The sequence below is a fragment of the Alkalihalobacillus phoenicis genome (assembly GCF_047302405.1).
Classification (GTDB): domain Bacteria; phylum Bacillota; class Bacilli; order Bacillales; family Bacillaceae_D; genus Alkalihalobacillus.
This window is the reverse complement of sequence record NZ_CP154853.1, coordinates 1,326,444-1,384,114: the sequence shown is the minus strand read 5'-3', so window position 1 is coordinate 1,384,114 and position 57,671 is coordinate 1,326,444. Positions and strand designations below refer to the sequence as shown.

Below are 57,671 nucleotides of genomic sequence, written 5' to 3'. Positions count from 1 at the left end.
TCATACAGAGCGGCCACTTTTGGTATTAATTCACATAGTTGTTCTTTCCGTTCGGAGTGATTTGTTTCCATTCCTAAAATGGAGATAGCATCTCTTTCATTCATCATAACAAGATCCGCTAAAGAAAGCATCTTTTCATAGTATCTTTTTGCCTTTTTATATCCATTTTCACCCCATAATGAAGCTCGGTAATTGCAATCAAAGATAACTTTTCCCCCCGCATTTTTCATAGCCGTTGCTAAAAGGATAACTTGTTCTCTAACTTGTTCATTCATGGCTAATGTAATCCCACAAAAATGAAGCACGTCGACTTCGTTTACAATGTTCTCAAAATCATAATCTTCCATTCTTCCTTTGTTGAACGAACTATCAAGTCGATTTGTATAAGTAACACGACTTGGTCGTACTCCAAAGCCTTTTTCTAAAAAGTAGATTCCTAGATAGTCTCCCCCTCTGACGACATATTGAGTTTGAATACCAAGTTTTTGGATAGAGGACTTAGCGGCTTCGCCAACTGCATTCAAAGGCAATTTCGAAACAAGGAAACCATGATGCCCAAAATTAGTTAAAGCTGATACAACATTAACTCCAGTACCGGAGAAAGACATTTCTAAATGGTTAGCTTGTTTTAACAGTTGCAGATCCGGTGTTTGCAAGCGCATCATCACTTCACCAAAAGCCGCTACTTTAATCATGCTCGGCAACCACCCTTTTAGTTATCTCTAACAATTTCTTCACATCTTCCACATTCGTTTTTCCTGTGTTTGGATCAATAATAGAAGAATACACATGTGGAATGACTTTTTCTACTTTCTCTTCTAAAGCAATTGATAAAATCTCTTCATAATTATTTAAATCAATTCCTCCCGTTGGTTCAAGGTATAATCTTTCTTTGGCACATGCTTTTGCAACGGCCCGAAATTCTTCCTTAGTAGACAATCCTTTCATCGGGAAATATTTTAATGCCTGGCCACCCATATCTTTCACTAGTGCAATCGCTGCTTCAACAGGAACGATCGCCTTCTCGCTTGCTGCCGCACTATGAAGTCCCGTCGATATATTCACATACCCAACTTTTCCCGTTGGTGAAACAAGGCTATTGATCCAACTCTGTTCACATAGATTAGCAGATGTTATACCTACCGCAGAAAAAACTTGATTAATATGGCTTCCCCCATACTGTTTGACTATTTCAGCGACAACAGCTGCTTGACGATTATCACCCGCTCCTAAGCCAATTGAAACCGCATCATCAATGGCCTCCCCATATTTTTTCATGTCAATAACCGCTTCTTCAATCGTTGGATAGTTTTTGGAAAGCACCCCTACCACGACAAATCCAGCTGCAGCATCAAAAACTTCTTTCGCATTTTCAATATTATTCGCTAGTACATTTAGGGCTACACGCTCTTTATAAAATCGTTTCTTTATTTTCACACTTATTTCCCCCTAAAATCTCACTCAATCGCTCTACTAAAACAGCCACATCATTTTCTTGAAAGGAGCGTGGATCTAAATCAAAAAAACCTTGTTTCGCTCCATAATCACGGGTGTAAATGGCTACTTCTCCATTTTTTAATTGATCGACGACTTCAACTGCTGTTAAATCACTTTCCTCAGAATTTACTTTTACTCTCGCTCTATAAATCGCTCTCCCCGCTTCATCTTGTACGATGCTTACAGATACACCAGTTAATTTGCTTAGAGCTAATAACGGTTGCAAACTTTCTTTTTCTTCATTGCTACTGTCTGTTTTATTTTTATACTCACTTAACGCTTGTAATAAACCAAAGATAGACTCCTTGCCAACCTTCATACTTCTTCCAATACCAGACATTTGAATTTGGACCCACTTTATAAACTCTTTCTTTCCCGCAACAATACCAGACGTCGGACCTTCTATAGCTTTTGATCCACTAAAAATCGCAATGTCTGCACAACGAACATATTTATGTAAATCTTCTTCAGCCGCAGCATCGACGATAAACGGTAACTGAAGTTTTTTCGTAATTTCAGCCACCTCTAAAACAGAAAGCATGTTTTTCTGGACTGCATGATGAGATTGAACATACATAATAGCCGCCGTATTCTCTGTTACAGCCTCGACAATATGTTCCTTTTTCCCTTCATTGGCATACCCGACTTCAATAAGTTTGCCACCACCAAGGGCAATCATCGTCTCAATCGGTGCCCCGTAATGAACATTATGCCCTTTAAACAAAATCACTTCATTTTGTTCGTTCTTCTCTTGATGAAGCTTTTCACTTTTTCGTTGATTGCCTTTTGTAACAAACGCAGCAATAGAAAGAGCGATTCCACTTGAGGCTGAATTGACGATGAGCGCCGCTTCTGCCCCTATAAGTTTCGCCGTATAAGCTCCTGATTTTTTGATCAATTCAGACATTTCGGTGTACTTTTGTCCCCCTTGCTTCATCGCTTCCATAACTGTATCTGTCGGTGCAGAAACACCTAATATGCTCATTCGACCACTTGCATTAATGACTCGTTTTAGTCCGTACTTCGCATGGATAGTACTCCCCATTGACGACCACCCCTTTGGCAACAATTTCTTCTATACCAATCCTTACTTCCCCTTGTGAGTCCACTAATTCAACTGGTCCATTTTCAAGCGAAAATAAAGTTAAATGCGCTTGATCACCAACTTGAATTCGACCTAATTCAGGACGATTTAGCCATGTTGCGGCCTGAATCGTCACTCCATCAACGACTTCTTGAAGCGAATATCCAAGAGCTATAAATTTTGTCATCACTTTTGCAAGGCTAAATACAGGACCGTCTAATCGATTTTGGCGATAAATATCAGAGCTTATCGTCTGAAACTGAATTCCTGCCTTTTTAGCAAATTCAGCCACTTTAAAAGAAAAACTGGCCCCACCATGTCCAACATCTAGATGGACTCCTTTATCAACTGCTTCCATTAGTAATGGCAAAGGACGACCACGGTCATCGAATAAATTATTATCTTTTCCGTTTAAAAAATGGGTTAAAACATCCTTTTTTTCTAAATGTATTAAGATGTCTTCTATCTTAGGAGGGCCAGATCCTATATGAACCATTAATGATAAATTATTTTCTTTTGCTATTTCTCTTGCAACTAAAAGTGGCTCGATACCATTTTCACAGACGACACTTTGACTCATCCGTGCTTTTAAACCAACGATTACCTCTTTATATTTTGTAATCATTAGTCTTGCCTTTTCACGGTCAATCCAAGCTAAATTAGATAATTCATCCTTTCGACTTAAACCGATACTAGAGACATTTAAAAACGCCAAAACATTCGTTTTCGCTTCATTCATCTGTTCGTAAAAGTCATCAAAACGATCTGCTCCACAGCTTCCAGCATCAATAATCGTGGCTACTCCTTGTTTAATTCCAACCTCATCAGCCAAATCACCGTATGGGTCAAATTCAGAAAAGGCATGGACATGCATATCGATCCAGCCACTTGATAAATAGCACCCATGACATGGGATAAGTTTACCTTGAGCTGTATTTGCCTCTGTTAATTCTACAATATATCCTCGTTCAATGACGATATCTAGTCTTGCTCCATTTAACATTTGTACATCTTGTAATACGAATCGCCTCTCCATCTACTCACCCTTTTCACTGTACAAAATCCCCTGTGTAAAAATATAACATTATAATGTTAAGTTAGCACAGTTATGACTGTATGTAAATATAACATTATAATGTTTATGAGATTTTATGAAAAAAGTTTAAAAAATAGCCTTTTTTTATGACTGCTTTGTCTTTTTCAAAAACTTTTCACGACGAGATTTCATCGCCTTTGTTATATACCCACCTTTAAAATTACGTGGTTCAAAGGAAACGATAAAGGCACTTGGCTCATATTCACTAACAATCTTAATAAATTCTTTTTCACGGTCTCTTCTCGCTGTACAAGCTAATAAATAACGAATAGAGTTCATTCCTTCCACCTCTGAAGTGGATACACTAAAACCGACTTCTCGAAGACGGTGAACGAGCTTATCGTTTCGACTCATAATATTAACTTCAAGTGTCACATAACCAATCGCAAGTTTCTCTTCAATTATTGCTCCTATATATAAACCAACCCCAAAACCGACGGCATACGCAATCATGTTTAAATAATTAGATAAATCAGCAAAGACTAAACCTAAAGCAACAACGTAAACAGCTCCTTCTAATATACCAACCGCTGCCGCTTTCTCTTTCATCCCTTTAACCATCATAATTGTACGAACCGTTAAAATCGGGACATATAATAGCTGGACAACCAAAATAATTAATGCACTAATCACGACTAATAACCACCTTTCTCATTTGCCTCAGAATACCTTTTTGTTTGACAAAATCCTTTTCAAGAGTACTAGAAATAAGGGTGATTGACTATCTTTTTTTTGTGTAATTTTCATTTATTTTTGCCTGCTTATTTTATACATCTTTCTTATGCTCATACTATCCTATTGTTGATGGTTTAAAAGCAATTGTAAAAAGAACAGATGCTGCATGACACAACATCTGTTCCACTTTTGTCCGAATCGCTCATGAACCATTATAATACACCGATTATACTTCAATTGTGATTACTTTTGTGTTTCCGGCCTCAACTTGAGTAGTCGAGATGGTTTGTACACTTTTTAAATCTTCTTGGTTCGTAATTACCATCGGCGTTAATGTACTATTTGCTTTTTCAGTGACAAGCTTTAAATCAAAATCGACCAAAGCATCTCCGACTTCTACAGCATCCCCTTCTTTTACATGTGCCGTAAAGCCCTCACCATTCATTTTGACCGTTTCAAGACCAATATGAATGAGAACCTCTACACCTTCATCTGTTTTAATACCTACTGCATGTTTTGTTGGAAATACTTGAACAATGGAACCTTTTACCGGCGAAACAACTTGTCCATCAATTGGTTCAATTGCGATGCCATCCCCCATCATCTTTTGTGAAAAAGTCGGATCAGGTACATCTTCAATTTTCACAAATGATCCTGACAACGGGGCAAATATATCCACATTTGTTACCTTCTTTGGTCCATCATTTTTCTTATTTTCCTTTTTATCCAAACCAAATAATTTCTTTAACATTTTTACACACACCTCTTTAAACTCATTTTCTCTTCAATTATATCATGTATATACAAGTATTTCTTTGAAGAGCTTTTGCTTATCTTTTCCCAAAAGTACGTATCAATGAAACATTAATTTCATGAGATTGATGACATATGCCCAAACCAATTAAACTTATGACCATACACTATAGGGAAGAGTTTAGAAAGGAGCTGAAAGATAATGGGTTACGGTTTTGAAGGTGGATTCGGATTTACATTTATCGTTGTCTTATTCATTCTTTTAGTCATCGTAGGCTCTGCTTACATCGGCTAATTAAAAAATGAGTGAAATCGGCCCTATATTAATAGGGTCTTTATTTTTTTCCTCAAAAAAAAGAACCTCAAAAAGTGACAGAGGAGTTTCAACACATTTCTTTATTATGATTCAACGACTAAAAGAAAGAATAAGTACAGGACGTACCAAAAAGGTGCACTTAATAATGTTGCCCAAAAGAAACCAATCATTGTTCCTTGAGCTATATCCAAAATCATCCCTCCTTTAGGATTTGTCCCTTTATTGTAACTGACTTTTGTAAAGGATATATAAAATCAATGCAAATATTAAATAAAGATTTATTCCTTTTGCTCTCTCGTATGTCCTTTTCGATCGTTGCCAATTTCAAACAAACCAGTAGCAGATAAACCAGCTATTCCACCAGCCCATAATCGTAAAGCCAAATCTAAATCGGTAAAAGGATAAGCAAGTGCACCAATGACTAAACCAACAACAAAAGATAACACAGGAATATAATTTTTCGGTATCGTCACCGTTTTTTTGATCAGCTCAATCATCGCTAAAATAATCGGACTTAGGATCGTTGCGAAAATAAGAATCGTCTCCATCGCTTCACCTCATTTATTTTTATTTGGACAAGCTTATTTAAAATCATATGTTGAGAGAACTGTTTTCATCACAACTTTCAAACATCCCTTAAAACATTTATGAATTTTCTCATTAATCTTTCTATTTCAATAGATGCAAAAAAACCTTTTCTTGTCACAGCATTTGCACTATACTTACCACTATAAGTTTCAAAAAGACATACTCATATAATAGCAAGAATAAGGCTTGCGAGTTTCTACCAAACTACCGTAAATAGTTTGACTATGAGTGAATAAAGATGAACCCAATCAAACACATTTTCTGTGTTTATTTTAGGTCATTTATTCACGAATTTCTATTTGTGAGTAAATGACCTTTTTTCATTTTTAAAATTTTAAGGAGGAATAAATGATGCAACTTTTAAAAGAGGCGATTCGTGATAAAGGAAATGTTCTTTCAAACGATGTGCTGAAAGTAGACCATTTTTTAAACCACCAAGTCGATACAGATTTAATGATAGCGATTGGTTTAGAGTTTGCAAAACGATTTGAGAATGAAAAGATTACGAAGGTATTAACGATTGAATCTTCTGGGATTGCCCCAAGTTTAATGGCAGCCAATAAGTTAAGAACCCCGTTAATTTTTGCTAGAAAGAAAAAATCATTAACGATGAATAACGATGTCTTTGTCAGCCAAGTATATTCTTTTACAAAACGTGAAACGAACGATATTACCGTTTCCAAAGATTTTTTGCAAGAAAATGACCGTGTCTTAATCATTGATGATTTCTTGGCAAATGGACAAGCAGCAAAAGGCTTAATCGACATCGTCAAACAAGCTAAAGCAGAAGTAGCTGGGTTTGGAATTGTGATTGAAAAATCCTTCCAAGATGGACGTGAACAACTCATTAATGAAGGCTATCGTGTCGAGTCATTAGCTCGTATTCATTCACTCGAAAATGGGCAAGTATATTTTGTTGATGAATTAGCAAAAACAAACTAATAAAAATATAAACCATCCAAATAGTTTTTTTAGGGATGAAGAGGAGAGTTCAATGTCAACTAAGAGTGTCGTATACCCTTGGTACAAAAAAGAAGATACGGATGCCTTTTTCGCTTTACTACAAAACAATTTAGCGAATTTCGTTTTAATTGCCGTGACGATGCTTGGAATGGGCTTCCCTTCTAGTATCGTATTTGGAAAAGTGATACCAGGTGCCGCTGTCGCCGTTATCGCGGGAAATCTTTATTATGCTTACTCAGCTAATCGTTTAGCCAAAAAAGAAAACCGAACAGATGTAACAGCCCTCTCTTATGGAATTAGTACTCCGGTTATGTTCGTTTTTTTATTTGGGATTTTAGGACCAGCTTTAGCGATTACAGGTGATCATGAGCTTGCTTGGAAAATTGGTGTTGCCGCTGCTTTAATTAGTGGGTTCATCGAGGTCGCTGTCTCATTCACTGGAAACTGGGTTCGTCATAACTTACCTAGGGCCGCCCTCCTTGGTGCATTAGCCGGTGTTGCTTTAACTTTTGTTGCTGGTGAGATGTTATTTCATACCTTTTCTGTCCCAGTCGTCGGTTTAGTCGCATTAGCAATTATCATCGTTGGAATTATTGGAAAAGTTTCAATGCCGTTTCGTATTCCTACTTCTTTATTTGCTATTATTATTGGTACTTTACTTGCCTTTCTATTAGGCTATCAATCTATTTCTGATTTTACGAACGCTTTTGAACATATCGGCTTTTATCCATTTTTACCATCGATTGCATTCTTTGAAGGTTTTACCTATCTATTTGGTGCATTAGTTGGATTATTTGCTGTTTTAATTCCAATTTCTTTATACAATGCCGTTGAAACCATGAATAATGTGGATGCCATGTCTGCTGAAGGTGACTCTTATGACGTACGTGAATGTCAAGCGGTCGACGGCATGGGAACAGTTATCGGAGCTTTCTTTGGTGGACTTTTCCCAACGACTGTTTATATTGCTACTGTCGGTTCAAAAAAGATGGGCGCAGGCCGAGGATATAGCATTTTAAATGCTTTAGTATTTGCTGTCCTTGCTTTAACGGGTGCGGTCGCTGTATTATCCGCTCTAATACCAATGGCTGCCATTGCACCTATCCTAGTTTTTGTTGGGATTTCAATGGTTGCGACTAGCTTTTCTTCCAATGAGAAGAAATACTACCCAGCCGTGGCGATTGCGATGCTCCCATATTTAGGAAACTATATGATGACAAGATTTAACAATGCAGCACCTGAAGTGGTCGCAGGTATTTCAGAAGGGATTGTTCCACTTGGACAAGGGGCGATGTTTACCGCGATTATCCTAGGAGCGGTAACCGTTTGTATTATTGATAAAGACTTTATAAAAGCAAGTATTTTTTCTGTTATTGCTGCTTTCTTATCCTTTATCGGCTTAATGCATTCCCCGTCCTTAACATTTAATGCCGCTCCAGACTTTATGTTAGGATATCTGCTTGTCGCTGCTTTCTTTGTTTATTTACACTTTGCGAATAAACCGAATCAGCAAATAAATGAGCACGAGAAAAAGAACGCCGCATAAACTTACTATTCAAACCAGAGATAAAAGGCTCTTCCATAAGTTCATCCAAACGAACTTATGTGGAGAGCCTTTTTATGTTCTCAAGATATTTTGAGCGGTTTTATAGGTGTTTCAGATTCGGAAATACCGTGATGGGGCGGACTTTTTTCATATCAAGACCGGCCATACGGCGATTGGCGGCTTTTCTCCCTTTAACAGATAAATTATTTCTCCAAACTTGCTTTCATTTCTTCTACAGATTCAATCTCAAAGCCTAAATCGGTTAACATTTGCTGATCTTTTGTTTCTTCTTGTCCGGCAGTTGTCAAATAATCCCCTACAAAAATTGAGTTAGCGGCATAAAGCCCTAAAGGTTGGAGCGTACGCAGATTCACTTCCCTTCCTCCCGATACGCGAATTTCCTTCGTTGGATTAATGAAACGAAATAAGGCCAACACTTTTAAACAGTAAAGTGGATTTAATTCCTCGACCCCTTCAAGTGGTGTCCCGTCTATTGCATGTAAAAAGTTAACAGGAATAGAATCTGCATCAAGATATTTTAAACTAAAAGCCATATCAACGACATCTTCTTTTGTTTCTTTCATCCCAACAATCACACCTGAACATGGAGACAGCCCTGCACCCTTGGCCGTTTCCACTGTATTAACCCGGTCGTCGTATGTATGTGAGGTTGTAATGTTTAGATGATTATTTTTGGATGTATTAATATTATGATTATAGCGATCAACACCCGCTTCTTTTAACTTCTGTGCTTGTTCCGGTTTTAACAATCCAAGACAGGCACATATTTTCATTCCGTATTTTTCCTTTATTTCTTTTACAGCTTCAACGACTTTATCGACTTCTTTATTCGCCGGACCTCTCCCACTAGCTACAATACAGTACGTGCCAATATTTAATTCATACGCACGTTTCGCCCCTTCCACAATCGTCTCTTTTTCAACAAACCGATAGGAATTAATCGGTGCTTTTGAAATAGACGATTGTGAACAATAACCACAATTTTCTGGGCATAAACCCGACTTCGCATTCATAATCATATTCAACTTCACTTTTTTCCCATAGTAAAACTTTCTTATTTGAAAAGCCGCATGCATAAGAAGTAAAACATCATCATCCGGACAATCTAAAATCGAAAGTGCCTCTTCATTTGTCAGCTCAACACCAGCTAACACTTTTTCTGAGAGTTCCATCCATTCAGTCATCATCTGCCCCCATTCGAAAACAATCATTTTTTAAGTAACTACATTTTTGTTAACCTATAATATAATATGGTTAACAATATAAAAATAATAATATTAATCTCATATTCTGTCAATTGTTTCAGAGAGTTTGATGGTACTCCCTTTTATTATTCATAAAATAGGAATCCGTACCATAATTTCAAGATTTCATTAATTTCATTACTTATCACCAAACAAAAAAGCCCCGCTCAAAGGCTAAATTAGCCTGTTGAACGAGTCGTCTTTGTCAGTTTCCTATCTACTCCTCATAAATCATTTTTTTCGTCATTCCCCCATCAATCGTTATATTTTCTCCATTCATAAAATCATTAGCAGAGTCAGTTAGAAAAAGACAGGACCTTGCAATATCTTCGGCGGTTCCTACTCTTTTAGAGAAATGTTGTTCATGATCTACTTTACGCAGCTCGGACTCATCCCCATTATGTATCCAACCTGGGCTAATTGAATTTACGGTAATTTTCTCATTTTGTAAGGAAGCTGCTAAAGCATGTGTTAAAGTAATGATCCCCCCTTTTGATGCTGCATATGCCTCGCTATTAGGCTCGGACATATAAGCTCTAGTAGAAGCAATGTTCACAATCCGACCTCCATGTTGATTTTTTTTCATCACCGTTGCAACTTCTTTAGATAATAAAAAAACACTTGTTAAATTGGTTTTTATTATGTCCTCCCATTCCACTAATGTTAATTCAAACAGCGATTTCATGCGAGATACACCCGCATTATTAATCAAAATATCAATCTGATCTACTTGTTCCATTATGGCCGTGATCGCTTGTTTAATGTCGCTTTCACTGCGAACATCACATATAAGCGAATGCACTTTATAATGATTCTCTATTAAAGGCTGACAACTTGTTTCTAAACGCTCCTGATTAACATCCAGTGCAAAGACAATAAATCCTTTTTCTGCATACGTTTTGGTTACTACTTTTCCAATTCCATTAGCCGCCCCTGTAACGATGACAACTTGTTTATCCATTTTTTTCACCCCTCGACCATCTATCCAGTAAATACCAATAGTGTACATTTGCACCTTTCATTTGTAAACCAAAAAGCCCTTAAGCATGAATGATCTCACTTAAGAGCTTTAATCATTTACTTAACCTTCTATTTTCACATTATACGTTCTCATCCAATAATCCATTTGCACAAAATGAGCAAGAAGCTGTGGACCTGCCATTAACTGACCAAAATACGGTTTCCCTGTTGGAAGTCCGCCTGTATCAGCGATTTCTTGCAAACGTTCCTTATTAATAAAATCAAATAATGGACCATCCTTTTCCTTTAAAATTCGTTTCATTTTTTCTTGCACTGTTTTTGTGTAAACGGGGTGATGCGTTTTCGGATAAGGGCTTTTTTTCCGATAAAGTACATCATTTGATAATACCCCTTCTAAAGCCTTTCTTAAAATGCCTTTTTCTCGGCCATCAAGTTGTTTCATTTCCCACGGGATGTTCCAAACATATTCAACTAATCGATGGTCAGAAAACGGAACACGGACCTCTAAGCTTGCCCCCATACTCATCCGGTCTTTTCTTTCGAGTAAATTGGTCATAAACCAAATCATATTTAAATACGCCATTTCACGCCTGCGAGACTCGGTTTTATTATCCTTTGCAAACTTTGGTGTTTCTTTAATCGTGGCTTTATAACTTTGATACACATGCTCTTTTAAATCAAGCTTCTTTTTCCATTTATCATTTAATAAAGCTTCACGTTCATCAATGGAACGCATCCAAGGGAAAAAATCTAAATTTAATAAATCCTCACGATAGAACCATGGGTAACCACCAAATATCTCATCGGCACATTCTCCAGAGAGACCGACCGTCACATCATTTTTGATTTCCTTACAAAACCATAACAAAGAAGAATCAATATCAGCCATTCCCGGTAAATCCCGCACTAAAACAGCTTCCTCCAAATAATTAGCCAATTCTTCAATGGAAATAATAGCATTATAATGTTTTGTATTTAATTCTTTAGATACTTTTTTTATCCAAGGAGCATCGGAATTCGGTTGGAAGTCATTCGCTTTAAAATATTTATCATTCTCATCATAATCAATGGAATAACTTCGGATTTGTCCTTTGCCTTCTTCCTCATAAATTTTGGCAGCAAGAGCGGTTAATGCACTTGAATCGACTCCACCTGACAAAAACATTCCAACTGGTACATCGGCAAAAAGCTGTCTTTTGACAATATCTTTTAATAAGTATTGAATATGTTCAGCTGTCTCTTCGGTAGAATGCACATGTTCTATGCCTTTTAACGTCCAATAACGACTAATTTTTGCTCCATTTCGGTCATAAATCAGCAAATGTGCAGGCCTTAATTCATTTATGTTCTTATAAATTCCATGCCCTGGTGTTCGTGAAGGACTTAACCCAATTATCTCTGCCAAACCATCCCTTTCAACGATCGGCTCAATGTCACGATGTGCAAGTAACGCTTTTAGTTCTGAGGCAAACAGCAGCCTGCCATGAGCTACTGTATAAAATAACGGTTTAACCCCAAGACGATCTCTTGCCATAAATAAACTCTGGTCTTGCTCATTCCAGATCGCAAACGCAAAAATACCATTTAATTTTTCTAAACACTGATAACCCCATTCAATGTATGACTTTAATAAGACTTCTGTATCTGAATGACCATTAAATGTATGACCTAGTTTTAATAATTCACTACGCAAATCCTCTGTATTGTATAACTCTCCATTATAGACGATCGTATAGGTCTTATTCTTGACAACACGTTGCATCGGCTGAGCTCCACCTTCTGGATCAACGACAATAAGACGTGCATGCCCAAAACCAACATGTTGCCCCGTCCATACATTTAAATCATCTGGCCCCCTTTTATTTAGCGTAGTTGCCATTTTTAAAACTTCTTCTTTCTCTTTTCGCATATCAAGCTGCCAATCAATCCAACCTGTAATACCACACATGTATCATCAGCCCCTTTGGGAATAATTTTCTCATAATGTCTCTTCTACCTTATCTCTGGGCTCCCTCATTCCTTATCATATTCAGCTTCATCTGCGATCGTTCTTCTTTCAACTGGTTTCAATCTTGTTTCTCTTCAGTCCTTTCTCATGCAAGTATTTGATGATGAATTGAAAACCCTTCCAAAAAACCATCCCATATTTGTTCATAATCATCGGTAATTTTTGACGAGCCCTTTTATTGTTTTCTTCGTTAATTTGTTCTAAAATGAACAACATCACAATAAAAATGACTTAATTGGTCATATGGTCATTTTTTAAAAATCGAAAGGACTTTATTATGTTAAAAAATAAACGAAAACTCATTTTAGATGCTGCCGCTGAATCTTTTTCCATGTATGGCTTTAAAGCAACAACCATTGATCAAGTTGCCAAACTAGCAAATGTCGGAAAAGGGACTGTCTACACAACCTTCAAAAATAAAGAAGATCTTTTTAATGCCGTTTTACAAGAAATTATTGCGGAAGTACAGGAAGTTTTTCATCGCTCTATCTCTGAAAAAAGGGATCTTTTTGATAATATCAGTTCGGCCTTAGAAGAGCTTTTGACATTCAGAAAGCAACATCAATTTATGACAAAGCTTCACCATGAAATGAATGTATTTGCTTCTGAAAATTCCAAAAGAGCCTTAAAGGAAATCGAAAATGTCATTATCGATTCCATTGATCAACTTTTAAAACAAGCGGAAGAGAACAAGAAATTTCAAACAACCCATCGCCATGTTACCGCTTATTTAATGTATAAAACCTATATTCTGCTCGTCTCTGATTATGAAGAAACCTATAAACCACTAAAACAAGATGAAATTATAACCATCTTTAAATCACACTTTATGAGTGAAATGAAAACAACATAACTTTATGCTTATATCAACAAATCGAGGTGTATTATGAACGGATTTTTAACTGAATTAAAAGGAATATGGAAGGATAAAAAACTATTTATCGCCTTACTCGGTATTGCGGTTATGCCCTTATTATATGGCGGATTATTGATTAGTTTCTTTTGGGATCCATACGATCAAATTGATCAGCTTCCTGTTGCGGTTGTAAATGAAGATCAAGGAGCTGAATTTGAAGGGGAACAAATTCATGCTGGTGATGATTTTGTGGACGAATTAAGAGAGGATCCTGCTTTTTTATTTGATTTTGTGACAAAGGAAGAAGCGGAAGAAGGTCTCGAAAACTTTGATTATTATTTCTATGTCGAAATCCCTACTAACTTTTCTGAGAAAATCCTTTCTGTGCAAAACACAGATCCTGACACTCCGTCGATTTTTTATGAAATAAATGAAGACTATAATTTTGTCACTTCACAAATTGCTAGTACAGCTATTTCTACAATGGAAGAAGAGCTTTCTCGTTCGTTAACATTTGCTTATATAAAAGTTGCAAATGATGTCTTTAGCCAAATGGCTGATGCGATTATTTTGTTAAATGAAGGTTCAGCTGAAATTATGGAAGGGACGGAAAAGGCTCATGGCAACTTGGAGTCATTAGAAGCTGCGATTGAACAGTTAGCAGATGGTTCAAATGAAATTAGTCATGGTATACACGAGGCTTCTAGCGGAGTAACAGAGTTCTTACTACAGGCTCAGCAATTACAAGAACAATTACAACAGTCCCATTCATTACAGCAAACGGAAGAAAAATTAGCTCATTTTCAAACACAGAATAAACAATGGATCCAAACACTTGAAAAAGAACCTATTTCAAAATTAGCTGAAGAGTTAGAACCAATGCAAGACCATTTTGACGAGTTTTATCATTTTCTTACCAACACTTCTTTACAACTCGCCGACATATCTACTCAATTAGATTCACTTTCTTCTGAACTTGAACAATTCGAAGTAGGCATAAATGAAATGATTGAAAGCATTCAATCTATCCTAAAAGAGCTTCAAAAAGTATCCAATCAGATAGAAAATCATCAAAGCATTACGTCACAAAATTTAAAGGATGTTCAAAACCTTTTAAATGATGCCCAGTCTAATCTACTTTTGCTTAATAAAACACTTGATCAATTTGCCCCAATCTTGGACGATCATTTACCAGAATGGCGAGAAATCGAAGAAATTACTTTATGGTATAACCAAATGCAAAACGGTGTGGAAAATGGGTTACAATCACAAAGTAACGCCATCAATCGTTTAGAAAAATCGATCGATGAAAGCGAAAAGAACAATAACGAGCTCAATAATCATATCGATGATGTTATTCAATTGTTAGAAGACTTTATACACACTTTAGAAAAGCAAGAACAAAGAGGATTTTCACTGATTGAAACACTCTCTCAATCGATGGAAAAATATCAAAGTTCCATTGATTCTCTCTTGCAAAAGGTTGATGAAACGACTGATGTAATTCCTTCTTTTGTTGATATTAGCTCAAATGCGGTTGATTTAGAAACGAAATTACTGAGCCAACTTCAAGAACTTGATAACGGCATTCAATCTATTTCCACGACTTATCATGATGCAGTAGCTATGAGCAATGAAGCAATAGACGGATTTGCAACATTAGATAATGGCTTAAAAGATTTAGATGAAGGGAGTTCTTTATTAACTGAAAAATTAGCAGAAGCAAGTGATGGCACTCATCAATTAACCGAAGGCTTACTTTCTTTATATGAAGGGGCAGAACGTTTATCTAACAACATGCAGTCTTTAGAAGACACGGTCTTACAAGTTGACCCAAATGACGATCAACAAAAAATGCTCTCTCATCCGGTCCAATCAACAAGTAAGCATACTGAGCAAAATTACTCTTATGGAGAAGGATTGAGTCCGTACTTTTTATCGATTGGTTTATATGTTGGTGGGTTAACTTTATCGATTATCTTCCCATTCCGAAAACCGCTTGGACTACATGAAAACTGGTTACATTGGTTTACAGGAAAACTTGGTGTCGTCTGGATGATTTCGATGATTCAAAGCTTATTCGTTAGTTTATTTTTAATATTTGTCATAGGGCTTGATACGACCCACCCTATCGCCTTTGTTTTCTTTAGTTTGTTTACCGGTCTTGTTTTTGTCACCTTTATCTTTTCACTTGTTAGTATTCTAGATAATCCTGGACGGTTTGTTGCGATCATTTTACTTATTGTTCAGCTCGGTGGTAGCGGTGGAAGTTTTCCAGTCGAATTATTATCATCTCCATTACAATCTATCCATGGCTGGCTACCGATGACCTATTCTGTCTTAGGTTTTCGCTCACTCATCTTTATGGAATCGACGTCACTTGCTGGTCAAAGTGTATTGTTTTTAAGTGGGTTGCTTGTCTTATCTATTGTGCTAACATTAGCTTTCTTTAAATTAACCTTTAACAAGCACGGACAGTTTGAAAAGTAATTTCATGAGTTCTATATGGGATTAGTAATGGTTTTATAAATTGAAAAACGAGAAGTTCAAGTGGGCTTCTCGTTTTTTCTTCCTTCATCTCCAAGTTAAGACACTCACTTTACTACTGGCGAAGTTATTTTTTCTTTAATTGTTTGCCTGCGATCTTTTCAATCACCGTTGGCATGAGTTGATAAAATTTTGAACCGAAGCCCATCCAACTTGGTAAATTTAATTCTCTTTTTGGCTTTTCAATTAATTGCACGACTCTTTCGGCCACATATTCTGGCTTTAGCATCATCTTCCCGACATTTTTGACATATGACCCAGTTTTGTCAGCTCGGTCAAAAAAAGGAGTTTGAATCGGTCCTGGATTGACGGCACTTACTTTCACACTGTCATCTTCTACTTCCATTCGTAAACTATTCGTAAATCCTAATACAGCATGTTTTGTGGCCGCATATACACTGGACTTTGGTGTTGCGAGCTTACCTGCTTGAGAAGCAATTTGAATAATATGACCTCCTTTATTTTCAATCATATAAGGGAGCACGGCCTTTGTCATCGCAATCAAACCGAACACATTTACTTCAAACATCTCGACAATATCCTCCGTTTTAGCATCGATAACAGAGTCGAATATGCCCAAACCCGCATTATTGATTAAAACATCAACCGGGTGGCCACTTTTCACTAAATGACCCACGACCTCATTTACCTCCTGGTCAGAACGGATATCAACTTGACAAGTCAAAAGCCTGCCATTATATCCTCTCGCCTCTTCCTCAAGCTGGTTTATTTTCTCTTCATTTCTTGCTAGCACAATTACATGATAGTCTTTTTTTAATAATTGAAAGGCAATCTCTTTACCTAACCCACTAGTCCCACCTGTAACCCAAATCGTTTTTTTCATTTTCCCTCACCTATCTACTTCATCTTATATTTTATTAAAACCATAAATGCACTTAGTCACTGTGGAAACTTCACTCTTTTTTTTATCTAATAACTCAACTTTCGCATCGAGAAAATCCGTTCAACGAGCTGGCCGAGCAAAAGGGAAGCTCTTAAACAAATGCCCTTGGCCGGAGGGCCTCATTTTAGTGAACAGATTCCTTCAACAGCCTACGAAGAGATGTGTTCAGACTGTCAACGATTGAACCGTTCATGTAAAGTCAATTTGAGTATTGTATCGCCCTAAAGTCAATCTCTATCAACGGTTAAGAGTCGATCATACTCTGCGAAAGTTCAGTAATAATTAGAAAATATTCAAACTCACTTTAATTAAATAAAGTCTTTTTTGTTTATGGGCTTGACGTGTTTTCCTTCTTCACTATATACTAAAGAAAATCATTTGAGATAAAATAAGTTTACACAATAACATGACATTTTTATAGACATACGCGTTGAGAGGAATTAGTAAATTAAATTCATGTCTAAAGAGAAAAGGATTCATCGGCTGAAAGATCCTTGACCCCTGAAATGATTGAACCTGTCCTTGAGCAGCTAGCAAACCTAGCCGTTCCCCCACGTTACGGGTACGAGTGGGCATCTATGTAGATGTCAAACAAGGTGGTACCGCGGAGATAGGCTCTTCCGTCCTTTTATAGGATCGGAGGGCTTTTTTTATATTTTTAAATAGAAAGAAGGAGAAGAGAATGAAACGTCAACGAATCGTCGTCAAAATTGGGAGCAGTTCATTGACAACTCCATCGGGCTCACTTAGCATCAACAAATTAACAGAGCATGTTCAAGCCTTAAGTCGATTAAAAAAGCAAGGACATGAAGTTATTCTTATCTCTTCAGGTGCTGTAGCAGCCGGGTTTTCTGCCCTTGGTTACCCAACAAAACCTGTGACAATAGCTGGAAAACAAGCAGCCGCTTCTGTTGGTCAAGGTTTACTGATGCAAGGTTATATTGAGCAGTTTCAAAACGAAGGGATTATTCCCGCCCAAATCCTACTAACAAGAGATGATTTTTCGGACCGTCATCGTTTCCAAAATGCCTATTCGACCATTAGCGAAATATTAAAACGAGGTGCTCTACCGATTATTAATGAAAATGACTCCACTTCAATTGAAGAATTAACATTTGGTGATAATGATATGCTTTCCGCTCTTGTAAGTGGTTTTATCCATGCCCATATCTTATGTATTTTGACGGATGTCAATGGCTTATACAGTGCCAACCCGAACCTTGATCCTACAGCCGAAAAATATGATCAGCTGAAAGAAATAACACCAGAATTACTTGAAATGGCTGGTGATAGTGGCTCAAAAGTAGGCACAGGAGGAATGAAATCAAAAATATTAGCAGCCGAAACCGCCCTCTCACTTGGCGTTAATGTTTTTATCGGAAAAGGAGCTGGAGAAGATAAATTAATTGACATCATTGCAGGTCATGGTGATGGAACATATATCGGTTCATTTCAAGCTGAAGCGATGATGCCAACGAACAAACAATGGATTGCTCTTCACTCCACGAGTAGTGGCTCAATCACAGTCGACCGCGGAGCAGCTTTTGCTCTACACTCACTCGGAAAAAGTCTTTTACCAGCTGGGGTGTTACACATTGACGGTATTTTTAATCGGAATGAAGTCATTGATGTTTACAATGAAGAAGGCTTATTGATTGGGAAAGGAAAGTCAAATGTTTCTTCCGGAGAACTCAATCAAATTAAGGGACTTTCCAGTCTGGAAGCAAAACGAACCTTTCATTTAAACAAACCTGAAGTCATTCACCGCGATCATTGGGTGACAATAAAAAAATCTTCATCAATATCTAAATAATATTTTTAGGGAGAGTGAATAAAGATGAATGAATTAAGAGAAAAAGCAAAACGAGCCAAAGAATTAACCGTTGAACTCGGTCTCAAAACGACCGAAGAAAAAAATACCGCATTGCTTTCAATGGCCCAACAATTAGTGAAAGAGCAATCCTTTATTTTAGCAGAAAATAAAAAAGATCAGGAAGCTGGCAGACAAAATGGCTTAAATGACGGCTTAATTGATCGTTTATCTCTAACAGAAGCTAGAATAAAGGATATGGCTGAAGGACTAAAACAAGTCGCTCAGTTAAACGATCCGATTGGCGAAGAACTCGAGCAATTTACAAGACCGAACGGGTTAACAATTCGGAAAGTTCGTGTCCCACTAGGAGTGATCGGAATGGTGTATGAAGCACGTCCAAATGTGACCGTCGATGCTTCGAGCCTTTGCCTTAAAGCAGGTAATGCGGTTTTATTACGTGGTAGTTCTTCAGCGATTCACTCTAATAAAGCAATCGTCGCGGTTCTCCACCGAGCGTTAGAACAAACAACAATTCCAACAGCGGCGATTCAATTAATTGAAGATACGAGCCATGAAACTGCCGCAGAATTATTTAAGCTTAATGAATTTGTTGATGTCCTCATCCCACGAGGTGGTTCTGGATTAATTCAAACCGTCGTTCAAAACGCAACGATTCCTGTATTAGAAACCGGTGTTGGCAACTGCCATATTTATATCGATGATTCAGCTAAAAAGGAAATGGCCCTGTCTATTGCCGTAAACGCTAAAACACAGCGCCCCTCTGTTTGTAATGCGGCCGAAACGATTTTAGTCCATCAAACATGGGCGGATAAACATTTGGATGATTTAGTCACCATTCTTATTGATAAAAATGTTGAGGTTTATAGTGATGCTACATTAAAAAACAAGTTTCCTCAGTTTCAATTAGCGACTGAATCAGACTGGGCCGATGAATACTTAGATTTTAAAGTAGCTTTAAAAATAGTTCCAACTGTCACTGAGGCTATTAGTCATATTTCAAAATATGGCACCTATCATTCAGAAGCGATCATTAGTGAAACAAGTGAAAATGTTGAGGCCTTTTTAAATCAAGTTGATGCAGCTGCTGTTTACCACAATGCCTCTACTCGTTTTACAGACGGTTTTGAATTTGGTTTTGGGGCAGAAATAGGAATTAGTACACAAAAGCTGCATGCACGAGGACCAATGGGACTAGAAGCCTTAACCTCTACTAAATATCATGTGCTCGGAAATGGACAAATAAAAAAGTAGGTGAAAACTTTTGGATAAAAACATTACCTTTTTAGGAGCAGGCTCCATGGCAGAGGCCATTATCGCTGGCCTTTTAAAGAAAAAAATTGTGGCACCTAGCCAAATCACGGTCACAAATTTAAAAGATAAAGAGCGTCTCCAATATTTATCAGCAACCTATCACGTTCAAACAACAAATGATCGTCCAAAAGCGGTTGAACAGGCAGACATTATTATTTTTGCAATGAAACCAAATGGAATTAAAGATTCAATCGAAGAAATAAAAAGTGTTGCATCAGAGAAACAACTTTTCATTTCCGTGCTCGCTGGCATTCCAACCATTTTTATTGAAGAACTATTAAGTATACCCGCTGCAGTCATTCGTACTATGCCAAATACTTCGGCCATTGTTGGAGCATCTGCAACGGCGATGTGCAAAGGACAATTTGCTACTGATAAAGATTTAAACATCGTTCAAACCCTACTAGAGGCGGTCGGAATCGTTCTTACAGTAGATGAAGAAAAAATGGATGCTGTTACTGGAATCGCCGGAAGCGGCCCTGCCTATCTTTATTATTTCGTCGAAGGGCTTTACCATGTTGCAGCCCAATCTGGACTAACAACAGAAGAAGCGACCAAGCTTATTACCCAAACGATTGTCGGTGTAGGCAAACGACTAGAAACTACCCAAAAATCAGCAGGTGAACTTTATCAAGAAGTGATGAGTCCAAATGGAACAACAGAAGCAGGCTTTCAAATACTGGAACAATATCATACCCAGCAAAATTTTGAAGAAGCCGTTTCAGAAGCGATTACACGCTCTAAACAGTTAGGTGCCGTATTTAGTGAAAAAAATTAAACGAAGATCCGTAATCAACCAAGTCAGCTTTAAAGGATTTGGTTGATTTCTTTTCTTCATGCAGAAAAAACCATGATATACTTTTATGTGGAATTGATTTTATTGGTTAAGGAGAAACAATCATCGTATGAAAAAACAGTCCACTCTTATTTATTTTAGTGAGAAAATTGTTAGTCACCGCTATTTTACAAGGATTATCATTACTTTAATTTTACTAAATGCTCTTCTAGTTGGCCTTGAAACGTACCCTTCTTTAAGACAAGAATACGGTTCCTTGTTTCATGTACTTGATGTTATTTTATTGTGGATTTTCACTTTAGAAATTTTAACTAGATTTCTCGCAACGACACCGAAAAAGGATTTCTTTAAAGGGGGCTGGAATTGGTTTGATACCATCATCGTCCTCTCAAGTCATATTTTTGTCGGCGGACATTTTATTACCGTTCTCCGTATATTAAGAGTTTTACGTGTCTTAAGAGCGATTTCAGTCATTCCCTCTTTACGAAGACTCGTTGACGCCTTAATGTTGACGATTCCTGCTTTAGGAAATATTTTAATTTTGATGAGCATTATTTTCTATATATTTGCCGTATTAGGCACGATGTTATTTGCTAATGTAGCTCCTGAGTATTTTGCCAATCTCCAGCTCTCAATGCTAACCCTCTTCCAAATTGTTACATTAGACTCTTGGGGTAGTGGTGTGATGAGGCCGATCTTAGTGGATATCCCGTTTGCCTGGGTTTATTTTATTGCTTTTGTGTTAGTCGGAACGTTTATTATCTTTAATCTATTTATCGGGGTTATCGTCAATAACGTCGAAAAAGCAAATGAAGCCGAAGTAAAAGATAAACTAAAAGAAAAGGAAGAAGCCGCTCAAAAACAGATGGATTCACTACATGAAGAGCTAAAAGAAATCAAACAATATTTAAAATCAATCGAAAAACAAAATCGCTCTTCTTAAGTCCATTTATGACACCTAGATAAACAAAAAAGTCGACAAATTCTTTTAAATGATTTGTCGACCTTTATTATTGAATTATTGCACAGTTTCTTCTTTTACTCCACCAAAAAACTCTTCATATAAAGCTTTAATGCTCGCTTTTGTATCTTTTTCATTAACGGCAAGCCCTAAACTGACTTCAGACGATCCTTGGTTTAACATTTCAATATTCACATTGGCCTTCGCTAAAGCGGCTGTTGCTCTTGCAACAAGTCCAATCGTATTGTGCATCCCCTCTCCAACAATCATAATCATGGCAAAATCATGCTCAATATGTACATCATCGACATCTAATTCATCAGAAATGCGTTTCACAATTCGCTCTTCATTTTCAGGATTTAATTGGTCTTGTCGTAAAATAATCGTCGTATCATCAATCCCTGAAGGAATATGCTCATAGGATAAACATTCATCCTCTAAAATTTGTAACAGACGCCGACCAAAACCAACTTCTCTATTCATCAAATATTTACGAACATAAATAGCCGAAAACCCTTCATCAGCCGCAATCCCAATAACTGGATTTAAAAAATATTCTCGTTCAGCAATGATCATCGTCCCACTAGATATTGGATTATTTGTGTTTTTAATACAAACTGGAATACTATTTTTGAAAGCTGGAATTAACGCTTCATCATGGAAGACAGAAAACCCTGCATATGATAATTCACGCATTTCACGGTATGTCATTTTTTTGATTTTCACTGGTTCCTTCACTACGGTTGGATTTGCTGCAAAAACTGAGTCGACATCTGTAAAATTTTCATACAAATCTGCTTTTACACCCGCAGCTAAAATAGATCCTGTTATGTCAGAGCCACCTCGGGGGAATGTACATAACGTCCCATTTTTAGAATAGCCAAAAAATCCTGGAAACACGATGATATCATCTCGGTCATTTAATTGTTTTAAATGTTCGTAGGCCTCTGGTAACACTTGAGCGTTTCCAGGCTCATCACTAACTAATAACCCCGCATCTTTAGGGTTCACATAGTTTGCATGAAGGCCAATACTTTGTAGATAAGCAGCGATCAATTTCGCATTATTATCTTCCCCACTCGCTTTAATTAAATCGATAAATTGCTCATAATTGTCTTTCGAGTGACTAATCCGTTCTCTTAAATCAGCTTCAATCGTTTCGATAATTTGCAGATTCAATTCTAATTCTTCGGCGATCGATTGGTAACGAATAATAACATCGTTTAATTCTGGTTCACCATTTCTCCCTGCTAAACAAGCATCAGCAAGGGCAATTAGTAAATCGGTTACCTTTGTATCGTCCTGATCCCTTTTTCCTGGAGCTGATACAACAATAATTTTCCTGTCCGCGTCCTCTTGAATAATGGCTGCTACTTTTTTAATCTGATTAGCATTTGCTACTGAACTCCCACCAAATTTAGCTACTTTCATTCTCTCCAGCTCCTAATCAATTTCTCTCTTTTTAATTTTTTGAACATTCTAACTATATCATATTGTAAATCCTTTCGCAAAAGGTGTTACAAAGGGTGGAACGCGTAATTATTGGCTCTCATCCACTCAACGTGAATGAGAGAATCAAAGCCTAGAATCCTTCCACATTGTTCACCTATTCTTACTTGTCCATTTACTTTTTCAGTGGACTTAAGCCTGGCTACCCAATCCTAGAACTCTATCCAATATAAAAAAGCTTGTTGACCATCTCATAAAACGAGGCATAGTCAACAAGCTGAAGCTAAAACAAAGGATTAAGCTGTAAACCAAACAACAAATAGTGGCTTTTTCTCCATTGGCATTATTTCGATTGTACACGTTGATTCTGCTGCATACCCTGAATTAATCGCTGATTGAATCGATACTTCATCAATGTTATTAGTAAACTCTGCTTGATCAAAACAAGCAGGGGCACTGTATTCCATTAAGGTATGATCAATGATGACACGGCTATCTGAAGCTGTTTCTGAAGTGATAGGTATTGTAAAACCACCAACCACTAATAAAATAAATACGATAATAGCAGAAGCGATTGTTTTTTTCATAACATTTCCTACTTTCTTGTCTAGTAATCCATTGTAGTGTAATATGAAGGAACCTTTCCTGCAAGCGATTTGATTAGATAATTGAAATAATAGAGGAGAAATCTACATGGAGACAAATTCAAAAAGAAAGGATAGTAAGAAAATTCACTTTTACTATCCACTAATGTTTGAATCCGATTTGGATCCGACCATTCAAACAGCTACTGCTGAAGTGACCATACAAATACAAAGTCATCACAAACTAAATCAAAAAGAAGTATTAAATGACTTTCACCTCTTTTTTCAATCCCAATTGTTATCATTAGAAGCATTACAACAATTTATTGAAGCTCAAACGAAAACCCTTAATGCGACATTTATGGAACTTCAAGTTTCTTTTTATTGGTTTTATAGCAAAAGTGAAATCGAAATGTATGAACAAAACCTTGTCACCTATCATCTTCAATATGAACAAAAAAGCAGTCAATATCAGTTTGAAACCATACTTGCTAGCCCACTTTCTTCATTCTGTTTAGAATTTTTATCGTTAAAAGAGTCGTCTCCATTATCAACAGATATTTTGCAACTAGCTGTCACCGTTGTGGATCCTTCTCAATCATGGAAAGAGAAGTTACTAAATCTAGTCATAACCTCAGCTAATCAAACCACCTCTTCTACACAAGAATTAGTAAGAAACGTCCAAAAAAAGCTTCATAACGATAAAAGTTATAAAGCTTCACATGTTTGTATAATAACTGACTAAGTTATACAACAAAAAAATCAGTTTAACTCATTTGAGCTATAATCTTTGAATTGAATTATAGCTCCTCCTATATCTATTTACTCATGTGTCTGACTGTCGACGAGTTTTTGTAATAAATTTCCCTCTCGGTTAGAATCCTTTAAAAACGACTCCTCTGCAATTTCCTGTAACAACTTTTTTTTGATGTGAGTCGGAAGCTGGAATCCCTTTATAAGGGCTCTTGCCTTACCTAAAAAATGTAAATCTGTTTCAATCTCCTCAAGTGGTAATTGCTTTTTGAATTTTTCAGATAAGCTCTTTGCATAAGCCGGACTTGCTCCATTTGTAGACCACGCAAAAACAAATGGCCCTTGTTCAAGTTTACACATAAAATGCAAGTCCGATTGTTCAAGATTATTAGCCAAATAAATAAAAGGAAGATGTTGATTATTTTCATACAATGAATGGTTTAATCGTTCATCATCCGTCGCTAAACAAAGTAAATCTGCCTCAAACTGCTCGCTAGCTAAAACTTCACGAATTTGTAATGTGAGCCTTCCTTCTGCTTCTAACCCGAAAAATGGCTCAATCATCTGTGCTGAAACAATGGTAACATTCGCACTAGCTGCTAAAAAGCGTTTTGTATGTCGATAAGCGACTTGACCTCCTCCAATCATAATAATCTTTTTATTTCTCACCTTTAAATTTACTGGGATGAAGTCAGCCACTCAGACTCCCCCTTTAATCCTTTCCCCACACGTAAACAGACAATATCAACCAGCTTGTCATCAAAACCTAAATACATACCTAAACTTAACCGTTTTTCTGTCGTTCTTTGGACTTGATTTAATTTCTTCTCTAAACTTTTCATTAAAACTCCTGTAAAAAGAAGATAAGGTAACATAATGATCTCCTCGACTGGTTCTTTTAATAATCGTTCTAATCCTTCATCAACAGTAGGTTCCGTTGCAGCTAAATAACTCACCTCTACACGTTTAATCGGTGTGTACTCCCACAACAATCGAGAAATCTTCATTAAGTCACTATTTGCATCCGGATCGCTACTACCACGACCAATTAATAAAACGGCCTTATTTTCCCGTGACTCTCTGTCTGGTCTACCCGCAATATGCTCGACGCCAACAGATAGTAACCGTTCTTTTAATATATCAATGACAATTTTTTCGACCCCTATCGGTTGACTATAGGTAAAAATAAGCGTTGGATATTTCATCTCGGCTCTCTTAATCTCATTAGGTATATCTATTTTGGCGTGCCCAGCACTTAATAATAAAATGGGAATGACCGCAATATGTGTCGCCCCTTGCTTCAGACAGGCCTCAATACCTTCTTGGATCGTGGGCTGTTCTAATTCGATAAAAGCTGTTTCTTGAATAGGAATTTGCGGAAACCTCGCTTGAATTTTAGATACAAAAGTTCTTAATTGTTCATTTCCTTCTTGAACTCTACTACCATGCCCTACATATAATATTGCCTGCATATTTGTCACCTCTTAACAAGTGAATATCCAAGTTCCTGGATTAATTCTTCTTTAGTCGGATGTTCTAATACTTTAGCTCCTATATAGCCGAGCTCCGTTGCTTTCTGATAAGATGTCGGACCATAACAAATAATTTCGACATTTTTTGATATAAGCGTTGGTGTATACTTAGTTTTTGCCAATGCTTCGGTTACTTGTACAACCGATTTCTCATTTGGAAAAACGAGTGTTTCAATTCTTCCCTCATCCCATAAACGTTCAAATGTAGCAGATGATTGGCTTACTAGCTCTTTTTGATAAGAAATAAAATAATCAAAGTCCCCAATTTTCTCTTTTAGAGAGCTCTGTTCTTGTTCACTCATCTCTTCCCCTAAGACAAGAACCTTTTTACCCGGCTCCATCTCATCAATCGTTAAAGAAGAACACGCATAAGAACTTAATAATTTTGCTGATTTTTTAGAACGAACAACAAAATCCGCTTGAATAAAACGAATGTCTAACCCAATATCGGTAATATGTTTAAAAAAAGCTTTCACACTTTGAGATGACAAGAAATAAATGCACTCATATGAACGATAATCAATTGGCTCATCTTTAGAAAAACGGATTTGAAAACGTGGATATTCAAAAACTTCTGCCCCTAAATCCCTTAACGATTCAACGGTCGAACTCGGTTCATCATCTGTTCTTGCAAATAAAATATGCTGACCGAATAAAGGCTGTTTTTCAAACCAACTCTTTTCTTGCCTTAAATGGTTTACATCTCCTACTAACGTAATAGCTGGATTTTCCACTTTCTCCTCTATGGCTCTTTTGGCAACGGTTTTTAAAGTAGCTTTCAAGACTTTTTGTTTGCCCAATGTCCCCCACTGAATAATTGAAACAGGTGTGTCAGGGGCTTTTCCATTTAAGAGTAAATTTTCTGAAATATAAGGTAAGTTTTTAACCCCCATATAAAAAGCAATCGTATCGACCCCTTTAGAAAGAGCTTGCCAATCAATGGTTGGTTCACCACTTGCCGTTTTATTATGACCGGTTACAACAGCAAACGATCCCCCATAATCACGATGCGTAACGGAAATCCCAGCATATGTAGAAGCACCGATTCCAGCCGTTATGCCCGGTACAATTTCAAACGGTACACTTGCCTCTTGTAAGGCATTCGCCTCTTCCGCAACCCTCCCAAAAACACTAGGGTCTCCCCCTTTCAAACGAACAACAATTTTCCCTTCTTGACCTTTTTTTACGAGTAAATCATTAATCGCTTCTTGTCTTAAAAGGTGCCGATCAGGTAATTTACCACAGTAGATAATCTCTGCATCTGGTTTGGTCCATTCTAATAATAGAGGGTGAATGAGACGATCATACAATACAACATCTGCTTTTTGTAATACCTCGTACCCTTTCATCGTTAATAAACGAATATCGCCCGGACCTGCCCCAACTAAATAAACAATCCCCTGCTTTTGCATTTTGTTCCCCCCTGAAGTTTTCTAAATACTCCCACCGTTATATCCGACTTTTTTTATATGTTTTATAAAGTATAATACAAAAACAATTCATTGAGCAATGTCCTTTTTTACTTTTTCATAATAAATGTAGCTCATTTTACTAAATACTCTTAAATTTTAACATACGTATTTTTTGAAGATTACTTTCTTCCTTACATAGGGAATCTCACATTATAATTCCTAAAGACTTAAAATAAAAAATGTGAGATAATCTTACACACGTAAACACCATCTTTAATTAGATGTGATATAGTATTACAAAAGATGCGAACATTCTTACTTTTTACAGCGAGGTGGAGTGGATTGTCCTATAAAGATAAAAAAGTGATAACCATCGGTGTTGTTAGTGAACTTACAGGGTTATCGGAAAGAAAGATTCGCTATTATGAAGAGCGAAAACTTCTATTTCCGGAAAGAACAAAAGGTGGAACGAGAAAATATTCCTTTTTAGATGTTGAACGTTTAATTGATATCGCTAATAAAATGGAAGATGGTATGCAAACATTCGAGATTAGAAAAATGGAACAAAAAGCCCTGAAAAAACAAGAAGTGCGTGAACGGATGCTACGTGGTCAAATTAATGCAGCCTTTAATATCCGAAAATAAGATGTGCTAAACGATCATTAAGTCGTTAGCACGTCTTTTTTTTGAGAAATCGCAGGAATTTGTAATTTAAATGACGCTTTTTCGGCAAACTAATGTTACGAAAAAGGAGGAAGGAAATGCATGCTCAAAAACATTAGTTTCTTTATTATGTGTTTGTTTATACTTTTAACAACAAATCCTGTTTTGGCCTCTGATAATCAAATTGCGATTATTATTGATGATTTTGGTGGCGATGTCAAAGGGGTTGACCAATTCCTTGAAGCAAACATACCGATTACCGTCGCCATTATGCCCTTTCAAAAATACGCAACAGAACAAGCAGAGTTAGCTCACAAAGCAGGGTTAGAAGTGATTATTCATATGCCAATGGAGCCAAAAAAAGGGAAAGCCTCATGGTTGGGTCCAAATGCGATTACTACTGACTTATCTGATGAACAGATTAAAGAAAGAGTTCATCAAGCAATCGAAAACGTACCACATGCTGTTGGAATGAATAACCATATGGGTTCTAAAATCGTCGAAAATGAGCATATTATGAGGATTGTCATGGAAATCGCCAATGAGCACCAACTCTACTTCCTTGATAGTGGAACGAGTGAAAAGTCCGTTATACCTGCACTGGCAAAAGAACTAAACATGCCTTTTATCGCTCGTGATATTTTTATCGATGATAGTCTTTCTTCTCAAAGAGAAGTTGAACTACAAATCGATAAGCTCATGAAACTTTCGAAAAGTAAAGGTAAAGCGGTCGGAATTGGGCATGTCGGCATAAAAGGAAATGAGACCTTCTCAGCAGTTGAAAATGGTTGGAAGAAGATGAAACAAAACCAATTACGACTTGTTTATTTATCTGAGCTTCTCGAAGCACCTATCACCCATCAACTGCACCATATTCAGTATGAAGGAGGAAGTACACCTTGACTCTTTTTACTGACCATCAAACCTTTGAAGGGAAAGATGGTTCCGTTATTCATCTAAGACCTGTGCTTAAAGAAGATGCAAAGGAGATAATCCAAGCCGCAAATGCCATTGTAGAGGCAAAACGATATATCCAAAAAGAAAAAGTAAGATCTTTAGAAGAAGAACACCGTTTTATCAATGATGTGCAACAACAAGGTCATATGTATATTGTGATCGAAGTAAATGGACAAGTGAGCGGAATCGCAAGAGTTTTAATCGGAGAATTAGAAATGAAACGCCATATAGGATTATTCAGAACATGGATTCATCCTAACACTCAAGGAAAAGGGATTGGTCATTTCATCATGCAATATACGCAAAATTGGTGTAGGGAAAAAAGACTTCATAAACTATGTTTAACTGTTTTTGCATCTAATCAAGCTGCTTATTCTTTATATAAAAAATATGGATTTGAAGAAGAAGGTGTTCAGAAAGACCAAGTATTTGTTGGAGACCATTATGATGATGAGATTTTAATGGCTTATTTTATTTAATAACTCAACTTTCGCAGAGTATAATTCCCCCTTAACCGTTGATAGAGATTGACTTTAGGGCGATACCATACTCAAATGGACTTTACATGAACGGTTCAATCGTTGACAGTCTGAACACATCTCTTCGTAGGCTGTTGAAGAAAACTGTTCACTAAAATGAAGCACTTCGGCTGTCGCTACCAAAACCATACTCCGCGTCCTTGCCGAGAACCTGGCGAGCCTCCTCGGCAAGCCTTGCGGGGTCTCGCTCCACGGTTTATTCCCGCGGGAGTCTCCGTATGGTTTTGTCCGCTAAGTGTCGTGGAGATGCTTGATGATAGGGCCATTCTCAATCAGCTATTTCTAACGCAGAAGGACCTTCTTCTTCACTTTGTTGGTTATGGAACTAAATAGGTAGTTGCCACCCATTTTTTTCCTAAGTCTGCAGTAATGAAAACACAGGATTCAAATCGAAACAAGCTCGATCATCTAGCTAACGTACAGAGTATCAACACTGATTGGTTTACAACTGTAACGGATTTAGTCATGAAGGAGAAAAATCATTCTCAAGCTAATGTACGTTGAAGTTATGATTGTTTTTTTATTCTATGAGAAAACCGAACCTAGATTCGATTCCATGATCTAGCGGACAAACAGACACAGAGACTCCCGCAGGAATAAACCGTCCAATGAGACCCCGCAAGCGTGCTGAGGAGGCTCACGGGGTTCCTGCAGGACGCGGAGTGTCTGTTTGGGAGCGACAGCCGAAGCGCATTGTACATTGTCTATTTTTTCTTGATGCGCAGTTTATCCGTTTGGTGTGATAGTACGTTCTCGCTTTTCAAACGTGTCAAGGGCATTTGTTTAAGAGCTTCCCTTTCACTCTGCCAACTAGTTGAACGGATTTTCTCGATGCGAAAGTTGAGTAAATAATATTTTGAATCTAATAATGATTATAACGAGGTGAACATTAATGAAAAAAACTGTTTTTACGCTTTTACTTCTTGCTGTATTTGGAATCGGTATGTTTTATATGGGACGATTTATGCTTGATCATAATAAGCAAGATTATGTTTTAGAAAAAGAGATTCCCCAAACATTAGATTCGACAGCAATGGATGAGCTTTTAGCCGAAGATTTATCGTTAACAACATCGATGTTTTTAAAACAGTTATCAGGACAACTAAACCGGTGGTCTGATTATGATTTAACGAATCAAAGTTTGGAAAATGCCTTTCACGAGGAACTCGCTGAACATCCACATTTTAACGGATTTGCCATCTATGAAGACAATGAACTCATTATCGAGGCTGGTGAGATATCCACTTTTGATCGTTCTTTATTAACCCATACCCATATGCAAAGTGAATTCTCAGATCCTTATATCAAAAATGAGCAACATTTTATGTTAATGGGAGAAACCTTACCAGATGGTCGTAACATCATTGGTGAAGTCGATTTAACCTTCATTCGCTCATTTGTAAAAGATATGGCTTCTGTAGCAGATTCTAATGGGAACTTCTTTGTCTCTGGAGATGATCCGAAAGTCCAATGGGAAACAACAGATGATGTCCCTGATGGATATCAAGCCAAAACGGTCCCTGAATTGGATTGGCAAATTGTCGTCCACTCAAAAGATCCAAAGCCAGAGTCTGAACAAAAGTCCTATATTGAAAATCAAGCCGTTATTAAATTTAAAAACGACGCTCATGCTAACGACTGGTTTTTAAACAATCAAAATGTACAACTCGTTTCCTCATCTGGACCTTTTTATGTGATTCAATCCAATGAGGAAACGACCCCACAATTAATTGAACGCCTAAATCGTGATTACTACCTTGCATTTAGTGAACCGAATTACTTAATGACAACCAACCAACTCAGAGCCCAGCAAACGAAACCGAATGATGAGTTTTTTGAACCGTATCAATGGAACTTAAGTCAAATTAAGATTAGCGATGGCTGGGATTTATCTGGTGGTGAGGATGTAACGATAGCAGTTTTAGATACCGGTGTCGATCCAGATCATTTGGATTTAAAGGATAAAATCTCACATGGCTATAATGCTTTTGATGAAAGTGGAGATTTCTCAGATGCCCATGGTCACGGGACACATGTTGCCGGTGTTGCCGCCGCAATGACGAATAATATTACGGGTATTGCCGGTGTTTCGTGGAAAAGCAATATTTTACCGGTAAAAGTATTAAATGATGATGGAGAAGGTTCTTCATACGAAGTAGCGAATGGTATTTATTGGGCTGTTGAAAACGGTGCACAAGTAATCAACATGAGTTTAGGTGATTATTATCATTCAGATGCGTTACATGATGCGGTGAAATATGCTTACGATAACGATGTTGTGATTATTGCTGCTTCTGGAAATGATAATGTGTCAGACCCGATGTATCCAGCTTATTACCCTGAAGTACTAACTGTTGCCGCTGTTGACCAAGATCAAAAACGGGCATTCTTTTCAAACTATGGTGAGCATGTTGATATATCAGCACCTGGTGAACATATTCCAAGCCTTTTTCCAGATAACAATTATACGGTTATGTCTGGAACTTCAATGGCTGCCCCTCATGTTGCCGGGCTAGCCGGATTAATCCGAGCACTACGCCCAGATTTAACCAATCAAGAGGTGTATGATGTGATCACCTCAACAGCAGAAGATCTTGGCACGAACGGTCGTGACTCCTACTATGGGCATGGTGAAATAGATGTCACCACTGCCTTACAGTCCATTCATTCTCGAAACAGATAATATAGTTAAAAATCACAATCAAAACCACTCGTGCTCACGAGTGGTTTTGATTGTACAAAAGCCTCACAAATCTATTTTAATTGCCGCTACCGAATGACCATTCGCGTTCCGCACGTGAACCAAGAGCCTGCATACCTTCCGTCAGCTAGTTGAACAGTACATATAAACGATGATTAGTAATGAAAATCTGAGGTTTTGTCCAAAACCTCAGACATTGACAGCCAAGTAGTCCAAATACCAAAACCACCTATCTGCATGCCAAAATGGCTCTAAGGTTATATTCCATAGAGCCATTCTCTTAGTTTTTTTCACCCTAAAAGGGTTCATGAGCTTTTGACTCAAGAACCTTTTTTAGTGTCTTAAATAATCTCTTTCTTTTGTAAATAATTTAAAATATTCTCCACCGACTCCTCAATTGTCAATTGATCTGTATCAATAACAATCTCAGGGGAATTTGGTTCTTCATACGGCGAACTAATTCCTGTAAAATCGCGAATTTCTCCTGCTCTTGCTTTTTTATATAATCCTTTTGGATCGCGTTTTTCACAAGCGTCTAAAGAACAGCGAACATAAATTTCGATAAATTCACCTTCTTCAACAAGTGCTCTTACTGCATCTCGATCTTCACGGAACGGTGAAATAAAAGCGGTGCAAACAATCGTTCCAGCATCCACAAATAGTTTAGAGACCTCACCAATTCGACGAATGTTTTCTTTTCGATCTTCATCACTAAAACCTAAGCCTTTATTTAAACCATGTCTAACATTATCTCCATCTAACACATAACTAGAAAGTCCTTTTTGAAAAAGGTGATATTCTAAGGCATTTGCTAATGTCGATTTCCCCGCTCCAGATAAACCTGTAAACCATAATATGCTGCTTTTATGTCCTTTTTGTTTTTGTCGCTCGACCTTTTTAATCGTTGTTTCGTGCCAAACAATATTTTCTGTTCCTTTTAAACTCATTTTTTCACCTTTTCTTTTTTAGACTGATTTCGTTTTAATAATTGTTTTTTGTTTCCTTCACCAAGTACCTATGTTGCTTTTATAACACAACAAAATTTAAGTAGTCGTATTTTATATGCCTCCACCTTCATCATAGGTTGAACGTTTTTCTTTACGGGCGGTATGGTACAAGCTAAACGCTCCTGTTGTTGCAATAAAGACACTGACAATGACAAATAACGTATAAAAGTCAGACTGCCTGATTAATAAAATAAGCCCATACGCAATCACTAATGAAAAAACCGGTGAGACAATCCATACTTTAATAATCTTCTTCATAATCCCTTTTTGCCACATCTGAAAACCATTTGCTGCTGTTCCAATTCCTGCAATCGCTGACGTCGTAATTTGCGTTAACGGCACTGGCAACCCAAATATAGAAGCGACTATCACCAATGAACCACCTGTTAAAGATACTGAGCTACCTTGTAATAACGACAATTGAGTAATCTTTTTACCATTCGTTTCTAAAACCTTACCGCCAAGTAAAATAGCCCCTAACCCAACAAATAATCCTCCATAAATGACAGCTGTATTAATTTCAATCAAACCTGCACCCACTAAGGGACCGACTGCATTCGCAACATTATTCATACCTGCTGCATATGCTTCTATACACCCACATGCAATGAGAAAAAAGATAAGCGGTTTTTTCCATTTCCCTTTTCCCTGTAGCTGCGGCCATCTTTTTTCAGCATAAATCGTCACTTTCCCGATTAATAAAGCCATAAAAAAGGCAACAAACGGAGTGATAATCCAAAAGCTGACGATAATAAGAAGTTCTTTTAAAAAGAGAGCTTGAAAAGCAATTCCTACTCCGACAATTGAGCCAACGACAACCTCACTTGTTGATAAAGGAATACCGATTAAATTAGCAATAAATAAAGTTCCACAAGCAGAAGCTAAAATAATGATGACAATCGGAACATCAACAATTTCATTAGGGATAATTCCTCCACCGATCGTCTTTACTACCTCTCCTCCTGCTAATGCCCCTAAAAAAGCAAAAACAGCCACAAGAATCATCGCGATTTTTTTATTCGGAATTGCCCCACTTCCATACGCTGGTCCCATTGCAGCCGCTGTACCACTCGCTCCAATGTTCATCGCAAAAAACAATGCAATCGCAAAAGCTACAATTTCCAGCATAAGGATTCACCCTTCCTTCTCAAACCGCTACGCTTCAACACGCTCTTGCATACCGCGTATTAAAACTTCTACAACTTCTTTTCGACTAAATTCCGGTGGTGGTACTTCACCATTGCTAAGCATTGCCCTTACTTTCGTCCCTGACAAAATCACATGATCTTCTTTTGCATGTGGGCATGTTTTCGTTGATGCCATATTCCCACAAGCCTTACAATAGAAACTATGCTCAAAAAATAATGGCGTAATCTCTAGTTCACCCTCTTCAAATTCAGAGAAAATTAATTGGGCATCATACGTCCCGTAATAATCGCCTACACCTGCATGATCACGCCCAACAATAAAGTGAGTACAACCATAGTTTTTACGGACGATTGCATGGAAAATAGCTTCACGCGGACCTGCATAACGCATCGCTGCTGGGAAAACAGATAGATAAACTCGATCTTTTGGATAATAATTTTCTAAAAGAACTTCATAACTTTCCATTCGAACATCTGCTGGAATATCATCTGATTTTGTATCTCCAACTAATGGGTTTAAAAATAACCCATCGACAATCTCTAAAGCTGACTTTTGAATATATTCATGAGCACGGTGGACTGGGTTTCTCGTTTGAAAGCCAACGATTTTTTTCCATCCCAATTCAGCAAACTTCGCTCTCGTTTCTTTTGGATCTTGATGGTACGATTGGAAACGACCACGATTGACTCTTTTCGTTAACACGATTGGTCCTGCCACATAAAATTCGGGACGTTCAAATAATTTTGCAACACCAGGATGATTTTTATCATCTGTACGATAAACATGTAATGCTTCTTCAATTTTGTTTGGTTGATAAATTTCTGTTACCGTGATGACTCCAAAAACAGAACCTTCATAAACAAGTTTGACCTTTTCATTAAGCTCAAGTTCATTTGCTTTTACCTCTTCAACAGGTAAAGTGACAGGAATACTCCAAATCGTCCCATCTTCTAACCTCATTTTTGTAACGACAGATTGATAGTCAGCACTCCCTAAAAATCCAGTTAATGGACTAAATCCACCTATCCCGATTAATTCTAAATCTGATAAAGCAAAGGAATCTAATTTAATTTCCTTCGTAATAGATGTGTAATCATAATTTGCGTCAAATTGTTCAATTAATGTTCCACCATGCGGTTGAATAGATGTCATTTATTTCTCCTCCTATAGCTTCCTTATTATTAAGGTTGTTGATGTAATCCACATTCCGTTTTTCCGGAGTCGGCCCAGCGACCACTTCTTGGGTCTTCTCCTTCTTTAACGGGCTTTGTACAGTATTCACAACCGATACTTGGATAGTTCCGATCATGCAAGTCGTTATATGGCAATTGATGTAGTTTGACATACATCCAAATTTCTTCCTCTGTCCAATGAATAAGTGGACAAATTTTTACCGATTTAAAACGATTGTCTTTATTCACAAATTCCGTGTTGACCCGCGTCGGTGATTGTTCACGTCTTAATCCCGATATCCACGCTCGGTGTTGGCTTAATTGATTTTCTAACGGAACCATTTTTCTAAGCTGACAACATTTGTCGGGATTAACCTTCCAAAGTTGCTCTCCATATTGTTCCGCCTGTTCTTCCGGTGTTAAATTAGGTTTAATTAGGTTAATTTTTAAAGTTGGGTAACGAGCCTTCACTTTATCAATTAATTCATACGTCTCTTTAAAATGAAAATCGGTATCTAAAAAAATAATTTTAGCTTCTTTATTCACTTTACTAATGAGATCAATTAACACCATTCCTTCAACACCGAAGCTACAGGAATAAACAATTTCGTCACCAAATTCTCGGTAGGCCCACTTTAATATATCAAGACTATCTTTTCTCTCTAGGCTTTTATTTAGTGTTTCATAATCTGCCTTTTCCATCGTGTCATATGAGATAAACAAGCTTTCCTCCCCCTCTTTTATTAAAATACAAACGAAAAGAGACGACGTTCACTAAAGAAGCAAGCATATTACCTCCTTATAGTGAACGCCGCCTCTAGTTTGTCTAGTCAGCAACAACGGTTATTTAATTCGTACTTTTTCATTCTTTTCCAATTGTATAATCTTTCCGTCTTGAACAATTATCGTAATCGAACCATACTGCAAGCCTTCTAAAAGGTCTTTTAACGTTTCCGATACTTGCTCCAAAGATTTTTCAGCGTTAGTCATGCTACTCCTCCTAGCATTAAACCTCCATCAAAGACAAATTTAATTCCTTGTATTTTCATATGATTTATTAGTTTAATAGTATTCTATCCATCATTTGCATGAATGTCAATAATCGTTCGTGAATTTTCCGAAAAATGGGCTAATTTAATTTGAGTGACTTTAATTGGTACAATATATAGATTGCTTTGCTCGTTCCTTCCCATTTGTCTTCATCCACACTAAAAACCCATAACCTTTATAAACGAGCCATGGGTTTTCTATCTTTTATTAAGTTTTAGATGGTTCTTTATTTTGAAAAAGGGATAACTTTGGCAGGAATTTTTTCATTATATGTATAAATAACTTTATAGCCTTCTTTTTTCCGTCTTTTAAAAGTTTTTTCAGAAATAGGTCTAGGCATTGACCATGCTAAGGAACTCGGATTATCCCATGAATCAAAGGTAATCAATTCCTTTTTATAGAAATATTGATTTCCAGAATAATATGTCTCACAAATATAGGTTACCGTTTGTTTGGAATGCATTCTCTCACCTCATTTGTTAAAAAGTATCGCCAAATTCTCCAAAAAATATGAGAACTTTTTTACCTTCCAAATAAATGCCTTATTTCTTGACATACTCATTTTTGGAGCGGTACGATAAAGTAGAAGAATACTGTCAAACAAATATAATAAAAAGAAGTGATAACATGATTCAACATTTAAAAAATCAAACATTAATGGCAGGAGAATTACATGAATTAATTGTACCAATGGAAAAAGTGGCTCACGTACAATTAAAAAACCCCTTAGAACACGCTTTGCTCGTCCTTATTAAATCTGGATATACGGTTATTCCAGTCCTTGACCCGACGTATAAGCTACACGGCATCATAAGTAACTCTTTAATCCTAGATTCGTTATTAGGTGTTGAACAATTTGAAATGGAACGATTATCTAACCAAGTAGTCGCTGATGTTATGAATACAGATGTACCGACGATCAAAAAGGAAGATACCTTTTCAAGAGCTCTTAACTTAACAATCAACCATCCCTTCTTATGTGTCGTTGATGAGCGTGGAGAATTTTTAGGTATTTTAACAAGACGGTCGATTCTTGCCCTTGTAAGTAAATACTTACATAAACAAGAGAGTTCATAATAGCTTATAAAGGTTTCTATCCTCTTGAGAGGGTTATTTGCTCTATTTTTAATAACTTTTAAAAAGTAAGTATTGATTAATAACCAACATCGTATTATGATAAAAATATTATATGAACTGAATATGAATCTTCGGGGTTAGGTGAAATTCCTTACCGGCGGTGATGATTTATGATAAATCTTAGCCCGCGACTCTTTAAGTGCTCGACATTTAAAGATTGACTTGGTGACATTCCAAGGCCGACGGTTAAAGTCCGGATGGGAGGAGATCGAATAGTACGCTTGTTCTGATTGGCAACAATCGAGCACGTTTATTTCGTAAGCCTTCTTTTATTTAAAAAGAAGGCTTTCTCTTTTGTTAAGATTCCATGTTCAAACAAAAGGAGTTTGAGTTATGGTACAGTCAGATCAGTCTTTAAACAAACAGAAAGTAATGAAACATGGGTTTTGGTTTGTCGCAATTGGAGCAGCATTTTGGGGGATTAATCCGATTTTTCGGATGCTTTTACTAGATACTTTTACCTCTGCCCAAATTGTCTTATTAGAGCATGTCTTATTATTATTTATCGCGGTTCCGTTATTATGGGCGAATCGAGCGGACTTAAAATCAGTCAAGTTCAAACATTTAGGAGCGATTATCTTTATTGCTTGGGGTGGTTCAGCGTTAGCAACCATTCTTTTTACATTAGGTTTAACGTACGGGGAAATTAATATCGTCTTATTACTGCAGCAATTACAGCCATTATTTGCGATCTTTTTAGCGAGAATCATTTTAAAAGAGGCCCTACCACGCCATTTTGCAACGGCAGTTATCATTGCTTTGATGGGGACCTATTTATTAACATTTGGATTTAATTTTCCATTCGGTTCAGTGGGAGACTTTTTTCAAGCGGCAAGTCTACTCTCTATTGCAGCGGCAGCCTTATGGGGCGGTTCAACTGTGATGGGAAGATATTTATTAAATGATATGAAATACGAGACCGTTACCGCTTTACGTTTTATCGTGGCTTTGCCATTATTAATTATGATCGTCGCCTTCCAAGGAGCAGCATGGTCATTGCCAGCAACAACAGGGGCATCAGCTATTATCTTTATTAACCTTGCTGCCTCTGCCTTAATCCCTGGTTTATTAAGTATCTTAATCTACTATCGTGGACTAGCAAATACAAAAGCATCATTAGCGACCATTGCGGAGCTAAGTTTCCCAACAGTCGCCCTAATCATTAACTGGCTTGTTTTTAATGAGGTTGTTTCAGTTGCCCAATTTATCGGCTTCTTGCTCATTTGGTCGACTATGTACTTCTTATCGATTCAAAAGCAGCCAACACCAACCCATCGTGTTCCTGAACCGCTGACATCCGCATAAATGGTGAGTCACTTATCAAACACCCCTAATGAGAAACTCTCTTATTAGGGGTGTTTTTAGTTAAATATTGTTTTATCGCTTTCTCTCGACTCTTAAACATTTGCTGTAAAATGTTTTTTAATACAAAACTCGGAATTTTTGTTGTGATTTCTAGTCGATCACACATCACAGTATAAGCACCTTGCTGTTTAAATGTATGAGTATGTTTCCAATAATCTAGTGGGAAGGGCGGATTCATAGCTACATCAGTAAATTGACAATTAGCCTCATCTATTGTGATTTCGGCAAGCCATCTGTACGAGAGAAAACTTAGCGAAAAGTCGATTTCGACGATTTGTGTGCCGGATTCCACCTCTTCCAGCTTTAATTGTACAATCGGCGGAAAGCTTGTGATTTCAATTAAGTTTTTTGGATTAGAAAAAAAGGGCCATACGGTATTTAATTTTGCTGGTATAATGGTTGTGTACTGAAACACTTTTATATCCATACAAACACCTCGATTTAAATATTTAGATAGGATGAGTCATTTGAAACATACATATTTAGGCCTTCTTTTAGCGTCTGTTCTTTTATTTATTAGTTTTCTCTGGCAACCATTTGATTTTTGGATTATTTTTCCGATATCGTTAGCACTGTTAACGCTCTACGCCTTACTATTCACGGAAACTCCCCTCTTTCAAACGGTCACAAAAGGGTGGCTAGCTGCCCCTGCAAGTGGCATCATGATTTACCTAGTATTCGCCCTTGGGAAAGAGCTTTTAATTCTGACAGGCATTCCTTTACTTGTGTCATTAGAACAGCTGTATCAACTCGTCCAACCAAAAGAATGGTATCATTATATTTGGTTGTTTTTTATTCTCATACCAGGTGAAGAGTTTTTTTGGCGTTACTTTATGTTAAATCAATGGCTACATAAATTTTCGGCTACGAAGGCCATTTTGATCGCTACCCTATTTTATGGGGTTGTCCACCTATTATCAGGCTCACTTTTACTCGTATTAGCCGCCTTAATGGCCGGCCTTGTTTGGAATTACCTTTACTATCGCACACAAAACATTTGGGCCGTCATCTTCTGCCATCAAATATTCAATTTATTTCTACTTGTTTTGTTTCCATTGTTATAACCGGTTGTGTTAATACTTATATTCACGCTAAAAGCTTTCAAAGTCAAAATGACCTTGAAAGCTTTTTTTCTTACACTTGATTTATTCATACTGTAATTTTAGTATTTGGCGAGTTTCATTACTAATTAACTCCACTTTCGCATCGAGAAAATCCGTTCAACTAGTTGGCAGAGCGAAAGGGAAGCTCTTAAACAAATGCCCTTGACACGTTTAAAAAGCGAGAGCGTACTAGCGAGAACGTACTATCACACAAAACGGATAAACTGCGCATCAAGAAAAAAATAATAGGCCCTCCGGCGGTCGCTCCCAAACAGACACTCCGCGTCCTGCAGGAACCTCATGAGCCTCCTCAGCACGCTTGCGGGGTCTCATTGGACGGTTTATTCCTGCGGGAGTCTCCGTGTCTGTTTGTCCGCTAGATAATGGAATCGAATCTAGGTTCAGTTTTCTCATTGAACAAAAAAACAGTCATGACTTCAAAGGACATTAGCTTGAGAATGATTTTTCTCCTTCCATGACTCATTCCGTTACAGTTGTAAACAAATCCGTGTGGATGCTCTGTACGTTAGCTAGATGATCGAGCTGGTTTCGATTGGAATCCTGTCTTTTCATGACGGCAGACTTAGGAAAAAAATAGGTGGCAACTCCCTATTTAGTTCCATAACCAACAAAGGGAAGAAGAAGGTCCTTCTGCGTTAGAAATAGCTGATTGAGAATGGCCATATCATCAAGCCTCTCCCCTACACTTAGCGGACAAAACCATACGGAGACTCCCGCAGGAATAAACCGAGCTTACTGAAAAAGTCTTATTCTCACCTTTACCGGGGAAGAATCTCAAATAATTAGGTGATTCATTAGATGATCTATTATGGCTCAGCTGGTTTTTCTTTGACCAAAACGGAGCCAGCGGAATACCCGGAGACTCCTGCGGGAGAAGTGAAACACGGGAGACCCCGCAGCGATGAGTGAGGAGGCTCCCGGTTCACCCGCGGAACGCGTAGGGTATGCAGCTGGCGGAGTAAGCCAAATCATCCAACCCTATTGTAACTCACAGAACTTTTTCAGTGACCTCGAATAAACCGAGGAGGCTCGCCAGGTTCTCGGCAAGGACGCGGAGTATGGTTTTGGTAGCGACCGCCGGAGGGCCTAATTTTAGTGAACAGTTTCCTTCAACAGCCTACTAAGAGATGTGTTCAGACTGTCAACGATTGAACCGTCCATGTAAAGTCAATTTGAGTATGGTATCGCCCTAAAATCAATCTCTATCAATGGTTAAGGGTCAATCATACGCTGTGAAAGTTGAGTAATTAAGGTTTATTCATACCCTAATTTCTGCTTCTCACTTTTTTCATTACCAATCCACTGAAACTCACTCACACAAAAAAAGACTTCTCAAAAAGTCGATTGACTTTTTAAGACAGCCTTTACGCATAAATATTAATCAACAAGCCTTTAATTTCTCCCACCATATCGAGAATATCTAAGCCTTTTTTCTCTTTCTCTAAAACGGCATTCGTTAAATCCAAAAGTTTCTGATCGACTTGTTCTACGATTTTGTAAATTTTCGTACGTCCTCTGCGATTAAAGCCTCTCTTTTCTTCCAAACTTAAGCCATGCTCAACTGCTTCTCCAACAAACTCTTTAATCAGTTGCTTATATTTTCGCAGTTCTTCAACCGTTCTCGTTTCAGACAATGTCTTTCCTTGGTCTTCAATTTTGCCCATTAATTCTCTTAAACGATGTTCAGCTGCTTGATCCCGTTTTCCTGACATCACTTCTGAAAAAGAGACCGAAGCACTCGTCTTCGTGGAAGACTTCGGAGCTGGTTTCCCAATCCCAGTTGTGGCAATTCTTTGTACATCCATGTCCAATCCACCTTTACACTCTAACTCGTTCCATTATTATTGTAACAGTTGTAAGACCCCTTGTGGAAGTTGATTTGCTTGAGCAAGCATGGCCGTTGCTGATTGATTTAAGATGTTATTACGAGTGAATTCGGTCATCTCTAAGGCCATATCCGCATCACGAATTCGTGATTCAGAAGCCGTTAAATTTTCATGTGTCACTTGTAAATTATTAATCGTATGCTCCAAACGATTTTGGACTGCTCCAAGTTTAGCACGAGCATCAGACAACTTATTAATCGCCTGGTCAATGCGGAAAATTGCATCGTTTGCCCCGTCATTTGACACAACATTAATTCCTTCAATTCCAAGAGTTACAACATCCATTTGTGGAATATCAATCATCACATTTTGGTTCGTATTCGGTCCGATTTGGAAAGAAAGAGCGTTGTTTGTGACAGTGAAATTCAGTTCCCCATTACTTACATTCGAGTTAAATTGGTAATCAATTCCACCATGTTTCATTTTTCCATTAACTGAAGTAACTTCACGAGCTGCTTGGATTGTTTTTGGCGGAGCACTGTTATCTAATAATTCAATCGTTGCAGTTGCCTCCATATTAACTTTAACAGTACCTGAAGAAGAAATTTTAGTTGTATCGATTAAAACTCCATGCACTTCCATGTCCCCAGCACCATCATTTTCACCAACAAAAACGGTTTGTTCACCTAAAGACAAGCCATCGGGGTCTATGATTTCAATATTTGCCGTATCACCTGTAAAATTACGAACATGGATAGTATATTCGCCTAATTTCATTTCATTTTCTGACTCTGCTAAGGTGATGTCACCTTGAGATAAGCCCGCCTTAGGTTGTGTAACAGTTGGTTCGATCGTCACATCAGAGATTTTAACTTGATAATCCCCAGACTTCAAATTAGCATCAGTTACTGTTGGGAAACCTACTAAGTTGATGTTATTGTCCGCTTGATCATAAGTCGTCAACACGGCACTAAAGCCATTCAATAACTTCCTTGTATTAAACTCGGTTTTTTCTGAGATGCTATCGATTTCGGTCATTAATTGATCGATTTCTTTTTGGATTTGCTCACGATCATATTCGGTATTCGTATCGTTAGCCGCTTGGACAGATAATTCACGCATTCTTTGTAACATCGTATGTACTTCTTGCATGGCTCCTTCAGATGTTTGCATTAAGGAAATCCCATCCATTGCATTTCGTTCGGCCATTTTTAAACCACGAATTTGCGAACGCATTTTTTCTGAAATCGCAAGTCCTGCTGCATCATCTGCCGCACGGTTAATTCTTAATCCTGAAGAAAGTTTCTCAAGGTTTTTCGACGTTTGGAATTGATTTTGATATAAATTGCGGTAAGCATTTAATGCTTGAATATTATTATTAATTTTCATAAAGCTCTCTCCTCTAGTTATCGTAAATAGCTAATTTTTCATATCGATTTTTCTGTTGTCTAATAACATTGGATTCTTGATCTTTTTTTGAGCTCATTGCCTCGTTCCAAGCGTTCATTAATTGATGTAAAATGACGATGATTTCCTCTATTATCTGACGGTCTTTTTGTAAATTAGCAAGCAAAAGACGTTCCGCCATATATTGATAAAGCTGCTCGAGTTGATCAGCTAAAATCCCAGCTTCATAGTTTAAACCCGCACCCAATCGAACAAGAATATCTGAAGCTTTTTGTAAATGCTCATTCGCTTTGATAAAATTTTTAAGTTCAATTGATTCAATTGACTCTTCTAGTTGATTCAGACAAGCTTCATATAACAGGCTTGTAATTTCCTGTGACGATTTCTGATATAGCCACTCTTCTGTTAGTAACCCGTTCAATATTTTCCCTCCACTTTTTTGTTCTTATCTTTACTATCGTCTTAACTGAATAATTGTTAAGTCTCTCTTTCCATTCTTTCAATCATGAGTAAAATTTCCGCCATTACCGAATAAAGCTGTGGTGGAATTTGTTCTCCCAAATCAACCTCTAATAAATTTGCTAATAGATGAGAGTCCTCTTGCATTTCAATATTATGCTCTTTAGCCATATCCAAAATTTGATTCGCTATTTGCCCTCGTCCTTGGGCTACAACCCTTGGAGCGTCTTGATTTTGTTCATCATACCGAATGACGGCTACACTTTTCCCGTTATGTTTTTGGCGTTTTGTTTGATTGATATATTGATAATGATTCATATTTTGTAATCAAACCCTTCCTCCGTAAAGACTGCTTTTTGTGTATTTTCTATGACTGGTTGTTCCATAGCTTTTTCCTCCAATGGTTTCATTTGTTCAAAACGAATCCCATTTAAGGAATAGCCAATTTCACTTAATTTTGCGATCGCACTCTCCACGTATGGGGTCATTTTTCCTTCAAAATGAGGAGCGTCATTTTTTAATGTAATGGATAACTGACGGTTTGCAGCAGATATCGAAATACCTAACTCCCCTAATTTTTTTGTTTCTAATAAAAAATATAGGGAGCAATTTTCCCAATCTAATTGTTCACCACCATTGCGAGCTTTTAAAAACAGTTGAATGTTTTCTACTTGTTCTCCCATTAAGAGCGGCAATTGAAACATCATATTTTGCATGTGGCTATGAGGTTCGGAACGACTCAAAAGCTGTTGTCCCGTAAGGTTTTGCAATGCTTGACTTGCCAGTTGTTGAACTCTTCCTTCTGACTCATTTTTAGCGATTTGCATTAATTGTGATTTAATATCCCTTGGTTCCATTTCAATGTTCCGATTCGGCTGCTTTAATAATTGTTGAGCGACGTCTGACTCACGATTAAACCCTAACTGCTTAAAGGCTTCAAATAAAGTACGACTACTTGCCTCTCGGTGGGTCATTGGTCTTTCTATAGAAGGTCTTTGCTCAGGCATATCACTTCGATTTAATTCATTTGTAGATATATGTCTTACCTTTGTTTCTGACGGTTTAAAAACAAGCGACTCCATATTCCCTTTTACTTCTTGCACGATTGCTCGGGCTTGCTGGAATTGACCAGTCTGCAACAAACTTCTCGCTTCTTGTAATTGACTGCTCGCTTTTAGTAAAGAACGTTCTGTTTTCATATCGGTAAATAAAAGCATTTCACTTTTCATAATGGCATGATCTAATTTTTTTATGACGGTTTCAAGTAATGGTTTTGTTTGTTTAGAGTTTGGAAGCAATTCCTGTTGCCTTACCACCACATCTAACGTCCTGGAAATATCTCTTTGTGTTTGTTTAAAAGAATCGGTTAATTCAGCCATTTTTTCGGTGACCGTTGTCACAGCGATCTGTTTACTTATTCCTTGAATTGGCACAGCTTCATTACCTTTTAAATAAGCGGATGATATAAAGTCTTTATCACTTACTTGATCTAATCCTTGTAAAACCGTTTGGATGATTTGTCTTGCCTTCAATTCCCGACCGTCTTCTAGCTTTGATTCTGCCTGAGTAATATTGCTTTGTATGTTTTCTATCATTTCATTTGTTAACAAAGCTTGATTTTGCAAGAGGAAACTACGTAATTCCGTTAAGATATTTTGAATATTTGGTTCTTTTAACGCTCCTCTTTTTATTTGTTCCACTTGATGTGAGATGTTTTGGGTGGGAAGCGACTCACTTTTTGGTTGTTGAGTAATCGAACCTCCCAAATTTTGACTCTGGAGCATCTCCTCTAATAAAACTTGAACATTTTGGATCGAGGACAGCTGATTCAAAATGTTCGTTTGTGTTAATAAGTGGGAGAGATCATTCGCTTCCGCGCTTCCTAATTTTTGGTTTTGTACCAATTGATTTAACAAGTGTTCTACTCGATTGAACACAGCTTGATTCGGATTTTTTTGCAGTAATGCGGCGACATCTCTTAACGCGGCATCCAGTACTGGCTGTCTATGTAAATCCAGTCCTCGGACATTTAATTGCTCTAGTGCCTTACTATAAGGCTGACCGTGTAAGGCCTCATGGACGCTACGTAACTGGTGTAAGGTCGGTTCTATTTTTTTATGTATTAATGCCTCTAAAGAAGCAAATCTGTTTTTTTGATCGGACCCTTCTGAAAAAAAGGTATGTAATTGTTTGAGCGTTTCTTTTGTAATCGGAATATTTTTTTTATGTAATAGTTCGATTGCTGCTCTTAATTCTGGACTCGCTTTTTGACTTCCTAAACTTAACGTTTGGGAGTTGGTATTATCTGCTACCGAATTCCCTTTATTCGTTTGATTCTGATTGACCTCTTTTAGTGTGAGCATTCCCTCTTTATGATCAACTACTTCAACCGATACCCTCGATTGGTTAGGTACTCCACCAGGAAAAGAGGCTTTCATTTCTTTCCCTTTAATCGAAACAATGGCTTCTTTCTCGTTAAGGCTTTCTTTTATCGTTATTGGCCATTTATCGCCTTGTTTCATTTGGGCCGTTTTTTCGGTAGATTGATTCGTTTGTAAAAGTTGGACATTAATTTGCATAAGTTCAGCTCCTGATATTCACTCTCTTTTATATATCGGCTTTTTTTAAGAATCATTAAACAAAAAACGTGATTTCTTGAATTATTGCTCATCAAGGAAATCACGCTGAAAACTCGTTCGGAGTGTTTCATTATTTTCTTTTATTTCAACTTTTTTGGCATTGGCTTGTGGAAAAACAGCATGGCCATATTTCTCTTTTAATTGTCCTACTGTTTCTAATAATTTATGCTTTTTTTCATCCTCTTTATAATTAAATAAATCAAGCTGTTTATAAGCGTGTTCTTGGTCGATCAAATCATAGGTACTAATACCAAGTAGCCGAATATAATCCCCTTTCCATGCCTTATTAAATAAGTATAAACTTTCTTGGTAAAGGTCATGTTCATCTTGAATCGGGTTTTCTACTTTATGACTCTTTGTGATCGTTTTCCAATTTGCATATCGAACCATAATTTGTATTCCGTATGCACATACTTTTTTCCTCTTTAAACGCCTTTCCACTAAACCCGCAAGTCTTTTTAGTTCATTTTTTATTTTCAATTCATTAATCGTATCATTCGAAAGTGTCGAAGAATGACCGATGCTTTTAAATTCATAAATCGAATCAGGATCCACTTCACGAGTATCGTTTCCTTTTGCTCGTTCACGTAACCTCAAACCATTGACTCCAAAATGTTGCTCCAATAACTGTTTATCGGCATTAGCTAAATCACCAATCGTCTGAATCTCAAGTTTTTTCCACTTTTCAACGGTTCGTTTTCCGATCCCGTGCATTTCACTTATATCCAACGGCCATAATTTGTCTTTTAAATCTCTTTTTCGTAAAATTGTTAAGCCTTTAGGTTTTTGCATATCACTCGCCATTTTCGCTAAAAATTTATTCGGAGCAATCCCGATACTACAAGGTAAATCCATCTCATCAAGCAGTCGTTGCTGGATTTCTTTCGCTAGTTGAACTGGATGACCTTCTTTTAAATAAAAAGTTGCATCAACATAACCTTCATCAATCGAAACGGGTTCCACTAAAGGAGTATAGCTTTTTAATAAATCAAAAAGAGCTTGTGATGCAGCCTTATATCTTGAAAAATTCGGAGGAATGAGCATCAGATGTGGACATAGCTTCATTGCTTGCCATACAGGCATCGTCGTTTTGACGCCTTTCGCTCTGGCTTCATAGCTACTCGTGACAATAATCCCTTTTCTTTTTTCGACATTTCCAGCTATCGCTATCGGTTTGCCTTTTAATTTCGGATTATAAGCCATTTCAACCGAGGCATAAAAACTATTCATATCAATATGAAAAATGACCCGTGACTTTGACATATTGCTCTCCTCCTTTCAGCTTCATTTTATACGAAAGTTTGTTCTTATTCAAATAAAAAAAGAAGCTCATTTCATTAGTGTTTCCACCAACAAATGAACTCCTCTACTATAATTAATCTTCGTCCAATACAGCTTGAGCAATATTAACCGAATGGTCGCCAATTCGTTCTAAATTACTAACGATATCAACAAACACGATCCCTGCACTACCTGTACAAGTGCCTTCATTTAAACGTTTAATATGTTTCTTTCTTAAGTTACGTTCCATCTTATCAATTTCGTCTTCTTTTATTAACACATCTTCAGCAAGTGTCTTATCCAGTGTTTTTAAAGATTCTAATGCTTCTTTATAAGTTGTTACGGTTAAATCGATCATTACTTCTAATTCTTCAAGAGCACTGTCCGATAAATCAAATTTATTCGCTAATTGATAATCAACAAGCTCTTTAACATTTTCCATATGATCACCGACTCGTTCAATGTCACGCACCGCGTTAACGAGCACGGTATGAAGTTTTGTATCGGCTTCAGACATCGTATGCCCTGACATGCTAACAAGATAGTCAGTTACAGCGTGGTCGAACGTATTAATCGCTTCTTCATACTGCATAACAAGCTCGCCATACTTTTTATCTTTTGTTTTTAAATAGTTTGTCGCTTCATTTAATCCTTCAGTTGCATAATTCCCCATTTTTAACACTTCTTCTCTTGCTTGACCAAGAGCAATTGAAGGAGATTGTTCCAATAAAAGCGGACTAATATTCGGTTTATATGCAATCACTTTATCTTCACCCGGTATCAGCTTCGTGACAATCCAAGCCAGTACCCCTACGAATGGCAGTTGAATAATGGTATTCATAATATTATATGAGCCGTGAGCAAAAGCAATCGTCATTTGTGCATTTAAGTTCAGTGAACTTTGGAAATAAGCGATTAAGTTTGTAAATGGATGTAATAATATTAAGAAGATAACCGCACCAATTAAGTTAAAAACGACATGTACAAGTGCAGCACGTCTTGCGGCAATTGAAGTTCCAATAGCTGCTAACACAGCCGTTACTGTCGTCCCTAAATTATCTCCTAGTAATACAGGTAATGCTGCATCTAATGACATCGCACCTTCAGCAAAAAGACCTTGTAAAATACCAATTGTTGCTGTAGAACTTTGGATGATAACCGTCATCACTGTTCCAACTAAAACACCAAGAAGTGGATTATCACTCATTGATAAAGTTAATTGTGAAAAGGAATCTAATTGACTTAAAGGCTTCATGGCCCCACCCATTAATTCTAAACCATAAAATAGAGCACCAAAGCCAAAGAATCCTTGTCCAATATAATTTAAAATGGGCTTCTTAAAGAAAAATAGTAACGCGGTACCTACAAACAATATAGGTAATGCATACGCTCCTACATCAATTCCAATGATAAAAGCTGTTACCGTCGTCCCAACGTTAGCCCCCATAATGACACCAATAGCTTGTCTTAATGTCATTAAACCAGCACTTACTAAACCTACAGTCAGCGCCGTCGTACCTGAGCTAGATTGAATTAAAATTGTAACAAGAATACCTGCTAAAACACCCATAAATGGATTAGAGGTCCATTTATCTAATATTTCTCTTAAACTATCGCCTGCAGCATTCTTTAAGCCATCTCCCATGTATTTTATTCCAAATAGGAAAATACCTAAACCACCAAGAAAATAAAATAAAGTCTCTTGGAAATCAATTTCAACCATTCGTTCCACTCCTAGAGGATTTTTTCTAATTCCGTGTACAAGCATAAACTCTTTTTTTCACTCTGTAAACAGAGCCTATTTATCATTTACATACTTTTAACATTAGGAATTAAATCTTTACAAAACCTTTACAAAACAAACCTAAAAATTGGCAATTAACTTCAGACTAATCAAAATCGTCGGTTTATTTCGTGATAATAAAACTAATTATCTTTACATTATTTACAATGGTTCTTTTAGAATCTTAACAAGTTTTGTCAAATAAAAATAAAAATCTCTCAATTATTCATCATCAATTGCATGATCTCTTTAAGTAAGTTAGTGTAAATATATAAGACAATTCTTTAAAGAAATTGGGAGGGGTTATCATGCCAATGAAATTAATTGACTCAGGTCAAGCTGACACCTACACCGTTTTTTATGAACATGTCAAAATGATCATAAACAGTCACCATGATTCAGGATCCAATCCCATAACCATTTCAGACCTATCACTTCTTACTGGTAAAAGCGAAGAGTTTATCTTAGAATGTTTAGAATTTGGCCCAAGCCATTTGAACCTAACTGTTTATCATTAAGTGAATAATTATAGTGTAACCTAAAATCCGGTATGGATTCAGATAATGCCGATGCAATTACGCTCAAGAAAAAGAGGCCGGGACATAACCCTCCTCTGATCTGAAAAGCCGGTAATGTTACCGGCTTTCGTTCTATTTATTAGAATCAAAGTGAATGGCGCTCAATTCACCGCTCCCTTGTGAACCTCCTCCTTATTTTTTTAATATAAAATAAGGAATTTCCAATAAGAAAAAGTTGGATGACCTTCATTTTAGTCACCCAACTCATTTTTAGATAGTTTTGCCCTTACCTCTTTTTCTTATTTTGCTACTTGCCCGATAATTGTTATAACAAGTTCAGCTAACTTATTTAACTCTGTAATCGACATTCGTTCATTTTTTGTATGAATTTCTTCATAACCAACGGCTAAATTAACGGTTGGGATTCCCATACCAGCAATGACATTGGCATCACTTCCCCCACCACTATGTAATAACTTAGGTTCTCTTCCAATTGTTTGAATCGCCGTTTTTGCGACCTCGACAACTTCGTCTCCATCTGCTCTCTTATAACCTGGATACATGATTATCACTTCTACAGTCGCTGTTGTTCCCATTTTTGCCGCGGTTTCTTCAAAAGCTGCTTTCATTTTAACCACTTGCTCATCAAGTTTTTCATTTATTAATGAACGAGCTTCTGCTAAAATTTCCACATGATCACAAACAATATTCGTTTGTGTTCCCCCTTCAAAACGTCCAATATTAGCTGTTGTTTCGGCATCAATTCGTCCTAAAGGCATCGCAGATATCGCTTTTGCCGCAACAGAAATGGCAGAAATTCCTTTTTCTGGTGCAACCCCTGCATGTGCCGTTTTCCCATGGACAACCGCCTTAATTTTTGCTTGTGATGGAGCAGCAACAATAATATCACCAACAGGACCGTCACTATCCAAAGCAAAACCATATTTCGCCTGTAAATGTGCTTTATCTAATGCTTTAGCACCAACAAGTCCTGACTCTTCTCCTGCCGTAATAATAAACTGAACCGTACCATGCTCTATGTTCTCTTCCTTTAAGACTTGAATCGCTTCAATCATTACAGCAAGTCCAGCCTTATCATCTGCACCTAAAATTGTCGTGCCATCAGTCACTACATAGTCCCCATCAATAGAAGGTTTTACTCCAATACCAGGAACAACCGTATCCATATGGGAAGTAAAATAAATCGGGTCAACTCCATCTTTTGTTGCAGCTAAGGTACAAATTAAATTACCTGCCCCATGTCCCGTTTTGGCTGCTGAATCATCCTCAAAAACATCTAACCCTAAATCCGTTAGTACTTTTTTTAAATATTGAGCAATTTCTCCTTCATACTTTGTTTCCGAGTCAATTTGAACAAGCTCTAAAAACTGATTCAATAAACGTTCTTTGTTAATTGTCATGATTTTTGCCTCCAAATGAAATAAAATCACTTATGATCTTACACGATCCTGAAACAGAAATCACCTTTTTCCTTTATTCTTCTATTAAGAACGGTTAAATTTGAACTCGTTTTCAGAAAACCACTTGTCCATATGACCAATTCACAGTAAAATAGAAGTAGTGATGATTAGGAGGGTTAATATGCCACGTAAATTTCAGAAAGCCATTATATACATTATGATTATTACTATGGTACTTGGAACAGTCTTAATGGGAGTTAGTATTTTTTAATGAGTAAAATCCAATAGATAAAAAGCCGACTTCTTGAGTCGGCTTTTTTGTTTACTTTTTGGCATAAGTCTGAACGTGCTTCTAACTTTCTAGATTTACAAAAAGCATCTCTAAAATTAAGAATTCCGACTCCATTATATTATTCAATTGCCCCTAATGTCTTTGCCAACTCCTCAAAGCTTAAATCCTCTTCTGTTATTAAAATCTGTGTCCCTAATGGAATAAATTCATAGAGTTCTTCAATCACTTCATTTGGTAATCGAACACATCCTGCCGTTATGTATTGTCCAATTTGCTCAGGATGATTTGTGCCGTGAATCCCATAAGTTCGACCGTCTGTATCTTTTGCATCAAAACCAATCCACCTAGTCCCCAATGGATTATTTTCAGCTCCACCTTCAATATTTAATTTACGATAATAAGGGTCTTTTGCCTTAACTATAATCGTAAATTGTCCTAAAGGAGTTGCATTTGTTATTTGTCCACTCGCCACCTGATGAACCTGTTTGATTTCTCCATCCTTAATAAAAGCTAATTCATTATAAGCTAAGTTAACAATAATGAGAGGATCTCCTATTGAAGGGTTATCCCCTAACGGCCATATCGGTGAAATCACCAAAATGAGGCTTAAAACGGTAGATAATAGTTTTGGCATAACACAAAATACCTTCTCTCATTCTTTTTCAGTCTTTCATTTATTTTGAACGAGAGCGAGTCGATTTATCCACTTCATTCCATAATTTATCTTTAATCCGTAAATACTGTTCTAATTCATAGACGATATATAAAAGGGTCGAACGTGTTTCAAATTCAGCACGCGTTTGCGGGAGCTCCATTTCTTTAAACTCAGCACGCATCGTCTCGAGCTGTTCCAAAAAGTAAGCCACGTAATTATTCGGGCTGACCGCTTTTGATAATTTTTCAATATACTCAGCAATCATTTTACTTTGTTTAGTTTCTGAATGAAGCGAAGATACAAAAGGCATCAGGCGCTCAATCACTTCAAATTGTTTTTCTCTCATATTAAAATATTGATAATAATGATCATCATATTTTAAAATGTGGTTATTCATACTGCGCCTGGCCAATTGTTTCCCTTCTTTTAACAATTGGACGGTCTCGTTTATTTCCTTCCCGTCCCAACGGTTATCACCTTGTTTTAGAAAGGTTGCCAATTCATTTAAGATTGTTGAAAATTGCTCCTCGATTTCTTTTCGGTAACGCCTTAATTCCTTTTCTTCGCTAGGCATATATAAGTTCATTAACAATGCTACGCCAACACCAATTAAAATTAATAATAGTTCATTGAAAAAAATCGCCCATGAAAAAGCTTCAAGTACATATAAATGAAGCAAAATAACACAGCTCGTTATTAGCCCTTCTTGAATTCGAAGCATAACGACCAACGGAATATACAGCAACAACAAAACACTTAAACTAAACGGGTTATAACCAAGTAATTCAAAAATAGCCGCACTTAATACAAGAGCGATCACACAAGCTAGAATTCGTGCCCATGATACGGCTAAGGAATGTTTTCTCGTGACAGATATACAAAGTATCGTAATAATTGCCGCTGATGAATAAAAATCCAACCCTAAAAGACTTGCAATTGCAATTGACAGACCCGCTCCTAAAGCTGTTTTTAATGTACGATAACCAATTTTGTACGGTGGCCATTTTTTTATATGTAAATTCACTATCATTCTCCTATATTTTTCTGGCATCTTTAAAATATAATTATACGTCTCCGCACTACTTAATTCTAGTTTGGTTTATAACTTTTATACGAACTTCATCAATTTTTAACCTGCCGCACAAACAGAATTAGATCAAAAAAAATGCCCGAACACTCGAGCATTTTTTTCTTATAAAACTTTTTCTAAAAATTCCTTCGCCCTTGCTGACTGTGGGTTTGTGAAAAATTGCTTTGGGTCTGCTTCTTCTACTAACAAACCATTATCTAAAAAGAGAACACGATCCGCCACTTCACGTGCGAAGCCCATTTCATGTGTGACGATCGCCATCGTCATCCCAGATTCAGCTAAATCTTTCATAACCTCTAATACTTCTTTGACCATTTCTGGATCAAGAGCAGAAGTCGGCTCATCAAATAACATAATTTCTGGCTCCATTGCGAGTGCACGTGCAATCGCGACACGCTGTTTTTGTCCACCAGATAAACGATTTGGATAAGCATCTCTTTTCTCTAATAATCCAACTTTTTTCAAAAGCTCTTCTGCCTTTTTAGCAGCCTCTGCTTTAGAAAGTCCCTTTACCTTAATAGGAGCATACGTAATATTCTCTAATACCGTCATATGAGGAAAGAGATGAAAGTGTTGAAAGACCATCCCTATTTGCTGACGTACCTTGGAAATTTCAACTTTAGGATTGGTAATATCAATATCACCAACGCTAACTTCTCCAGAACTTGCCGTTTCTAACTTATTTAAGCACCTTAAAAAGGTCGATTTTCCTGATCCGGACGGACCAATAATCGCTACGACATCCCCTTTATCAATCGACGTTGATATTCCTTTCAGCACTTCATTTTTTCCAAATGATTTTTTTAATTCGTTAACATTAATCACCGCGTTTTAATCTCCTTTCTAGAAGGCGACCAAGAACGGTTAAGCCCATTACTAATAAATAATAGATAAGTCCAATAAATAAAAGTGTTTCAAAATAACGATGTAGTTGCGCATTCACAATTTGAGCACGTCTCATTAAATCAGTTACAGCAATTGTAGAAACGATTGCTGATTCTTTTGTTAAATTAATAAATTCATTAAATAACGCTGGTAATATGTTCTTAAAAGCTTGAGGCAAAATAATATTTATCATCATTTGGCGATTCGATACGCCTAATGCCATTGCTGCTTCCTTTTGTCCTTTATCAACTGCTTCAATTCCAGCTCGAATAATTTCCGACACATACGCACTTGAATTCAATCCAAAAGCTAATACCCCTGCGACATAGGCAGAAATTGGAATCCCAAATTGAGGAGGAGCAAAATAAAATAAGGAAAGTTGTAAAATGAGTGGTGTCCCTCTAAAAATCGATGTATAAATATCTGCACTCCAACGAAGTACTTTAAAACGACTTATTTTCATAACCGATAAAACAATCCCTAAAGCTAATCCGATAATTAAAGAGACCGAGACAAATTTTAGGGTGACCCATATCCCCTCGGTTATATAGGGGATATAGGGTACAATTTGACTAAAATCTAAATCCATAAAAAATATCCTTTCTTCTATCTGAAAGTGATAATGGATTATTCTGCATCACGGATCCACTCATTAATAAGCTCGTCCATTAGTCCACTTTCAATCATTTCATTTAATTTTTCATTAAACTCTTCTACTAACTCACTATCTTTGTTAAAAGCAATAGCATAACCAGTTTCCCCTTCAGTAACCACTTCAAACGAGGTGAATGTTTGCTGTTGTTTAAGATGCCCATCTGCAACTGAATCTTCCATTAAAATTGCGTCAATTCGACCAGATAAAAGTTCTTGTACAATTTCAGGAATTCGATTTAGTTGGACAACATCAAATCCATACTCCTCAGAAAGTTCATCAGCCGCTTCTTCTTGTATGGAACCTAACTGAACCCCAACGGTTTTTCCTACTAAATCTTCTAAAGTTTCAATCCCTGAATCTTCTTGTATAACCATTAAGTTGTGAGCATCATAATAATTATCTGAGAAATCAAGGTTTTCTTTACGTTCTTCTGTCGGTGTCATTGCTGATAATACAAAGTCTACGCGACCGTTCTGTAAGGCTGGTGGTAATGAATTAAAGTCCATATCTTCAATTTTCAAATCATAACCAAGTTCAGAAGTAATATGTTTAGCAATATCAATATCAAAACCTACAAACTCATCAGAAGTGATGTCAACCGATTCAAATGGTGGGTAGTCAGCAGACGTTCCCATAACTAATGTCTCTGCATCCGGTGTATCGCCCGAAGCTTCATTATTATCATTTTCGTCTGCTGTTCCACATGCTGCTAATAACCCTAAAGAAAGGACTGCTGTAAATCCTAAAGTTGACCATTTATGTCTTTTCATTTTTCCTGCCTCCACCTATTTAATTATATAATAAAATAATATTTATACTTACTCATGCATAATAACACATTCATATTTTAATTTAAACTATTTTTTCAAAAAATGATTTCCGGAAATAATATTTAGAAAATTAAATTTATTATACCACAAAAAAAAGAAAGCAACGGTGACCGTTACTTTCTTTCTATCATTAATTATTGATTATTCAAAACCACCGTCTTCTGTTTCTTCCATTTCTAATGTCGGCTCTTCATTTAATGCTGGATCATCCATCTCTCCATCTCCACCACACGCTGCTAACACACTAACTGATAACGCACCTGCTGCTAACATATACAATAATTTTTTACTCATTTGAATTTCCTCCTCCATAGTTTTAAAGATTTAATGTGATGTTTTTTCTTGTTCTACTCTAATACTACCCAAAGAAACGGCTAATGATAACGCTTTTTCCTCCATTTACAAGTTTTCACAATAGACTTCAAATTTTCTCATTAAATTCTTACACATTTTGGTTTTTTTATTCAAAAATTTCAGTATTTTATTACACACCTTTACAATTCCATAAAAAAAAGCCCTCTCCAGAAGGCTCATTTGTTACTTATTCATTGATTTAAACGGGCACTTCTCTTGGATTGGCTCACAATCATCACTTATAAAAAATTGTTTCCATTCATGATGGTTTTGATCTCCATAGTGGCTTATGTCTGGATGTTTAGATAAACCATCCCACTCCTCCACTCTATTTCTAACCACTTCTCTTGAATAAATGCCATTCTGTTCGGTTCCTTCTAATCCTTCAAAAATGAGCCTCGGCTGAAAGCCAATCACCATACTTTGACCTAAATTCCTCGTTTTTCTTTGTTTATACGCAGGAGCATTGGCAAATGAGAAAAGCGACTCCTCTTCAAAACAAAATGACCATAAATGATGTTCAGGATCACTTGGTGTGTGCAATGGCCATGCTTTATCATCCTGAGTATTTAAATATTGGAGAACATCCCAAAAATATCGTCGATAATACTGTAAAGGCTGCTCCTTTTCTTCAGGTTCAACAAAAACAAATAACCCTCTTCTCACTAAGGGACGCTGCTTGGTTAATTCCAAAAAATCTTTTAATGTTTTAGGTAGGTGGCTCCAGTCAGCATGAGGTAAAAAAGAGTATCGTAATTCTCCTAATTGTTCTGCTTTCCTTCCAAAAAAACAAGGAAAATCTTTTTTTAATACTACCTGTTGAAACTGCTTATAACTTACATTGAACCAGCTTGGTAATAAAACTTGAGACATTGACTTTTGATCTAATAAGTAGCTCTTTTTCACCATGTACACTCCTCTCGCCAAATTATATGAATAACCTGTTTATTCTAGAAGTTCAACTTAAGTGTTGATATAAGATAAAAAAGAGATCTTTTATA

General features: G+C 37.0%; 57 protein-coding genes, 2 riboswitches and 1 other annotated feature (1 of these 60 only partly in view). Of the genes, 19 read left to right on the top strand and 38 right to left on the bottom strand.

Annotated elements, in window-relative coordinates:
- From AA0017_RS06555 to AA0017_RS06530, 6 genes are all read right to left on the bottom strand, one after another.
- Positions 1–695, bottom strand: the 5' portion of a protein-coding gene (locus AA0017_RS06555; protein ID WP_413380267.1) for a sugar kinase. Its footprint begins 319 nt before the window's first position; 695 of the gene's 1,014 nt are visible here — the first part of the coding sequence; it begins with the start codon at positions 693–695; its stop codon lies off the left edge, out of view.
- The gene (gene dagF, locus AA0017_RS06550) at positions 688–1,437 is read right to left on the bottom strand and encodes a 2-dehydro-3-deoxy-phosphogluconate aldolase (RefSeq protein WP_413380266.1); all 750 of its coding nucleotides are present in this window, start codon (positions 1,435–1,437) and stop codon (positions 688–690) included. Before dagF ends, AA0017_RS06555 begins: the two co-directional genes overlap by 8 nt.
- The gene (locus AA0017_RS06545; RefSeq protein WP_413380265.1) at positions 1,412–2,542 is read right to left on the bottom strand and encodes a DgaE family pyridoxal phosphate-dependent ammonia lyase; all 1,131 of its coding nucleotides are present in this window, start codon (positions 2,540–2,542) and stop codon (positions 1,412–1,414) included. Before AA0017_RS06545 ends, dagF begins: the two co-directional genes overlap by 26 nt.
- Positions 2,496–3,617, bottom strand: coding sequence for an amidohydrolase/deacetylase family metallohydrolase (locus AA0017_RS06540; RefSeq protein ID WP_413380264.1), 1,122 nt, complete (start codon positions 3,615–3,617; stop codon positions 2,496–2,498). The genes AA0017_RS06545 and AA0017_RS06540 overlap by 47 nt, the downstream gene beginning before the upstream one ends.
- Positions 3,618–3,761: 144 nt before the next feature.
- Positions 3,762–4,310 carry a DUF2179 domain-containing protein gene (locus AA0017_RS06535; RefSeq protein ID WP_413380263.1) on the bottom strand — a complete coding sequence of 183 codons (549 nt, stop codon included), beginning with the start codon at positions 4,308–4,310 and terminating at the stop codon, positions 3,762–3,764.
- 268 nt (positions 4,311–4,578) lie between these two features.
- Positions 4,579–5,103: a PTS glucose transporter subunit IIA gene (locus AA0017_RS06530; RefSeq protein ID WP_413380262.1), complete on the bottom strand. Its 525-nt coding sequence runs from the start codon at positions 5,101–5,103 to the stop codon at positions 4,579–4,581.
- A gap of 204 nt (positions 5,104–5,307) precedes the next feature.
- Between AA0017_RS06530 and AA0017_RS06525 the strand changes: the two genes are divergently transcribed.
- Complete coding sequence (locus tag AA0017_RS06525) at positions 5,308–5,400, top strand: YjcZ family sporulation protein (protein WP_081939266.1); 93 nt, start codon at positions 5,308–5,310, stop codon at positions 5,398–5,400.
- Between the two features lie 299 nt (positions 5,401–5,699).
- Here AA0017_RS06525 and AA0017_RS06520 read toward each other — a convergent pair whose 3' ends face one another.
- Positions 5,700–5,969, bottom strand: coding sequence for a holin (locus AA0017_RS06520; RefSeq protein ID WP_413380260.1), 270 nt, complete (start codon positions 5,967–5,969; stop codon positions 5,700–5,702).
- A gap of 183 nt (positions 5,970–6,152) precedes the next feature.
- Positions 6,153–6,254, top strand: a riboswitch (purine riboswitch).
- A 106-nt stretch (positions 6,255–6,360) separates the two neighbouring features.
- On the opposite strand from AA0017_RS06520, the gene AA0017_RS06515 reads away from it, so the two are divergent.
- Both AA0017_RS06515 and AA0017_RS06510 read left to right on the top strand, forming a co-directional pair.
- Positions 6,361–6,951: a xanthine phosphoribosyltransferase gene (locus AA0017_RS06515; protein ID WP_413380259.1), complete on the top strand. Its 591-nt coding sequence runs from the start codon at positions 6,361–6,363 to the stop codon at positions 6,949–6,951.
- Between the two features lie 52 nt (positions 6,952–7,003).
- Complete coding sequence (locus AA0017_RS06510; RefSeq protein WP_413380258.1) at positions 7,004–8,518, top strand: NCS2 family permease; 1,515 nt, start codon at positions 7,004–7,006, stop codon at positions 8,516–8,518.
- 203 nt (positions 8,519–8,721) lie between these two features.
- On the opposite strand, the gene bioB is transcribed toward AA0017_RS06510, so the two are convergent.
- From bioB to asnB, 3 genes are all read right to left on the bottom strand, one after another.
- A complete protein-coding gene (gene bioB / locus AA0017_RS06505) occupies positions 8,722–9,723 on the bottom strand; it encodes a biotin synthase BioB (protein ID WP_413380257.1) in 1,002 nt (333 codons plus the stop codon).
- A gap of 277 nt (positions 9,724–10,000) precedes the next feature.
- Positions 10,001–10,744, bottom strand: coding sequence for an SDR family NAD(P)-dependent oxidoreductase (locus tag AA0017_RS06500; RefSeq protein ID WP_413380256.1), 744 nt, complete (start codon positions 10,742–10,744; stop codon positions 10,001–10,003).
- Between the two features lie 120 nt (positions 10,745–10,864).
- On the bottom strand, positions 10,865–12,712 hold the full coding sequence (gene asnB, locus AA0017_RS06495; RefSeq protein WP_413380255.1) for an asparagine synthase (glutamine-hydrolyzing): 1,848 nt from the start codon (positions 12,710–12,712) through the stop codon (positions 10,865–10,867).
- A 337-nt stretch (positions 12,713–13,049) separates the two neighbouring features.
- On the opposite strand from asnB, the gene AA0017_RS06490 reads away from it, so the two are divergent.
- Both AA0017_RS06490 and AA0017_RS06485 read left to right on the top strand, forming a co-directional pair.
- Positions 13,050–13,625, top strand: a complete 576-nt coding sequence (locus AA0017_RS06490) for a TetR/AcrR family transcriptional regulator (protein ID WP_413380254.1) — start codon at positions 13,050–13,052, stop codon at positions 13,623–13,625.
- 33 nt (positions 13,626–13,658) lie between these two features.
- Complete coding sequence (locus AA0017_RS06485; RefSeq protein ID WP_413380253.1) at positions 13,659–16,118, top strand: YhgE/Pip family protein; 2,460 nt, start codon at positions 13,659–13,661, stop codon at positions 16,116–16,118.
- 124 nt (positions 16,119–16,242) lie between these two features.
- On the opposite strand, the gene AA0017_RS06480 is transcribed toward AA0017_RS06485, so the two are convergent.
- Positions 16,243–17,019, bottom strand: coding sequence for an SDR family NAD(P)-dependent oxidoreductase (locus tag AA0017_RS06480; RefSeq protein WP_413380252.1), 777 nt, complete (start codon positions 17,017–17,019; stop codon positions 16,243–16,245).
- Between the two features lie 481 nt (positions 17,020–17,500).
- Positions 17,501–17,710 (top strand) — a binding site (T-box leader).
- A 51-nt stretch (positions 17,711–17,761) separates the two neighbouring features.
- On the opposite strand from AA0017_RS06480, the gene proB reads away from it, so the two are divergent.
- The 4 genes from proB (at position 17,762) to AA0017_RS06460 (ending at position 21,963) form a co-directional block, all read left to right on the top strand.
- Complete coding sequence (gene proB, locus AA0017_RS06475; protein ID WP_413380251.1) at positions 17,762–18,892, top strand: glutamate 5-kinase; 1,131 nt, start codon at positions 17,762–17,764, stop codon at positions 18,890–18,892.
- Positions 18,893–18,916: 24 nt separating this feature from the next.
- The gene (locus AA0017_RS06470; RefSeq protein ID WP_413380250.1) at positions 18,917–20,164 is read left to right on the top strand and encodes a glutamate-5-semialdehyde dehydrogenase; all 1,248 of its coding nucleotides are present in this window, start codon (positions 18,917–18,919) and stop codon (positions 20,162–20,164) included.
- 10 nt (positions 20,165–20,174) lie between these two features.
- Entirely contained in the window at positions 20,175–21,002 is an 828-nt protein-coding gene (gene proC, locus AA0017_RS06465) for a pyrroline-5-carboxylate reductase (RefSeq protein ID WP_413380249.1), read from the top strand.
- A 127-nt stretch (positions 21,003–21,129) separates the two neighbouring features.
- Positions 21,130–21,963, top strand: a complete 834-nt coding sequence (locus tag AA0017_RS06460) for an ion transporter (RefSeq protein WP_413380248.1) — start codon at positions 21,130–21,132, stop codon at positions 21,961–21,963.
- 75 nt (positions 21,964–22,038) lie between these two features.
- Here the strand turns inward: AA0017_RS06460 and AA0017_RS06455 are convergent, their stop codons facing one another.
- Positions 22,039–23,412, bottom strand: coding sequence for an aspartate kinase (locus tag AA0017_RS06455; RefSeq protein ID WP_413380247.1), 1,374 nt, complete (start codon positions 23,410–23,412; stop codon positions 22,039–22,041).
- 314 nt (positions 23,413–23,726) lie between these two features.
- Entirely contained in the window at positions 23,727–24,017 is a 291-nt protein-coding gene (locus AA0017_RS06450) for a hypothetical protein (RefSeq protein WP_413380246.1), read from the bottom strand.
- Positions 24,018–24,123: 106 nt separating this feature from the next.
- Here AA0017_RS06450 and AA0017_RS06445 point away from each other — a divergent pair, with 106 nt between their 5' ends.
- A complete protein-coding gene (locus AA0017_RS06445) occupies positions 24,124–24,759 on the top strand; it encodes a hypothetical protein (protein WP_413380245.1) in 636 nt (211 codons plus the stop codon).
- Positions 24,760–24,836: 77 nt separating this feature from the next.
- On the opposite strand, the gene AA0017_RS06440 is transcribed toward AA0017_RS06445, so the two are convergent.
- From AA0017_RS06440 to cobA, 3 genes are read right to left on the bottom strand one after another with little or no spacing between them, the layout of a single operon-like run.
- Positions 24,837–25,466, bottom strand: a complete 630-nt coding sequence (locus AA0017_RS06440; protein WP_413380244.1) for a bifunctional precorrin-2 dehydrogenase/sirohydrochlorin ferrochelatase — start codon at positions 25,464–25,466, stop codon at positions 24,837–24,839.
- Positions 25,445–26,239 carry a sirohydrochlorin chelatase gene (locus AA0017_RS06435; RefSeq protein WP_413380243.1) on the bottom strand — a complete coding sequence of 265 codons (795 nt, stop codon included), beginning with the start codon at positions 26,237–26,239 and terminating at the stop codon, positions 25,445–25,447. Before AA0017_RS06435 ends, AA0017_RS06440 begins: the two co-directional genes overlap by 22 nt.
- Before the next feature lie 5 nt (positions 26,240–26,244).
- Positions 26,245–27,711, bottom strand: a complete 1,467-nt coding sequence (gene cobA, locus AA0017_RS06430) for a uroporphyrinogen-III C-methyltransferase (protein ID WP_413380242.1) — start codon at positions 27,709–27,711, stop codon at positions 26,245–26,247.
- 342 nt (positions 27,712–28,053) lie between these two features.
- On the opposite strand from cobA, the gene AA0017_RS06425 reads away from it, so the two are divergent.
- The 4 genes from AA0017_RS06425 to AA0017_RS06410 all read left to right on the top strand — a co-directional run bounded on the left by AA0017_RS06425 (position 28,054) and on the right by AA0017_RS06410 (position 32,553).
- Positions 28,054–28,356 carry a MerR family transcriptional regulator gene (locus tag AA0017_RS06425; RefSeq protein ID WP_003324343.1) on the top strand — a complete coding sequence of 101 codons (303 nt, stop codon included), beginning with the start codon at positions 28,054–28,056 and terminating at the stop codon, positions 28,354–28,356.
- 120 nt (positions 28,357–28,476) lie between these two features.
- Positions 28,477–29,277 (top strand): divergent polysaccharide deacetylase family protein, encoded by an 801-nt coding sequence (locus AA0017_RS06420; RefSeq protein WP_413380241.1) that lies wholly within the window; start codon positions 28,477–28,479, stop codon positions 29,275–29,277.
- Entirely contained in the window at positions 29,274–29,810 is a 537-nt protein-coding gene (locus AA0017_RS06415) for an N-acetyltransferase family protein (protein WP_413380240.1), read from the top strand. Before AA0017_RS06420 ends, AA0017_RS06415 begins: the two co-directional genes overlap by 4 nt.
- A gap of 952 nt (positions 29,811–30,762) precedes the next feature.
- Positions 30,763–32,553 (top strand): S8 family peptidase, encoded by a 1,791-nt coding sequence (locus tag AA0017_RS06410; protein ID WP_413380239.1) that lies wholly within the window; start codon positions 30,763–30,765, stop codon positions 32,551–32,553.
- 359 nt (positions 32,554–32,912) lie between these two features.
- Here the strand turns inward: AA0017_RS06410 and cysC are convergent, their stop codons facing one another.
- The 6 genes from cysC to AA0017_RS06380 form a co-directional block, all read right to left on the bottom strand.
- Positions 32,913–33,518, bottom strand: a complete 606-nt coding sequence (gene cysC / locus AA0017_RS06405; RefSeq protein WP_413380238.1) for an adenylyl-sulfate kinase — start codon at positions 33,516–33,518, stop codon at positions 32,913–32,915.
- 111 nt (positions 33,519–33,629) lie between these two features.
- Complete coding sequence (locus AA0017_RS06400; protein ID WP_413380237.1) at positions 33,630–34,706, bottom strand: inorganic phosphate transporter; 1,077 nt, start codon at positions 34,704–34,706, stop codon at positions 33,630–33,632.
- Between the two features lie 27 nt (positions 34,707–34,733).
- Complete coding sequence (gene sat / locus AA0017_RS06395; RefSeq protein ID WP_413380236.1) at positions 34,734–35,879, bottom strand: sulfate adenylyltransferase; 1,146 nt, start codon at positions 35,877–35,879, stop codon at positions 34,734–34,736.
- Positions 35,880–35,908: 29 nt separating this feature from the next.
- Positions 35,909–36,601: a phosphoadenylyl-sulfate reductase gene (locus AA0017_RS06390; RefSeq protein ID WP_413382434.1), complete on the bottom strand. Its 693-nt coding sequence runs from the start codon at positions 36,599–36,601 to the stop codon at positions 35,909–35,911.
- 141 nt (positions 36,602–36,742) lie between these two features.
- A complete protein-coding gene (locus tag AA0017_RS06385) occupies positions 36,743–36,889 on the bottom strand; it encodes a YezD family protein (protein WP_413380235.1) in 147 nt (48 codons plus the stop codon).
- Positions 36,890–37,175: 286 nt separating this feature from the next.
- On the bottom strand, positions 37,176–37,412 hold the full coding sequence (locus AA0017_RS06380; protein WP_413380234.1) for a hypothetical protein: 237 nt from the start codon (positions 37,410–37,412) through the stop codon (positions 37,176–37,178).
- 164 nt (positions 37,413–37,576) lie between these two features.
- Here AA0017_RS06380 and cbpB point away from each other — a divergent pair, with 164 nt between their 5' ends.
- A complete protein-coding gene (gene cbpB / locus AA0017_RS06375) occupies positions 37,577–38,026 on the top strand; it encodes a cyclic-di-AMP-binding protein CbpB (RefSeq protein WP_413380233.1) in 450 nt (149 codons plus the stop codon).
- A 123-nt stretch (positions 38,027–38,149) separates the two neighbouring features.
- Positions 38,150–38,299, top strand: a riboswitch (FMN riboswitch).
- Positions 38,300–38,419: 120 nt separating this feature from the next.
- Complete coding sequence (locus AA0017_RS06370; RefSeq protein WP_413380232.1) at positions 38,420–39,391, top strand: DMT family transporter; 972 nt, start codon at positions 38,420–38,422, stop codon at positions 39,389–39,391.
- Positions 39,392–39,416: 25 nt separating this feature from the next.
- Here AA0017_RS06370 and AA0017_RS06365 read toward each other — a convergent pair whose 3' ends face one another.
- Positions 39,417–39,878, bottom strand: a complete 462-nt coding sequence (locus AA0017_RS06365) for an SRPBCC family protein (protein ID WP_413380231.1) — start codon at positions 39,876–39,878, stop codon at positions 39,417–39,419.
- 31 nt (positions 39,879–39,909) lie between these two features.
- Here AA0017_RS06365 and AA0017_RS06360 point away from each other — a divergent pair, with 31 nt between their 5' ends.
- The gene (locus AA0017_RS06360; RefSeq protein ID WP_413380230.1) at positions 39,910–40,515 is read left to right on the top strand and encodes a CPBP family intramembrane glutamic endopeptidase; all 606 of its coding nucleotides are present in this window, start codon (positions 39,910–39,912) and stop codon (positions 40,513–40,515) included.
- Positions 40,516–41,939: 1,424 nt separating this feature from the next.
- On the opposite strand, the gene AA0017_RS06355 is transcribed toward AA0017_RS06360, so the two are convergent.
- From AA0017_RS06355 to AA0017_RS06325, 7 genes are all read right to left on the bottom strand, one after another.
- Positions 41,940–42,380 (bottom strand): YaaR family protein, encoded by a 441-nt coding sequence (locus AA0017_RS06355; protein WP_413380229.1) that lies wholly within the window; start codon positions 42,378–42,380, stop codon positions 41,940–41,942.
- A gap of 36 nt (positions 42,381–42,416) precedes the next feature.
- Positions 42,417–43,790 carry a flagellin gene (locus AA0017_RS06350; RefSeq protein WP_413380228.1) on the bottom strand — a complete coding sequence of 458 codons (1,374 nt, stop codon included), beginning with the start codon at positions 43,788–43,790 and terminating at the stop codon, positions 42,417–42,419.
- 13 nt (positions 43,791–43,803) lie between these two features.
- On the bottom strand, positions 43,804–44,229 hold the full coding sequence (gene fliS / locus AA0017_RS06345; protein ID WP_413380227.1) for a flagellar export chaperone FliS: 426 nt from the start codon (positions 44,227–44,229) through the stop codon (positions 43,804–43,806).
- A 56-nt stretch (positions 44,230–44,285) separates the two neighbouring features.
- Positions 44,286–44,585, bottom strand: coding sequence for an EscU/YscU/HrcU family type III secretion system export apparatus switch protein (locus tag AA0017_RS06340; protein WP_413380226.1), 300 nt, complete (start codon positions 44,583–44,585; stop codon positions 44,286–44,288).
- Positions 44,582–46,846, bottom strand: a complete 2,265-nt coding sequence (locus AA0017_RS06335) for a hypothetical protein (protein WP_413380225.1) — start codon at positions 46,844–46,846, stop codon at positions 44,582–44,584. Before AA0017_RS06335 ends, AA0017_RS06340 begins: the two co-directional genes overlap by 4 nt.
- Before the next feature lie 81 nt (positions 46,847–46,927).
- A complete protein-coding gene (locus AA0017_RS06330; protein ID WP_413380224.1) occupies positions 46,928–48,169 on the bottom strand; it encodes a DNA polymerase IV in 1,242 nt (413 codons plus the stop codon).
- Between the two features lie 112 nt (positions 48,170–48,281).
- Positions 48,282–49,910, bottom strand: a complete 1,629-nt coding sequence (locus tag AA0017_RS06325; protein WP_413380223.1) for a Na/Pi cotransporter family protein — start codon at positions 49,908–49,910, stop codon at positions 48,282–48,284.
- A 368-nt stretch (positions 49,911–50,278) separates the two neighbouring features.
- Here AA0017_RS06325 and AA0017_RS06320 point away from each other — a divergent pair, with 368 nt between their 5' ends.
- Positions 50,279–50,488, top strand: coding sequence for a hypothetical protein (locus AA0017_RS06320; protein ID WP_413380222.1), 210 nt, complete (start codon positions 50,279–50,281; stop codon positions 50,486–50,488).
- 299 nt (positions 50,489–50,787) lie between these two features.
- Here the strand turns inward: AA0017_RS06320 and AA0017_RS06315 are convergent, their stop codons facing one another.
- Positions 50,788–51,909 (bottom strand): M20/M25/M40 family metallo-hydrolase, encoded by a 1,122-nt coding sequence (locus AA0017_RS06315; protein WP_413380221.1) that lies wholly within the window; start codon positions 51,907–51,909, stop codon positions 50,788–50,790.
- Between the two features lie 181 nt (positions 51,910–52,090).
- On the opposite strand from AA0017_RS06315, the gene prli42 reads away from it, so the two are divergent.
- The gene (gene prli42, locus AA0017_RS06310) at positions 52,091–52,180 is read left to right on the top strand and encodes a stressosome-associated protein Prli42 (RefSeq protein WP_152563068.1); all 90 of its coding nucleotides are present in this window, start codon (positions 52,091–52,093) and stop codon (positions 52,178–52,180) included.
- 139 nt (positions 52,181–52,319) lie between these two features.
- Here prli42 and AA0017_RS06305 read toward each other — a convergent pair whose 3' ends face one another.
- From AA0017_RS06305 to AA0017_RS06275, 7 genes are all read right to left on the bottom strand, one after another.
- Entirely contained in the window at positions 52,320–52,835 is a 516-nt protein-coding gene (locus AA0017_RS06305) for a L,D-transpeptidase (RefSeq protein ID WP_413380220.1), read from the bottom strand.
- A gap of 40 nt (positions 52,836–52,875) precedes the next feature.
- Entirely contained in the window at positions 52,876–53,886 is a 1,011-nt protein-coding gene (locus AA0017_RS06300) for an aromatic acid exporter family protein (protein ID WP_413380219.1), read from the bottom strand.
- A gap of 162 nt (positions 53,887–54,048) precedes the next feature.
- Positions 54,049–54,771: an amino acid ABC transporter ATP-binding protein gene (locus AA0017_RS06295; RefSeq protein ID WP_413380218.1), complete on the bottom strand. Its 723-nt coding sequence runs from the start codon at positions 54,769–54,771 to the stop codon at positions 54,049–54,051.
- On the bottom strand, positions 54,764–55,420 hold the full coding sequence (locus AA0017_RS06290; protein WP_413380217.1) for an amino acid ABC transporter permease: 657 nt from the start codon (positions 55,418–55,420) through the stop codon (positions 54,764–54,766). The genes AA0017_RS06295 and AA0017_RS06290 overlap by 8 nt, the downstream gene beginning before the upstream one ends.
- Before the next feature lie 38 nt (positions 55,421–55,458).
- On the bottom strand, positions 55,459–56,256 hold the full coding sequence (locus AA0017_RS06285) for a transporter substrate-binding domain-containing protein (RefSeq protein ID WP_413380216.1): 798 nt from the start codon (positions 56,254–56,256) through the stop codon (positions 55,459–55,461).
- A 201-nt stretch (positions 56,257–56,457) separates the two neighbouring features.
- The gene (locus tag AA0017_RS06280) at positions 56,458–56,610 is read right to left on the bottom strand and encodes a hypothetical protein (protein ID WP_413380215.1); all 153 of its coding nucleotides are present in this window, start codon (positions 56,608–56,610) and stop codon (positions 56,458–56,460) included.
- 243 nt (positions 56,611–56,853) lie between these two features.
- Positions 56,854–57,576 (bottom strand): YqcI/YcgG family protein, encoded by a 723-nt coding sequence (locus tag AA0017_RS06275; protein WP_413380214.1) that lies wholly within the window; start codon positions 57,574–57,576, stop codon positions 56,854–56,856.
- Positions 57,577–57,671: the final 95 nt, after the last annotated feature.

Bases quoted from the DNA above. Each gene is read 5' to 3' on its own strand.
- AA0017_RS06455 (WP_413380247.1), bottom strand. From the start codon at position 23,412: ATGAAAGTAGCTAAATTTGGTGGGAGTTCAGTAGCAAATGCTAATCAG.
- cobA (WP_413380242.1), bottom strand. From the start codon at position 27,711: ATGCAAAAGCAGGGGATTGTTTATTTAGTTGGGGCAGGTCCGGGCGAT.
- AA0017_RS06355 (WP_413380229.1), bottom strand. From the start codon at position 42,380: ATGGATGTACAAAGAATTGCCACAACTGGGATTGGGAAACCAGCTCCG.
- AA0017_RS06420 (WP_413380241.1), top strand. From the start codon at position 28,477: ATGCTCAAAAACATTAGTTTCTTTATTATGTGTTTGTTTATACTTTTA.
- AA0017_RS06350 (WP_413380228.1), bottom strand. From the start codon at position 43,790: ATGAAAATTAATAATAATATTCAAGCATTAAATGCTTACCGCAATTTA.
- bioB (WP_413380257.1), bottom strand. From the start codon at position 9,723: ATGACTGAATGGATGGAACTCTCAGAAAAAGTGTTAGCTGGTGTTGAG.
- AA0017_RS06315 (WP_413380221.1), bottom strand. From the start codon at position 51,909: ATGACAATTAACAAAGAACGTTTATTGAATCAGTTTTTAGAGCTTGTT.
- AA0017_RS06325 (WP_413380223.1), bottom strand. From the start codon at position 49,910: ATGGTTGAAATTGATTTCCAAGAGACTTTATTTTATTTTCTTGGTGGT.
- AA0017_RS06305 (WP_413380220.1), bottom strand. From the start codon at position 52,835: ATGCCAAAACTATTATCTACCGTTTTAAGCCTCATTTTGGTGATTTCA.
- AA0017_RS06385 (WP_413380235.1), bottom strand. From the start codon at position 36,889: ATGACTAACGCTGAAAAATCTTTGGAGCAAGTATCGGAAACGTTAAAA.
- AA0017_RS06525 (WP_081939266.1), top strand. From the start codon at position 5,308: ATGGGTTACGGTTTTGAAGGTGGATTCGGATTTACATTTATCGTTGTC.
- AA0017_RS06410 (WP_413380239.1), top strand. From the start codon at position 30,763: ATGAAAAAAACTGTTTTTACGCTTTTACTTCTTGCTGTATTTGGAATC.
- AA0017_RS06280 (WP_413380215.1), bottom strand. From the start codon at position 56,610: ATGAGTAAAAAATTATTGTATATGTTAGCAGCAGGTGCGTTATCAGTT.
- AA0017_RS06480 (WP_413380252.1), bottom strand. From the start codon at position 17,019: ATGAAAAAAACGATTTGGGTTACAGGTGGGACTAGTGGGTTAGGTAAA.
- cbpB (WP_413380233.1), top strand. From the start codon at position 37,577: ATGATTCAACATTTAAAAAATCAAACATTAATGGCAGGAGAATTACAT.
- AA0017_RS06450 (WP_413380246.1), bottom strand. From the start codon at position 24,017: ATGAAAAAAACAATCGCTTCTGCTATTATCGTATTTATTTTATTAGTG.
- AA0017_RS06365 (WP_413380231.1), bottom strand. From the start codon at position 39,878: ATGGATATAAAAGTGTTTCAGTACACAACCATTATACCAGCAAAATTA.
- AA0017_RS06485 (WP_413380253.1), top strand. From the start codon at position 13,659: ATGAACGGATTTTTAACTGAATTAAAAGGAATATGGAAGGATAAAAAA.
- asnB (WP_413380255.1), bottom strand. From the start codon at position 12,712: ATGTGTGGTATTACAGGTTGGATTGATTGGCAGCTTGATATGCGAAAA.
- AA0017_RS06300 (WP_413380219.1), bottom strand. From the start codon at position 53,886: ATGATAGTGAATTTACATATAAAAAAATGGCCACCGTACAAAATTGGT.
- AA0017_RS06510 (WP_413380258.1), top strand. From the start codon at position 7,004: ATGTCAACTAAGAGTGTCGTATACCCTTGGTACAAAAAAGAAGATACG.
- AA0017_RS06490 (WP_413380254.1), top strand. From the start codon at position 13,050: ATGTTAAAAAATAAACGAAAACTCATTTTAGATGCTGCCGCTGAATCT.
- AA0017_RS06370 (WP_413380232.1), top strand. From the start codon at position 38,420: ATGGTACAGTCAGATCAGTCTTTAAACAAACAGAAAGTAATGAAACAT.
- AA0017_RS06285 (WP_413380216.1), bottom strand. From the start codon at position 56,256: ATGAAAAGACATAAATGGTCAACTTTAGGATTTACAGCAGTCCTTTCT.
- AA0017_RS06520 (WP_413380260.1), bottom strand. From the start codon at position 5,969: ATGGAGACGATTCTTATTTTCGCAACGATCCTAAGTCCGATTATTTTA.
- AA0017_RS06290 (WP_413380217.1), bottom strand. From the start codon at position 55,420: ATGGATTTAGATTTTAGTCAAATTGTACCCTATATCCCCTATATAACC.
- AA0017_RS06335 (WP_413380225.1), bottom strand. From the start codon at position 46,846: ATGCAAATTAATGTCCAACTTTTACAAACGAATCAATCTACCGAAAAA.
- AA0017_RS06400 (WP_413380237.1), bottom strand. From the start codon at position 34,706: ATGCTGGAAATTGTAGCTTTTGCGATTGCATTGTTTTTTGCGATGAAC.
- cysC (WP_413380238.1), bottom strand. From the start codon at position 33,518: ATGAGTTTAAAAGGAACAGAAAATATTGTTTGGCACGAAACAACGATT.
- AA0017_RS06445 (WP_413380245.1), top strand. From the start codon at position 24,124: ATGGAGACAAATTCAAAAAGAAAGGATAGTAAGAAAATTCACTTTTAC.
- AA0017_RS06390 (WP_413382434.1), bottom strand. From the start codon at position 36,601: ATGGAAAAGGCAGATTATGAAACACTAAATAAAAGCCTAGAGAGAAAA.
- sat (WP_413380236.1), bottom strand. From the start codon at position 35,879: ATGACATCTATTCAACCGCATGGTGGAACATTAATTGAACAATTTGAC.
- AA0017_RS06545 (WP_413380265.1), bottom strand. From the start codon at position 2,542: ATGGGGAGTACTATCCATGCGAAGTACGGACTAAAACGAGTCATTAAT.
- prli42 (WP_152563068.1), top strand. From the start codon at position 52,091: ATGCCACGTAAATTTCAGAAAGCCATTATATACATTATGATTATTACT.
- AA0017_RS06435 (WP_413380243.1), bottom strand. From the start codon at position 26,239: ATGCAGGCAATATTATATGTAGGGCATGGTAGTAGAGTTCAAGAAGGA.
- AA0017_RS06500 (WP_413380256.1), bottom strand. From the start codon at position 10,744: ATGGATAAACAAGTTGTCATCGTTACAGGGGCGGCTAATGGAATTGGA.
- AA0017_RS06320 (WP_413380222.1), top strand. From the start codon at position 50,279: ATGCCAATGAAATTAATTGACTCAGGTCAAGCTGACACCTACACCGTT.
- AA0017_RS06470 (WP_413380250.1), top strand. From the start codon at position 18,917: ATGAATGAATTAAGAGAAAAAGCAAAACGAGCCAAAGAATTAACCGTT.
- AA0017_RS06515 (WP_413380259.1), top strand. From the start codon at position 6,361: ATGCAACTTTTAAAAGAGGCGATTCGTGATAAAGGAAATGTTCTTTCA.
- AA0017_RS06460 (WP_413380248.1), top strand. From the start codon at position 21,130: ATGAAAAAACAGTCCACTCTTATTTATTTTAGTGAGAAAATTGTTAGT.
- AA0017_RS06380 (WP_413380234.1), bottom strand. From the start codon at position 37,412: ATGCATTCCAAACAAACGGTAACCTATATTTGTGAGACATATTATTCT.
- AA0017_RS06340 (WP_413380226.1), bottom strand. From the start codon at position 44,585: ATGAATCATTATCAATATATCAATCAAACAAAACGCCAAAAACATAAC.
- AA0017_RS06330 (WP_413380224.1), bottom strand. From the start codon at position 48,169: ATGTCAAAGTCACGGGTCATTTTTCATATTGATATGAATAGTTTTTAT.
- AA0017_RS06530 (WP_413380262.1), bottom strand. From the start codon at position 5,103: ATGTTAAAGAAATTATTTGGTTTGGATAAAAAGGAAAATAAGAAAAAT.
- AA0017_RS06360 (WP_413380230.1), top strand. From the start codon at position 39,910: ATGAGTCATTTGAAACATACATATTTAGGCCTTCTTTTAGCGTCTGTT.
- proB (WP_413380251.1), top strand. From the start codon at position 17,762: ATGAAACGTCAACGAATCGTCGTCAAAATTGGGAGCAGTTCATTGACA.
- AA0017_RS06540 (WP_413380264.1), bottom strand. From the start codon at position 3,617: ATGGAGAGGCGATTCGTATTACAAGATGTACAAATGTTAAATGGAGCA.